Here is a 57,671-nt window from a genome sequence, read left to right as displayed (position 1 = left end):
AAAAGTGTTGGTGATAATGTTGTTACTACTTTAGATGCTGATTTACAAAAGAAGGCTTATGAATTATTAGGTAATAAAAAAGGTGCAATAGTAGCTATAGAGCCATCAACTGGGAAAATACTTTGTATGGTTTCTAAGCCTGATTTTAATCCTAATTATATTGAGAGCAATTGGACTGAGTTAAATAATGATGAAGAAAATTCTCCACTATTGAATAAGGCTACTCATGGTTTGTATCCACCAGGTTCTACATTTAAAATAATTACTGCTTTAGCATTTATAAGAGAAAATCCTGGTTGGAAGGATTATACCTATACTTGCAATGGTAAAGACGTATTTGAAGGAACTACGATCCATTGTTATTCAAATACGAAACATGGAGAAGAAAATCTGGAAAACGCATTTAAGATGTCATGTAATACAGCATTTGCTCATATAGGGACTAACTTAAATATGCATAATTATAGAAATGTTGCAAATGATTTACTGTTTGATACGTTACTCCCTTATCCATTACATTTTAGAACCAGCAGGTTTAAACTAAGTGAAGAATCTGCTGTGAAAGATATAGCAGAAACAGCCATAGGACAAGGAAAAACAGAAATAACTCCATTCCATAATGCTTTAATATCTTCTGCTATAGCTAATGGTGGTATATTAATGAAACCCTATCTAATTGATAGTGTTGAAAATGCTAATGGAAAATTAATAACTAAAAATCTTCCAGAATTCTATTCTGAGCTTATGAGTGTAGAAGAAGCAGGTATAATAAAAGAATTCATGAAAAAGGTTGTAAGTGAAGGTACTGGAAAGACATCTGCTGTCCAAGGTATCGATGTTGCTGGTAAAACAGGCTCAGCTGAAAATACAGGAGATAAACCTCATGCATGGTATGTAGGATTTGCACCAGCTGATAATCCTCAGATAGCTGTATCCATAATAGTTGAAAACTCTGGAACAAGTACGAAATATGCAGCACCAATAGCAAAACAGCTTTTTGAGCTATATATCAATAAATAATAGTTATACGAACTCTTATAATTATAATAAAGTTATAGTTATGGTAATATACAAGTACGGTAGTTAAAAATATACAGTTGAAAAAAGTTTGAAAAAATTGTATACTTTTTAAGACGAGACATTTTATTTGAAAAATGTTAAGATGAATTACCCAAAAGCTAGGAGGCATTTATATGATTGAAGCAGTTAGTTGTGGCGGGGTGGTAATTCATAAAGGTAAGATATTATTACTTTATCAACATAAATACGAAGGCTGGGTATTACCCAAAGGTACTGTTGAAGACCAAGAAGAATATAATGATACAGCTATAAGAGAAGTACGTGAAGAAGCTTCCGTTAAAGCAAATATTATAAAATATGTTGGGAAAAGTCAATATTCCTTTATGATTTCCAATGATACAGTTGTTAAGGATGTACACTGGTATCTAATGAAGGCCTATAGCTATTATAGCAGACCACAAAGAGAAGAATTTTTTACTGATTCTGGGTATTACAAATATCATGAAGCTTACCATTTACTAAAATTCAGCAATGAGAAACAAATATTAGAACAAGCGTATAATGATTACTTGGATTTGAAAAAATGCAACATGTGGGGAAATAAAAAGTACATCTAGGGAAAGCCAGATCATAATTAGTCTACTTTATTTATTAAAGTAGGCTTTCTTATTGGAATGCATAGTAACTTTTTTTATTAATTAATTTTTATATATGTTATAATATATTTTAAAGTACATGATAAGGGTTTAGTAATATTTTTGTGATGATAGGAGATATAAGTAATGAAAGAAAAGATTTTATTGGTAGATGATGAAAAAGAAATTGCTGATTTGATAGAATTGTATTTAAAAAATGAGGGATATACCATTTACAAATTCTATAATGGAAATGATGCACTTAATTGCATAGAAACAGAAAAATTGGATTTGGCTATATTGGATGTAATGCTTCCTGATACAGATGGTTTTACAATTTGTAAAAAGATTAGGGAAAAATATTTTTATCCTATCATATTATTGACTGCCAAAGTAGAAGATATTGATAAGATAATGGGATTGACAATAGGAGCGGATGATTATATAACCAAACCTTTTAACCCTTTGGAGGTTGTGGCAAGAGTCAAAACCCAGTTAAGAAGGTATATGTTATATAATCATACGGATTCAGATGATGTTGATACATGTACTAATAGATATGATATAAGAGGTATGGTAATTAATAAAGATACTCATAAATGTACATATCTAGGGAAGTCTTTGTCCCTGACTCCTATTGAATTCTCTATTCTTTGGCATCTATGCGAAAATAAAGGAAAAGTTGTTTCATCTGAGGAATTGTTTGAAGCAGTATGGGGGCAGAAATATCTAGATAACAACAATACCGTTATGGCTCATATAGGACGTCTTAGAGAAAAAATGAATGAACCTTCAAGGAAACCAAAATTCATAAAAACTGTATGGGGGGTTGGCTATCAAATTGAATAATAGATTGAAAAATTTTAAACGCAGATTTTCTATTAGATTTTTTATAAATTTTATTACTGCAATAGGTATATATTCAATTGCTTTATTAGCTGTATATTTTGCTGGGAGAGAAATATGTTCTATGATTATTTGGAGAAGTAATTCAGTACTTTATAGATTACTTAAACTTACAGATAGTGTTGTTTTCCTAATTTTTATTTGGAGTATAGGCTTTATTATTTTATTTATAATTTATTGGGTCAGAGTAATTGGTTATCTAGAAAAGATTATTCAAGCAACAGAAACTATCTACACTTCAAAAGATGAATTGATAGAACTTCCAGCTGAATTAAATGAAGTTGAAAAACAAATGAATGAAATAAGATTTAACTTAAGAAAAAATGAACGTGCTGCAAGAGAAGCAGAGCAAAGAAAAAATGACCTTGTCATCTATTTGGCTCATGATTTGAAAACACCACTTACATCAGTTATTGGGTATCTCACTCTTCTAAGAGATGAACAGCAGATATCAGAGGAGCTTCGTATAAAATATCTTTCTATTTCATTGGATAAAGCAGAACGTCTGGAAGATCTGATCAACGAATTTTTTGAGATTACTCGTTTTAATCTTACAAACCTGACTTTGGATATTAGTAGAGTTAATCTTAATCGTATGATGGAGCAGATTACTTATGAATTTAAACCAATGTTAGAAGAAAAGGACTTGAAATGCTCTTTAAAGATAACGGCAGATATTAATATTAGGTTTGATGTCAATAAAATGCAGCGTGTATTTGATAATTTAATTCGTAATGCTATAAATTACAGCTTTGAACATAGTACAATAGAAATATCAGTTACACAATTGAAAGATAGCGTAAAACTCTGCTTCAATAATCAGGGGAATACAATTTCAAAAGAGAAATTAAACAGGATTTTTGAGCAATTCTATAGGTTAGATACATCTCGTACGACCAAAACAGGTGGTGCTGGTTTGGGACTTGCTATAGCAAAAGAAATAATAGAGCTTCATAAAGGAACTATAAGTGCATTCAGTGAAAAGGAAATAACTAGGTTTGAAGTTATGATACCAAATTCTTTGTAGGAAAATCGTAAGAATTTCTTTATAAAATAATAAGAATATCTTTATATAATATTTAAGAAGAGCATTCTATGTTTTAGTATAATTATTACTAAATTAGAATGCTCTTTGTCTTTAGTACTGCTATTAGGCAAAGAAGTATTTTAGGAATGCATGTGCCAGAACATGTGTATTTTATTATTATTCAAATAGCTAAGAAGGAGACAAAAAATATGATGAAGAAAAAAATAGCAATTTTATTTGGAGGATATTCAACAGAATATAACGTATCTTTACAATCTGCCAATTCAATCATTAGAAATATCAATGATGAAATATATGAAAAAGTACTTATAGGAATTACAAGAGAAGGGAACTGGTTCAGATATTATGGTACAACAAACAACATACTCAATGATACATGGTATCTCAATGAAGATGAATGTGTACCTGTTGTCATATCACCTAATCGTAATCTGGGCGGGATTATTGAATTAACAGGAAGTGTTAATAAATTTACAAAAATCGATGCTGCATTTCCTGTATTACATGGGAAAAATGGCGAAGACGGTACTGTTCAAGGATTGATTGAGTTAGCAGGAATTCCACTTATAGGGTGTGATACACTTAGTTCTGCTTTGTGCATGAATAAGGATATTGCTCATAAACTTGCTAAAGAAGCAGGTATATCAATACCTGAAGGAATTGTCATCTCAAGTATGGAGAATGATAAGTCTTTGAATAGAAAAATACAACATCTTAACTATCCTTTATTTGTGAAACCTCTCAAAGCAGGTTCATCTTTCGGTATTACAAAAGTAAATGATAAAGGGAATCTGTTAGAAGCGGTTAATCTTGCATTCGAACACGATAATCAAGTAATAATAGAAGAAAACATTAATGGCTTTGAAGTGGGGTGTGCAATATTAGGCAATGACGATTTAATGGTAGGAGAAGTAGATGAAATTGAATTAAGTCATGGATTTTTTGATAATATTGAAAAGTACTCTTTAGAAAGTTCACAAATTCATTTACCAGCACGTATAGATAAGGAAACAACAGCTCGTGTAAAAGAAACAGCAAAACTGATTTATAGAACATTAGGCTGTAAAGGATTTGCGAGAGTAGATATGTTTTTAGATGATGACAAGATAATCTTCAACGAAGTTAATACAATACCAGGATTCACTTCTCACAGCCGCTATCCAAATATGATGAAAGGCATCGGGTTGTCATTTAGCAGCATCTTAGACAAACTGATTGAATTAGGGGTGGAATAATGGAAACTATTACTTTGAATAAAAAAGATATCTATACAGGTAATTTAATTCTTGTCAACAAACTTTATCCCTTAAGAAATAGCAGAAAAGAAAACAAATTATCCCTAGTACCATTAAATCATCAATATAAGGATACACTTCTTGAGATAAAGACAGCAAATATGTTGGAGCATCTTGTGAATGATCTGAAATGTGATGAAGACATAATTCCTGTTAGTGGTTACCGTTCATATGAGGAGCAGAAAAATATATATGTAGATTCATTAGAGAATAACGGCAAGGATTTTACAGAGAAATTTGTTGCTATTCCCAATCATAGCGAACATCAAACTGGGTTAGCAATAGATTTAGCACTAAAACAAGATAATATTGATTTTATTTGTCCTAACTTCCCATATGACGGTATATGCAATATCTTTCGTAAAAAGGCACCTGATTATGGATTTGTGGAACGTTATGAAAAGGGTAAGGAAGCTATTACTGGGATTGCTCATGAACCATGGCATTTTCGTTTTGTAGGTTATCCACATTCCAAAATAATGAATGAATACGGATTATCTCTGGAGGAGTACATAGACTTTATTAAAAAATTCCAATATGAAAATCATTTTAAAATAGAATCAGGTAATAAAACTATAGAGATATTTTATGAAAATATGTGTTCGCAAATGAAAACCATAGATTTACCAGATAAAGTATGCCATCTGATATCAGGTAATAATGTGGATGGTTTTATTATTACTTTGTGGGGGAATAATTAATGAATAGAAAAGAATATGCAGGAATCGATTATTTTAGGATTATAGCTGCTGTTTTAGTAGTAGCTATTCATACATCGCCTTTATTGATGATTAATGAAACTGCAAATTTTGTATTAACACGTGTTATAGCTCGTGTAGCAGTCCCATTTTTCTTTATGACATCAGGTTTCTTTTTGTTTTTTGATAGTAGAATAAATAAAGAAAAGTTGTATGGTTTTCTAGGAAAGACAGGTTTATTATACTTGGTTTCCATTATTATATATATTCCTATCAACATATATAATGGCTACTTCCAGCAAAAATCTCTGCTTCCTAATATATTGAAAGACATATTTTTTGACGGTACAATATATCATCTATGGTATATACCTGCATCAATGTTAGGGGCAGTCATTGCGTATTATCTAATAAAAAAGTTAGGGTATCATAAGGCGTTTATAATAGCTTTGTTATTATATGCATTAGGATTAATGGGTGACAGTTACTTTGGTATAATACAATCATCTGAGATAATAAAATCATTCTATGAGAAGGTGTTTTTATTTTCCAGTTATACCCGTAATGGTCTGTTTTTTGCTCCAGTATTCTTTGTACTTGGTGCTATTATTGCTAGACAGCGAAAACAATATTCATTAAATCTATGTCTGGTAGGCTTATTAAGCTCAATTATCTTAATGACAGTGGAAGGATTAATTCTTAATGGTTTAGAATTACAGAGACACGATAGCATGTATATTACATTATTGCCTTGTATGTTTTTCTTATATCAACTTCTTATTCAATGGAAGGGTCATTCATTAACCATACTTAGAAAAATTGCAATGATTATTTATATAATTCATCCAATGATGATAATAATTGTTCGTTTAATAGGTAAACTAACGAATCTTCAAGGGATATTGATTGATAATAATCTTATTCACTATTTTGTAGTGGTGTTATTTTCTAGTATAGTAGCCGTACTATTATCTAAACAGATAAAAAAAAAATAAAATATAAACAATATAAATCAATAAAGAATAAAGATAGAGCATGGATTGAAGTGGATTTGGATAATTTGAAGCATAATGTTAATACTTTACAAACAATCATTTCTGAGGAATGTCAGATAATGGCTGTTGTTAAAGCAGATGCTTATGGTCATGGTGCAGTAAAAGTGGCAAGCTTTTTAAATGAACTCGGGATAAAAGCATTCGCAGTGGCAACCATTGATGAAGGTATACTTCTTCGAAAAAAAGGTATCAAAGATGATATTTTAATATTAGGTTACACTGATCCGTCGAGAATTGGTCATCTAATACGATATAGTCTAACACAAACAATAATAGATTATGATTATGCTAAAAGGTTAAATGATGATGGGCATTCTATAAAAGTGCATATTAAAATAGATACTGGAATGCACAGAATGGGAGAAAATGTAAATAAAGTAGATAAGATAATTAAAATATTTCAATTTAAGAATTTAGAGGTTTGTGGCATCTATACTCATTTGTGTGTTTCAGATAGCAGGGACAAAGAAGACATTATGTTTACTGAAAGACAAATAAAATCTTTTTACTCATTACTGGATAATCTGGAAAATAATAATATCATATTACCAAAAGTCCATATTCAAAGCAGTTACGGACTTCTTAATTATCCTCAGTTACACTGCGATTATGTTAGATTGGGAATTGCTATATATGGAGCAGTAGATTCAGTTGGTGATAAAACCAAGATTCAACCTGACTTGCGTCCTGTTCTATCTCTAAAAGCAAGAGTTGCATTAATTAGGGAGATTGCTGCAGGTGAAAGCGTAAGTTATGGGAGAACTTTTACTGCTGATAATGACTGTAGAATTGCAGTAATTCCAATAGGTTATGCAGATGGTTTTCCCCGGAATCTTTCTTGTGAATGTGGTAGTGCATTAATACATGGTTATCGTGTACCTATTATTGGTAAAATCTGTATGGACCAGTTGATTATAGATATAACTAATGTTCCAGAAGTGAAACAAGGTGACATTGTTACTTTGATTGGAATTGACGGAAGCGAAAAGATATATGCGACAGAAGTAGCTGATGATTCTAAAAGCATTGCTAATGAAATATTAAGCAGGTTAAGTTATAGATTAAAAAAAATATATATTTGATTTTTATAGATAGAGGAATGATAATGAGTATGTAAAAATCAAGTAAGGAGATTTTAAGATGTATAATTTTAAGGAAATAGAAAAGGAACAATTAAATAGTTTTAATATGGATTTTAAGGGACATATTTTTCAAACATCCTATTGGGCGGATGTAAAAGAAGAATGGAATGCGAAATTCTTTGGAGGGTACTCTGACAATGGAAATCTTGTACTGACATGTGTAATCCTAATAAGAAAAATCCCTTATCTTAATAAGAGTATGGGTTATATCCCTAGAGGTTTTCATTGTGATTACAGTAATAAAAAACTAGTTACTGAATTTACTGATTTCATAAAAAGATATGGTAAGAAGAATAAGATTGCTTTTATATCAATAGACCCAGATATTCATTTACATGAAAATGAGGAATTAAATGATTTTGGTAATGAAGTGAAAGACATGTTGATTGATATAGGATACAAAAATAAAAACACGAAGAACTTTGAGAATATACAACCTAATTATGTGTTTAGACTTTATTTTGATATGAAAAAGGAGTTAAGTGAAAGAAAAAAAGATATTTTTGATGCTTTTTCTAAAAAGACAAAATATAATATTAAGATTGCTGAAAAACGTGGTCTTACTGTAGAGGTATATGATAAAGAAAACATTACTGATGATATAATTGATATATTCCATAAAAAAATGTTGATTACAGGTCAAAGAGATAAATTCATAACAAGAAATAGGGATTATTTTAAGAATATGATTGAAAAAATCTATCCTTTTTGCAGATTGTATATGGTGAAATATAATTATGATTTAGATTCCAATAGAATTAAGACTAATCTTAATAGTCAGTTAAAGAATATGAGTAAATTGGAAAATAGAAAGAATAATATTGTAGATACCTTAGAGATCACAAGTGATAAAGATGAGATAAAGAAGAATAATAAAAAACTGCTGGATTTGGAGAAAAGAATAGCAGATAGTCAAAGACAAATAGAAGGTTTTAACCAAAGACTAAGAAGTATCGCAGAATATGAAGAGAGTACTGACGTTTATATAGCAGGTGCCATATATTTATATTATGGAGGGAAAGGATGGTATTCATATGGTGCATCTGATAATGAACTTCGTGATACGATGCCTAATTATTTGATGCAGTGGAAGATGATAGAAGATACTATAGATTTAGATTGTTACATGTATGACTTTAGAGGTGTTTCAGGAGATTTAGATTCCAATAATCCTCTTTACGGACTTTATAAATTCAAAAAGGGTTTCAACGGGGATTTCGTAGAATTTATTGGGGAGTTTGATTTAGTCATCAATAATTTTGTGTATAAACTATTTCGCTTTGTATTACCTAGATTTAAGAGAATAAGATCTAGGCTAAAGAATAAGAGAAAGTAATATTAGTTATAAAGAAGCTTATTTCCAATTGGGAATAAGCTTTTTAAAATTTGACAAAATATTTTTAAACAAGTTATAATATGATTACATACATATAATTTGACCAAATAATTTGATTAACTATATTATTTATGGAAAGAAGTGAAAAAGTGAAAGGTATTTATGAAGAGTTAATACATATGAAAGAAAACGGTGAAGCTTGTGTCATGGTTACTGTGGTTGAGATGACAGGGAGTGCTCCAGTAACAGTAGGGAAAAAAATGTTGGTGGGAGAAACCAGACCTGCTATGGGAACTGTTGGCGGTGGTGCATTAGAATATTTAGCAAAACAAAGGTGTAAAGAATTAATTGCCAAAAGAGAAAGTAAACTAGAAAAATATATACTTAATGAAGGTAAGATTGAAGAAGAAGGAACAACTGTATTACCAATGGCTTGTGGTGGAAGAGTAACCCTTTTTTATGAATATATAGGTGCTAATAAAGTCTACATTTTTGGAGCAGGACATGTGGGACAAGCTCTTACAAACATGTTATATAAGATGAATTTTTTTATTACTGTTATAGATGACCGAAAGGAAATATATGAAACTATTCAAAACGCTCATAGAAAAGTGGGGATTTCATATGTAGAATTTATAGAAAAAGAAAAGTTAAGTGAAAATAGTTTCATTGTGGTATGTACTCCATCACATAATAATGATTTTAATGTACTGAACAAAGTTCTTGAATTGGATTTGAAACCAAAGTATATTGGGATGCTTTGTTCACAAGTTAAATTAAAAGCTTTCCTGAAAAAGATTAATGAAAAACATGGCAAAGTGGATTTGTCAAACCTATATTCACCTATTGGTCTAGATACAGGAGGTTGTTCTCCAGAAGAAATAGCAGTATCTATAGCAGCAGAGATATTGGCTATTAGTTATGATAAAAAAGGTCATAAGCATCTAAGAAATAATGAATTATTGGATAATTAAAATTTGATGTTATGAAAAAGATACTACTTACGGAAGGAAAAACTAATGGTTAATGTAATTACAGGACCTATAAATTCAGGTAAAACAAGTAAAATGATTAAGTTATATGAACGGGTTCAAAAAGGTGATGGATTTGTTTCCATTAAAAATATGGAAAGAGATAAAGTACATAGTTATGAAATAATGCAATTATCTAATAGAAAAAAGCAACTTTTTGTTCTAAGAGAAGATTATTTAACTAAAGATTGGTGTGAGTCATGCAAGATGGGACCTTACAGCTTCTCAACACCTGTCTTGAAGCATATAGAAATTACTATAAGAGAACTGATAAAATCTAGAGTAACACCAATCTATTTAGATGAGATTGGACGTCTTGAATTACAGAATAAATGCTTTCATAAAATACTAGCAGAGTTATTGAATAGTGAATGTGATCTTTATATTACAGTTAGAGAAGATTATTTAGATGATCTAATAAATAAATATAATCTAAGAGACAAAATTAATGTAATATATGTATAAGAGAGGATAAAAAAGTGGATCTTTTAAATGCATTAGATTTAGACGTACAAGGTAATAATATAATATCTATAGTTGGAGCTGGTGGAAAAACTACAACTATGTATAGACTTGGAAATGAATTAAAGGAACTTAAGAGAAAAGTATTATTGACCACAACAACTGCAATTTATTATCCCATGTCAAATGAATATGATAACTTAATTATCTCAAATAACCTAGAACAACTGATATTAGAATCTAAGAGATTATCTAGAGGTACCGTTACTATGATAGGTAAAAACATCTTTCATGATAATAATAAAATAAAAGGTATTGAAAAAGAGTGGGTGAAACCTCTATTAAATCAAGGGGATTACGATTTCATTGTAATAGAAGCTGATGGAGCAAAAAGAAAGTCCATAAAAGCACCAACATGGTATGAGCCAGTAATAGCAAATTGTTCAACTTTGGTAGTGGGCTGCATTGGTTTAGACATTATAGGAAAGAGAATAGATGAGAACTGGGTACATAGAGCAAATATTTTTTCAAGGGTAGTAGGTAAAGAGATTGGGGACATCATTGATTATGAAACCATCTTCAAATTAATTATTTCCAGAGAAGGTTTATTCAAAGGATGCAAGAACCATTCTAAAAAGGTGGTTCTACTAAATAAAATACGAGATGATGAACAATTATTTTATGCGCAAAAATTGGGAGAAAAAATTATAAAAGATGGTGTGAACATCTCAAGGGTAATTATTGGAAATGTAAATATGGAAAATCCAATAATCAAGATTGTGGAGTGATAATTTTGGTAACAGCTATTATCTTGGCAGCAGGTTTTTCTAGAAGATTTGGCAGAGAAAAATTATTGATGAAGTTAGATGGTAAACCTATAATTGCTCATGTAATAGAAACAATAATTAAAAGTGAATTTAAAGAAATTGTACTTGTTTATCAAAATGAAGAAATAAAAAAAATAGCTGAAAATTTTAAAGTACAACATGTTTATAACCAATCAGCTATAACAGGTATGAGCAGTTCAATTAAATGTGCTATTATGAAAGCTACTGAAACAGATGCATATATGTTTATCAATGGCGATCAACCTTTTGTTAATTCTCATGTTGTTGAAGATTTGATAACAACATTCAATAATAGAAAAGAAAGTATTATCGTTCCAAGATATGATGGTGAAAGAGGTAATCCTGTTATTTTCGGCTCAAATTGGAAAGATGATTTTCTTAGAATTACCGGAGATATTGGGGGAAGGAATATAATCAAAGATAATAAAGACGAAGTCTATTATTTAGATATATCTGAAAGCAAATGGGGGTTGGATATTGACACCAAAGAAGATTATTTAATTATTAAGGAGTTGACTGATAATGAATAGAGGGTTAGTTGTAGTAAGAGGAGGAGGAGATATTGCAAGTGGAACTATACATAGGCTTACAAAATGTGGGTTCAGAGTTGTAGTACTAGAGATAGATAAACCAACTGTTATAAGAAGAACAGTTTCATTTGCAAATGCATTATTTGATAAGGAAATAACTATAGAAGGTATTAAGGCTATTAGAATAGATGATGTGAACGATGTTGATGATTATTTGAATAAGAGTATTATTCCAATGTTAGTTGATGAAACAGGTAAGAGTATTGACACTTTAAAACCAGATATTGTGATAGATGCAATATTAGCTAAGAAGAATTTGGGTACCAATATGGAGATGGCACCTATTGTCATAGGCTTAGGTCCAGGATTTACAGCAGGCAAAGATGTACATGCTGTCATTGAGACAAATAGAGGACATGATCTAGGTAAAGTAATCTATAGTGGGAAGCCACAAAAGAATACTGGTATTCCAGGTAATATAGAAGGATACACCCATGAGAGGGTTATACGTTCTTCTAATGAAGGTATTGTAATTACCAAAGCCCATATAGGTGATGTAGTCAATAAAGGTGATTGTATAGGATATATTGATGAATCACCTATATTAGCTCCTTTAGATGGAGTAATAAGAGGATTGATAAAAAGTGGTATACACGTTACTGAGAATTTTAAGATAGGAGATGTGGACCCTAGAGGTAAAGTTGACCATTGTTTTACCATATCTGATAAGGCAAGAGCGGTAGCTGGGGGAGTTCTAGAAGCTATATTAACTATGCAAAAATAAATAGGCATATATATAATCTTACATTACTTGGTTATAATCATAAACTAGTATATATAAATCTGTGTATAATAATTTTTAAAAAAATCTCCATCCTTAATATAATCAGATAAAGGGTGGAGATTTTATATTATTTCTTTTTCTTACTATAAGGAGTATTGACAAGAGGTAAACTAGTTCTGAATTCATTATCGTAGTTGTAATATGCATTGGATACTGCTGGTGCTGTAACTATAGAACAAATTTCTCCGATACCTTTTGCACCATGCGCCAACCCCTTATGCTTTTTGCCTATAATTATCGGTTTGATTTCTGGAACCTTATTAGCCTTAAACAGCCCCAATGTACCGAATTTAGCTGTAGGTCTGCAATTATCTAAAGGATAATTTTCAGTTAGTGCATAGCCAAGACTCATAACAGTTCCACCTTCAATCTGTCCTTCAATGGATTTTGGATTAATTGGAGTTCCAACATCGTGGCATGCTACAATTCTTTTTATAGTTCCATCATCATTTAATATTACAACATGTGTAGCGTAACCGTATGTAACATGACTGTAAGGATACTCCTTATCAGAACCTAATGGATCAGTTACACAGGTGTATTCCCCATAATATTCTTTACCCTCTAGTTCTGATAATGATTTATCTTTTAGATCATTTTGTAATTTGGTTGCGGCTATCCTTGCAGCTTCTCCTGTAAAAACTGTTTGTCGAGAGGCAGTAGAGTTACCAGAATCAGGAGTCAAATAGGTGTCAGGAGTACTATGTACAATGTTATTAGGTGATATATTGATGACTTGGCAAATCATTTGAGTGATAACTGTTGCCAGCCCTTGACCAACACAGGCTGCACTTGTATGAGTATATATCTTATTGTCTTTAATTATCAATCTGCATCTGCCTGTATCCGGGACACCAACCCCAAGTCCTGCATTTTTCATAGCACAAGCAATACCTACATGTTTTTCGCTTTCAAAATCTTCTTTAACAGCTTCTAGTGTTTCAGCACAAGCTGTATATTCATCAGCAACCTGACCATTAGGAAGTATCTGGCCTGGTCTTATTGCATTTCTATATCGTATTTCCCAAGGTGATATTCCAACTAATTTTGCTAATTGGTTAATGTTATTTTCAGTGGCAAAACAGCTCTGAGTAACACCAAAACCCCTGAAAGCTCCACCAGGTGGATTATTGGTATATACCGCTTTTCCTAATATATCTACATCTTGATAATTATATGGTCCAGCTGCATGAGTACATGCCCTTTGGAGTACAGGTCCTCCTAGTGATGCATAAGCACCTGTGTCAGATATGATGGTAGCTTTCATAGCTGTGAGATAACCATTCTCATCACAAGCTGTTGTGAAATCCATTTCCATTGCATGACGTTTAGGGTGTACTAGTATACTTTCTTTTCGTGTAAATGAAACTTTTACAGGTTTATGAGTTTTATATGCTAGTATAGCCGCAAGATGTTGAACTGTCATATCTTCTTTTCCCCCAAATGCTCCGCCTACTATTTTACTGATGACTCTTACTTTATCTTTATCTAAGCCTACGGCTTCTGTACATTCTCTATGTGTCTGGTAGATTCCCTGATCAGCACAATAAATAGTTATTTTATCATCTTTTTCAGGAACAGCAATTGCACTTTCAGGTTCTAAAAAGGCATGTTCTGTAAAAGGAGTACTATAATGGTTAGTTACAACATATTTGGAATTCTTGATTTTTTCATCTGCATCACCCCTGACTAGATGTTCTACGGATAAGATATTACCGTCTTCATGAATTAGAGGAGCGTTGTCGGCTAAAGCTTCTGTTGGACATGTGACAGGTTTTAGTTCTTCGTACTCAATATCAATCAGTGATTTTGCTTGTTCCAGAATTTCTTTTGTTTCTGCAGCAATCAGCACTATAGCATCACCTAAGCATCTTGTCTGGTTTCCTTCTGGTATAAGTATATCCCAATCTTTCTTTAGATGACCAATCTTAGGTGAACCAGGTAAATCTTTTGCAGTAATCACTGATATGACACCTTCCAGTTTTTCAGCTTGACTTGTATTGATTTTTTTCACGATTGCACGAGGATATTTGCTTCTAAGACAGCTTCCATATATCATACCATCAATACGCATGTCATCTACATATTCTGCTTCCCCAAGTACTTTTGAGATGGCATCAACTCTGTGCATATTTTCTCCCACAAGACCAGTGAAAGAACATTCTGGTATATTAGTATTCTCTCTTAATAACTTTGCAGCTAATTCTATTGCTTTTACTATCTTTACATAACCTGTACATCTGCATATATTGTTTTTTATTGCCTCTCTTATTTGTTCTTCATTAGGGTCAGGCAATTTATCAAGCAATCCTTTTGCACTAATAACCATACCAGGAGTACAAAAACCACATTGGACAGCACCAGCTTCTTTGAAGGCATAGCTATATACATTCTTTTCTCTTTCAGAAAAACCTTCTACAGTTAATATATCTTTTCCATTCAACTTATCAGTCCATAAAACACATGACTTAGTTGCTTTACCGTCAACCAGTACCATACATGCTCCACATGAACCTTCCATACATCCATTTTTAACGGAAGTAAGATTTAATGTATCTCTTAGATAATTGATCAATTTCTGTTTCTTTGGTACAAAAACACGTTGTCCATTAACAATAAAATTTGACATCGAAATCACCTCATTAGAAAACTATATTTTTCATTTACAGTGGTTATTATGTTTTTAATATCTGCAGGTAGTGTATTATGATCGTTGTTAAGGTCAATCTTCAGTATCTCATCATTAAGCCTAATTCTGCATTCACTTCCATTGTTATTACACATATAGAATCCTTGGTTTTTACTTTCTAAGAAATCTTTTTCTGTATTGAAAAGGGTGAATTTATCTTTATATGGTGCACTATCATATGGACAGAATACTTCACAGTTACCACATTCGTTACATAAGCTGTCTATATGTATAATCTGTGACATGGATTTGCCAGGAACAGTGAGTGAGATATTAGCCCTATTAGGACATACATCAACACATGTTTCACACACCATATTACATTCGAGACATCTTTTACTTTCATTTTTTATATCATCAAATTTTTCAATAGTACCTTTTTTAACATAGGCATCTTCCAAGTTTTGTTTATTAAAGTAAGTACCAAACCCTTTATCTTTTATATATTCCTTATCCATAATAGACAAAGAGGATTTAATTGAATCCGCAATAGATTCTACAACTGTTGATGGACCACGAAGGGCATCACCTACAACATAGACATTTTCAATATTTGATTCGCATGTTTCTTGGTTCACTATTACATTATTATTTTCTACCTTGATTCCATTAGATTGGAATAGGCAGGTATCAGTATTTTGACCAATAGCAGAGATAATTGAATCTGCATGAATGTTAACTAAATTTCCTGTTTTTATTGGTTTGCGTCTGCCTGAACTATCAATTTCTCCTAGCTTCATTTCTTCACAATATATTGAACCTTCTGAGAATTTGACAGGGGAGAGCAGTTCTTTGATTATTACACCATCCTCAGCAGCTAGTAACAATTCTTCTTCATCGGCAGGCATATATTTTTTTGTTCTTCTATAAACTAGATATACATTAATAACACCTTTAACTCTTTTTGCAGCTCTTGCTGTATCCATAGCGGTATTGCCTCCGCCAATTACAACAATATCTTTACCTAATTCATATTCTTTGTTTCCATTTTTTATGTTCTCCAGAAAATCTAGTGCATCAATAGGATTCCCGTTTTCTAATTTTAGATTTACAGGATTCCAAGCACCAACAGCTAGTAATATATATTTATATCCTTTTTCTTTCAATTCTTCAATATTATTTTCTTCATGGCCTAATTTTACTTTAATACCCATTTTCTTGATTAGTTCAATATCCTTTTGAATGGAATCCGATGATATTCTGAATTCTGGGATTACGTGTTTCACAATACCCCCTAAAGATTTTCTTTTTTCGAATATAGTTACATTCATTCCACATCTGCCAAGAAAATATCCTGCTGCCAATCCTGCTGGACCTCCTCCTATAACGGCTACTTTTGTATGAGATTTTGTAGTAGGTGTACTTAATTCATTTATAATATCATTATATGCTGCTTTTGCCGCTTCCAATTTCACGTCACGTATCTTAATATGTTCTTCATAAAAATTACGGGTACATTTAGTTGTACATGGATGGCTGCATATAGTACCAGTTATGAAGGGAAGAGGATTCCTATCAATAATTACTTTTAGTGCATCTTTGTATTTGCCTTTACCCATTAGATTAATATAAGTAGGTATTTCTTGGTTAATAGGACAACCTAATTTACAAGGAGATATAAAACAATCAACTAGAGGAACTTTTTTATTTATTTTATTATTATGTAAAGGTTTTATTGGCTTTCTATAATAAGGATCAATTACTGCATTTTCTTTTAATTCTTTTATAGCTGATAGACTTATTTTAGCGTAATTATCAGGATTTAGATTTCTTAATTTATCAGCTAGTTGTATGCAGCGTTCATATCCACCATTCTTTAGTAGGGTAGTAGCAATAGTTATTGGCCATATTCCTGCTTTTACAATTTTATCTATGTTATATGCATCAGCACCACCAGAGTAAGAAATCTTAAGGTTACCGTTGAAAGATTCCGCTAATTTGTAGGCAAGAGCTATTGAAAGAGGATATAATGAACGTCCTGACATATACATTTCTTCACCGGGGAGTTCATCATGAGCTATTTTTACTGGAAAAGTATTAGTTAGCTTAACTCCAAAAGTCAAGTTGTTCTTAGCAGCCAGTTGTAATAGACGCTGAATCATTGGTACAGCATCTTCATATTGTAAATCATCCCTAAAATGAAAATCATCAAATACTAAATAATCATAACCCATTTCATCTAGAGTTTTACGAGCATAATCATAACCAAGTAGAGTAGGATTACATTTTACAAAAGTATTCAAATGCTTTTCTTCCAATAGATATGAAGCTATACGTTCTATTTCTTCAGGAGGACATCCATGAAGGGTTGATAAAGTAATAGAAGTACATATATTAGGGGAGATATTTTGTACAAATTTCTTATCTATATTTTTGAATCTATTTATATTCTTTAAAGTATATTCTTTACATTGGAGCCAAATAGGAGAGGAAGAAGCGTCTTTCAAACCTTCAATAAAAGCATCAATTTTTGGAGATGATATACCTTCAAAATCATATCCAACACTCATATTGAAGATAAAGCCGTTTTCATCACCGAAGCCATATTCTTTTGATAACAACTTAAGAATAAACCACGCTTTAACATATTCTTCTAAGGCTTGTTCTACTGTTAGCTCTGTTGACCATTCAACGTTATACCCTTCATCTCTTGCGTTAATACATGGTTTATTTACACATAAATCTTCACCATCTAAGGTCTGTACAGTTTTTAATTCAAAAAATCTGCATCCAGCTACATATGAAGCAATAATATTTTGTGTAAGTTGAGTATGTGGACCAGCAGCTGGACCAAAAGGAAGTTCCATATGTTCACCAAACAAATCGATTTTATCTTTACTATCAATATGTACGAATTTTCTTACTCCAAATATTGTGCCCAATCTACTATATTCATCTATTATCCATTCTATAATATTCTCAAATGGAATAGGATACATTCTATCGCTCATTTTTCACACCCCTATTAAAATTTTTTCCATAAAGTTGTTGACAGTTCTCTTGCTTTTGCAAATATACTAGCTTCATCTATATTTAGAAGTTCTCTATCTTTCATTAGTAACTTACCATTTATCATAGTTGTTTTTACGTTACGACCATTCATGCCAAATAGAATATGGCTATTGACATTATTTTCATCAAGTGGGGTGAATGGGTCATAGTCTAATACGATTACATCAGCATATGAACCTTTTTTAAGTATTCCCAATGATTTTTCATAAAAACGATTAGCTATTTCTGAATTATTATCAAATAACATCTTGGGAACTTCTGCCCATGCTACAGAAGGATTGTTATTATGATGTTTATGTAAAATGTTAGCTACTTTCATGGATTCTAGCATATCACTGGTATAACCATCTGTTCCAAGTCCAAGAACAATATCTTTATCCATTATTTTTAATATAGGAGTACAACCAACAGCATTACCCATATTAGACTCAGGATTATGTACAATCATTGTATTAGTTTCTTTTAGAATATCCATCTCTAATGGATTTATATGAATACAATGAATGGCAAGAGTTTTTGGACCTAATATATCCATATCATATAAACGATTGACTACACGTTTATTATGTTTGTTCAAGGAATCATATAAATCTTCGATACCTTCAGCTACATGGATATGATATCCTGTATCAGTTGGTGTATTTTCTGATATATGATATAAAGTTTCATCAGAAAGAGTGAAGGCAGCATGTAATCCCATCATACCTTTTTGCATATCGCTGGTATCCTGTTTTGTGGAGTTAATGAAATTGGTGTTCTCTTTAACTGCTTGAACCATTTCATTTTTGCCATTACGGTCTGATACCTCATAGCAAAGACAAGTACGTAATCCTAATTCATGTGCCACACCAGATATCTCAAATAAACTTCCAATTGTCGCACCATAGCTTGCATGATGATCGAATACAGTTGTTACACCATTCTTAATACAATCTATATATGTGACATAAGAACTATACTTAACATCTTCCAGAGTTAGATGTTTATCAATTTTCCACCACATACCTTCCAGAATATCTGAAAACTTTTTGGGATGATAACCTTTCAAGGATAACCCTCTAGCAAAAGAACTATAGATATGATGATGTGTATTAATAAGACCTGGCATAATCAATCCTTGATTTGCATCAATAAATTCTTCATTTGGATATTTTTCTCTCATATCTTTAGTGGTTCCCAAATCGTAGATTAGATTATCTTTTACACATAGACAGCCATCTTCAATAAATGGGGTATTACCATCTCTGGTTATCAACTTTCCATTACCCAATAAAATCATATAAACCCTCCTTATAATACCATAAATTATATTAAGATTATTTAGAATTTGACTTAATAATATAATACTTATCATGTTAGTTATTAAATTATATTAATTAAATCATATTAAATAACTAATTATATTAAAAATATACTATATAACATAATACACATATATTAGATAAATATTTTTAAAATACATAATGTATATGCGTATAATATTATATTAACAGACTACCACCAATAGTAGCAAAAGTCAAAGAAATTAAAAATATTTTTGTAAAATAAAAATATTTTTGCAATAATCATTGAATAATTAATTTTATGGTGATATACTAAAATCATAAAATAATAAATCATGATAACTAATAAAATAAAGTAACTTTTGAAAGGATTTTGTAATGGATAATAATGTTAATTTGGATTTTTTAAAACGGCTGGCTAGAGGCATAGTGCATCATTTCGGAAAGAATTGTGAAGTAGTCATACATGATTTGAAATCCGATAGTTTACAAAAGACCATTATAGAGATTGAAAATGGTCATGTTACTAATAGAAAAATCGGAGATGGTGCATCCCATATAGTACTAAATACAATAACTAACGAAGAAGACAAGTTAGAAGATTCTATAGGCTATTTAACAAAAAGTCATGATGGAAGAATATTAAAATCTAGCAGTATATATATCAGAGATGAAGATGATAAACCTATAGGGATCTTTTGTATTAACTATGATATTACAGAGCTTACTATTGCAGAGAACTCCATAAAAAGTTTGCTTGAATCTAAGGAAGAGAAAAATGAGGTAGAGGAGATACCACAGAATGTAAATGATTTATTAGATAATTTAATTGAGCAATCAGTTAAGTTGATTGGGAAACCTGTAGCATTAATGAGTAAAGAGGATAAGATAAAGTCGATTCAATACTTAAATAATGCTGGTGCTTTTCTAATAACAAAGTCAGGAGATAAAATATCTAAATATTTTGGGATATCAAAATACAGTATCTATAATTATATAGATGTTAAAAGATAATAACTATAATTAATCTCAGTAAAATATTTTGAGAATTAATCAAATAAATTTAAACTTGAGGAGGTTTTTATTAATGGATTTTAATGAGGTAAAAAAGAAAGCTAATGAGTATGAAAAACAGATGACTAGGTTCTTACGGGATTTAATTGCTATACCAGGAGAAAGTTGTCGGGAAGAGAAGGTTATTAAGCGTATTGAAAAAGAGATGAAAGATGTTGGATTCGAGGAAGTTAGAATTGATAAAATGGGTAACATTCTTGGATTTATGGGTAGTGGAGAAACTTTGATTGCTTATGATGCACATATAGATACTGTAGGACTTGGTGAAATGAGTAATTGGAATTTTGACCCTTATGAAGGTTATGAAAATGATGAAGAAATAGGTGGCAGAGGTTCTTCAGATCAATTAGGTGGGATAGTATCTAGTGTTTATGGTGCTAGGATTATGAAAGATCTAGGATTAATAAATGATAAATACAAAGTATTGGTAACTGGAACAGTACAAGAAGAGGACTGCGATGGATTGTGCTGGCAGTACATAATCAATGAAGATAAGATAAAACCTGAATTTGTTGTAATTACTGAACCAACTAACGGTAATATCTATAGAGGACATAGAGGACGAATGGAAATTCGTGTAGAAGTTAAGGGTGTATCTTGTCATGGTTCAGCTCCAGAACGTGGAGATAATGCAATATACAAAATGGCTGAGATTATAGAAGAAGTAAAAGAGCTTAATGATAAATTGCATTATGATGAATTTTTAGGAAAAGGAACTCTTGCTGTATCAGAAATCTTTTTTAATTCTCCATCCAGATGTGCAGTTGCAGATATGTGTGCTATATCTATAGATAGACGTTTGACAGATGGAGAAACCTATGAATCAGCTCTAGATGAAATTAGACATTTATCAAAAGTAAAAGAGTATGAAGCTGTGGTAAGTATGTATAAATATACTAGACCAAGCTGGACTAATCTTACTTATCCAACAGACTGTTATTTTCCAACATGGGTAATACCAGAAGATGCTTCTCCTACAAAGGCAATGGTAAAAGCTTATGAAGGAATGTTTGGTAAACCAAAAGTTGATAAATGGACATTTTCTACAAATGGAGTTTCTATAATGGGTAGATACAATATTCCATGTATAGGATTCGGACCAGGTAAAGAAGAGGAAGCTCATGCGCCTAATGAAAAAACTTGGAAAGCTGATTTAGTTAGATGTGCTGCTGTATATGCTGTTTTACCAACAATGTACCTTGAAGAAGAATCTAAATAATTAAATAGATCGTGAAAGGGAGAATAAGATGAGAGATATTAATAATTATATTGATAAGTTGAAAAAGTTGAATTTTAGTGACATGTACAATAATGATTTCATTTTAACATGGGAAAAGACAAGAGATGAATTAGAAGCTGTATTCACTGTAGCTGATACTCTCCGCTATCTAAGGGAAGAGAATATTTCAACACGAATATATGATAGTGGACTTGGTATATCATTATTTAGAGATAATTCTACCAGAACAAGGTTTAGTTTTTCTTCAGCTTGTAATCTGTTGGGATTGGAAGTACAGGACCTTGAAGAAGGTAAATCACAGATAGCACATGGGGAAACAGTTAGGGAAACAGCTAATATGATATCTTTTATGGCTGATGTAATTGGTATTCGTGATGATATGTATATAGGAAAAGGTAATGAGTACATACGTGATTTTTCTAGGTATGTGAGACAAGGTAATGAAGATGGAGTATTAGAACAAAGACCTACACTAGTCAATTTACAATGTGATATTGATCATCCAACTCAAACAATGGCTGATATGCTTCATCTAATTCATCATTTCAATGGAATAGAAAATCTAAAAGGTAAAAAAATAGCAATGACTTGGGCTTATTCACCATCTTATGGTAAACCACTTTCGGTTCCTCAAGGAATAGTAGGATTAATGACTCGTATGGGTATGGATGTAGTATTAGCTCATCCAGAAGGATATGAAATAATGTCAGATGTTGAAGAGGTAGCTAAACAAAATGCCTTAAAATCAGGTGGGACATTTACAAAAACCAATTCCATGGAAAAAGCATTCAAAGATGCTGATATCGTTTATCCAAAAAGCTGGGCACCTTTTGCTGCTATGGAAAAGCGTACCAATCTATATGGTATGGGAGATATGAATGGTATAGATAAACTTGAAAAAGAATTATTAGCTAGAAACAAAGAACACAAAGATTGGCAGTGTACAGAAGAATTAATGAGTATGACCAAGGACAAAAAGGCTCTTTATATGCACTGTTTACCTGCTGATATAACAGATATAAGTTGTGAAGCTGGTGAAGTTGAGGCTTCAGTATTTAATAGATATCGTATTCCTCTATATAAGCAAGCCAGTTATAAACCTTATGTTATTGCTTCAATGATACTACTTAGTAAAATTAAAAATCCTGCTGAACTATTCACTAACTTATATAATAATCCTAAGAAACGAAAATTGGATTAATTTCTATAATAAAGTTGCATATCAAGGAGGGAAAAATGAGTATTGGAAAAAGTGTTAAAAGAGTAGATGCTTTTGAAAAAGTCACCGGACGTGCACAATACACAGATGACATTCCATTAAATGATGTCCTTGTTGCAAAAGTACTCCATAGTACCATAGCAAACGGATTGGTAAAAGAAATAGATATAAAAGAAGCGTCAAAACTTCCAGGAGTAGTGAAGATAGTAACTTGTTTTGATGTTCCTGACGTAACATTTCCAACATCTGGGCACCCTTTGTCACTTGACATACACCATGCAGATATTGCAGATAGGAAGTTGCTTAATAGAAGAGTTAGATACTATGGTGATGATATTGCTGCAGTAATAGCCAAAGATGATGTAACAGCTTCAAGAGCTCTTAATTTGATCAAGGTTGAATATGAAGAATATAAGCCCTTAATGTCTATAGATGCGTCTTTGGAAGAAGGTTCAAGACCTATACATGATAATTTTCCTGATAATATCCTTACCCATTCTAATTACCAAATAGGTGATTATGAAGAAGCAATAAAAGAAGAAGGTCTAATATCTTTTGAAGGTGAATATATAACCCCAATGGTTAAGCATTGTCATATGGAAGCACCAATTTCATATGCTTATGCTGAGTCAGGGAGAATGGTAGTTGTTACCTCAACCCAAATTCCACATATCATTAGAAGAATAGTTGGGCAAGCGCTGGGAATTGGCTGGGGAAAAGTTAGAATTGTAAAACCTTATATTGGTGGAGGTTTTGGTGATAAGCAAGATGCACTTTATGAACCTCTTAACGCTTATCTTTCAAAATCAGTAGGTGGAAGATGTGTAAAACTTGATATAACACGAGAGGAATCATTTGTTAATACACGTGTACGTCATGCTATGAAGATAAAAATCAAAAGCTATGTAAGACCTAATGGGAGATTCGTAGCAAGAAAGATTGAAGTCTATGGTAACAAAGGTGCATATGCTTCTCATGGTCATAGTATAACTTCTAAAGCGGGTAATGCTTGTAAGCAGATATATAATGATGAGAAAGCTATCAAAGGAGATATGTATAGTGTGTTTACAAATATGCCTGTAGCAGGCGCTATGAGAGCTTATGGTATACCACAAATAACTTTTGCTCTAGAATCACATATTGATGAAATAGCTAGAGGACTTAATCTTGATCTTATAGAAATTAGAAAACTTAATATGATGAAACCTGATTTTGAAGACAATGGTATTAAGTGTTATAGTTATGGACTTGAAAAATGTATTGAGGCAGGAAAAGAATATATTGATTGGGATAATAAGATAGAAGAATATAAAAATCAAACAGGACCAATGCGTAAAGGTGTAGGGATGGCTATATTCAGTTATGCTACAGGGGTTTACCCTATATTGTTGGAAACAGCTTCATGTAGAATTGTTCTTAATCAGGATGGTACTGTTCAATTACAAATGGGAGCTACGGAGATAGGTCAAGGTGCTGATACGATATTCTGTCAAATGGTAGCAGAAGTACTTGATATTCCTACTAAAAATGTACATATAATAAGTAATCAGGATACTGATGTAACACCTTATGATTCCGGTGCTTATGCTTCAAGGCAATCATATGTATCAGGAATGGCTGCTAAAAAAGCTGCACTTCTCTTAAAAGAAAAAATAATAAAACATGCTAATTTCATGCTGAAACTACCACTTGGTAATATTGATTTAAAGGATAGTATGATTATTAATAAAGAAAACGGTGATATTTTAGCTTCTTTAGAAGAAGTTGCAACACATGCATTTTATAATACAGAAAAATCTGTTCACATTACAGCTGATATAACTAACCAATGTAAGTCTAATACTTTTTCTTTTGGAGTATGTTTTGCTGACGTTGAAGTAGATATGGCTATTGGTAAAATTAAAGTCAATAGAGTAATCAATGTCCACGATTGCGGTAAGGTCCTGAATCCTGATCTTGCTGCAGCACAAGTACATGGTGGAATGAGTATGAGCTTGGGATATGGTTTAAGTGAGCAACTATTGTTTAACGAAAAAACTGGTAAACCACTAAATAATAATTTACTGGATTATAAGCTACCAACAGTAATGGATACACCTCACTTAGAGGCTCAGTTTGTTGATACATATGATGTATCTGGTCCATTCGGAAATAAAGCGCTAGGAGAACCACCTGCAATTCCTGTTGCTCCTGCTGTCAGAAATGCAGTATATCATGCTACTGGTGTTAATTTTAATACTTTACCATTAACACCACAAAGACTTGTTGAAAGATTTATTAAGGAAAATCTAATATAAAGGTCAGGCTAAAGTATTATAATTACTTGCCTTATCCTGTGAAGCGGTCGGTCTGTGTGATTATAATACCTTAACCTTCCGTAAAGAGTGAAGGGAGAAATAAGATGTATGATATAGAGAATATATATCAGGCTACTTCTGTAATGGATGCCATAGAGCATCTCTTGGCGAAACCAGATGCTTTAATTATTGCAGGTGGAAGTGACATACTTATAAAGATACATAATGGTAAATTATCTGGTTGTTCGCTGGTAAGTATTTATGGATTAGATGAACTTAGAGGAATATCTGTAGATGAAGATGGAAGGATAAAGATAGGTCCTCTTACAAGTTTTTCACATATAACTAATGATGAAATAATAAAGAAACACATACCTGTCTTAGGAGAAGCTGTTGACCAAGTTGGAGGTCCTCAAATAAGGAATATAGGAACTATTGGAGGAAACATATCTAACGGAGTCACTAGTGCTGACAGTGCATCAACTTTGTTTGCACTTAATGCTCAGCTAGAAATCACAGGCATAGATGGAAAAAGAATCATTCACATATCAGACTATTATATAGGACCTGGAAAAGTAGTATTGAAACAAGGAGAAATACTTACTGCAATATATATAACAAAAGAAAATTATCAAGGGTTTACAGGTTGTTATATAAAATATGCTATGCGTAATGCAATGGATATTGCAACACTGGGTTGTTCTGTTACATGTAAACTAAGCCAGGATAAAACAAAGATTGAAGATGTACACTTGGCGTATGGTGTTGCCGGTCCTGTTCCAATGAGATGTCCAGAGACTGAAAAATCAATTATAGATATGGAAATATCTGATGAAATGTTTGAAAAGTTTGGGGCGATGGCAATGGAGGAGGTAAATCCTCGTGATTCTTGGAGAGCTTCTAAAACACTTAGGCTCCAACTTGCCAAAGAGTTAAGTAAACGTGCTCTGAAGCAAGCAATAATTAAATCTGGAGGGGTATTATAATGGCTAATGTAGAATTGAACTTTATTGTAAATGATGAACCTAGAAATATTATAATAGATGACCGAGATTCTCTTGCAGATGTACTTAGAAATAAGCTTCATCTAACAAGTGTGAAAAAAGGCTGTGAAGTTGGAGAGTGTGGCGCTTGTACTGTACTTATCAATGGAGAGACTTTTGATTCATGTATTTATCTAGCTATATGGGCAGAAGGTAAGGAAATACGTACACTTGAAGGTCTGATGGATGAAGATGGCAATATATCTGATATACAGCAAGCTTTTATAGATGAAGCAGCTGTCCAATGTGGTTTTTGTACACCAGGATTCATAATGTCAGCAATGCCTATTTTAGAAAGTGATAAAGAGTTTACAAGAGAAGAGATTAAGAAACATCTGTCAGGTAATCTATGTCGATGCACAGGATATGAAAATATAATAAATGCAATAGAAAACGTCAAGAAAAGCCGTATGAATAACCAAAATATATAATATAGGAGGTATTATCATGGAGAGTAAATATAATGTAATCGATCTAACTGTTAATCAAGAAAGGCTTAAAAATGTAGTTAAGAGGGCTAAGGAAAGAGGTATTATCATCCCTACTTTAGCTCAATTAAAAGATCCAAGTCTTATACCAGATGATATAAAAGAAAAGCTAAAAGATGTTGGTTTATGGGATCTTAATCCATTGAATCTTTTTAGGATTGGATGGCATAATGATACGAAAGAAATGGGTGGCTTATATAAGGATGTCAATTATCTATGTATACCTAGTGAAATTTCTGGTGTAAAAGCTAAGATAATAGCTTTATGCGGTAAATGGTTTCCAACAGGTTCACACAAGGTTGGAGCTGCATTTGGATGTCTTGTACCTAGACTTGTGACAGGACAATTTGACCCAACTAAACAAAAAGCTGTCTGGCCATCAACTGGTAACTATTGTAGAGGTGGTGCTTATGATTCAGCTCTTCTAGCTTGTGATTCCATTGCTATATTACCAGAAGGTATGAGTAATGAAAGATTCGAATGGTTGAAAAATGTAGCTGGTGATACAATTGCTACTCCAGGAAGTGAAAGTAATGTAAAAGAAATATTTGACAAGTGTTGGGAATTAAGAAATTCAGGTGAAGACCTAATGATTTTCAACCAATTCGATGAATTTGGAAATTATCTATGGCATCATGAAGTTACTGGTAAAGCTATTGAAGAAATACTTGATGTTGAAATGAATGAAAATAGTAGATTCAGAGGGTATATTAGTGCCACTGGTTCTGGTGGAACAATTGCAGCTGGTGATTATCTCAAGAAAAAATATCCAAACCTCAAAATTGCAGCCAGTGAAGCATTACAATGCCCAACAATATTTTTAAATGGTTATGGAGAACATAGAATAGAGGGTATTGGTGACAAACATATACCATGGATTCATAATATCAAGAATACAGATGCAGTTACAGCTATAGATGACGAAGCTACAATGAACTGGATAAGGATGTTTAATGAACCAGAAGGTCATAAAGTATTAAAAGCCAATGGTGTAAGTGATGAGATTATTGAACAATTGAACCTTGTAGGAATCTCAGGTGCTGCTAATATAATATCTGCAATAAAATTCGCTAAATACTTTGAGTTAACAGAAGATGATATTCTCGTTACTGTGTTGACTGATTCAATAGATATGTATAAGAGTAGATTAGTAGAGCTTAATGAAGAAAGAGGAGATTTTACTTCATGTGATGCTTATGGTGTAATGGAAAGATATTTTAAAGGCATTAATACTGATTACTTCAAAGAATTGAATTATAGAGAAAGAAGAACCGTTCATAATCTTAAGTATTATACTTGGATAGAGCAACAAGGAAAAACATATGATGAAATATTAGAACAATGGTATAACGATGATTATTGGGCTAATATAACCAAACAAGTGGATAGACTGGATGAGTTGATTGAGGAGTTCAATGAAAGAGTAAGACAATGTGAATAAAAAAAAGAAGGTATGTCTATGTATGATTTAGGTATAATTAATGGTAATTTGTATATTGATGGAAAATATGAAAAGTTAAATTTATATATCACCAATGAAAAAATAGCAAAGATATCTAATGAAACTTATGAATGTAAAGAGAGCTATGATGCAGAAAACAAAAAAGTATTTCCTGGATTTATTGATCCACATGTTCATTTTGAATTGAATGTAGGTAAATATACATCATGTGATGATTTTTACACAGGTTCTGTAAGTGCAGCTTATGGAGGTATAACTACTATCATTGATTTTCTGGATCCTATAGCTACTGGAATTGAAGTAGAAAAAGCTCTTAATACAAGAAAGAAATTAGCTGAAAAAAGTGTCATTGATTATTCTTTTCATGTAACTATTAGAAATCCAATCGATGAGATTGATAATATCGTAGATGAAATGAGAAGATTACAGATACCAACCGTAAAACTATTTACTACATATTCTGAATCAGATAGAAGAACCTATGATAAAGAAATAACTAAACTTCTTGGATTAACAAAAGAAAATAATATTTTGGTTTTAGCACATATAGAAAATGATGATCTAATAGATAGAAATCCTGCTTTTGAGGTTAAGGATCTACCTAAAAGCAGATGTTCAGAATCTGAACTAAAAGAAGCATTGAAGTTAGCTTCTTTTACTAAAGACTTTAATGGAAGGTTATATATGGTTCACCTAAGTAGTGGTAATACATTAAAAGCACTAGTTGAGTATTACCCTGATATACTTAACAAAGATTTTTTTGTTGAGAGCTGTCCTCATTATTTTAATTTTTCTTCTGATGAATACTCAAAAGCAAATGGATTTCTATATGTGATGGCACCACCACTTAGAACTGAGGAAGAACGTAAATTATTAAGAGCTAATTTTGATTATATTAATACTATTGGTACAGACCATTGTCCTTTTAGCATTAAAGAGAAAAACAAGGATAAATTATCTAATGTACCAATGGGTATTGGTTCGGTAGAACATTCATTCAATATCATGTATAGCATTTACAAAGATAAAGTTATTGATAAAATGACCATAGGTCCTGCCAAAATACATGGACTATATCCTAAGAAAGGTATATTAGCATTGGGTTCAGATGCAGATATAGTTATTTATGATCCTTTAGCAACATATATAATAGGTGAAGACCATTCTACTTGTGATTATAACATTTATGCTGGTAAAGAAATAACAGGTAGGATTGAATCTACAATCAGTAGAGGAAAGTTCATTATAAAAAATAATGAATTTATTGGTGGTAAAGGTAAATACTTAACTAGAAAGATATTATATTAAATGATCAACTGTTTCTGAAGGAGGTAGTTATGTCAATTGTTGAAAAGGTAAAAGTAGCTAGAGGTGACAAAAAAGCTGAATTTGTTCTTAAGAACTGTAGGATTGTCAATGTTTTCAACAGTAAAATAGAAAGAGCAGATATTGCTATGGAAGATGGAGTCATTGTTGGAGTAGGTGAGTATGAAGGTATAAAAGAAGTTGATGCATTAGATAGATATGTTTGTCCAGGATTTATTGATGGGCATGTTCATATTGAATCTTCAATGCTTACACCTCCAAGGTTTGCCAAACTTGTTATGCCAAAAGGAACTACAACCGTTATTGAAGACCCTCACGAAATTGCAAATGTATGTGGACTGGACGGCATAGATTTTATGCTTAAGGCTAGTGAAAAAATACCACTTGATGTTTATGTCATGTTGCCATCATGTGTTCCATCAACAGAATTTGAAAACTCAGGTGCTGTATTATTAGCTAAGGACTTGAAGAAAATGAAGGATAGAAAGAATATATTGGGATTAGGAGAGGTAATGAATTATCCTGGTGTAATTTCTTGTAATAAATCTGTATATGAAAAACTTGATTTGATGAGAGAAGGGATAATTGATGGTCATGCACCTGGTGTTATGGGTAAGAGATTAAATGCATATGTAACTGCTGGTGTAATGACAGACCATGAATGTACTAGAGTAGAGGAATTAGAAGAAAAAGTGTCCAAAGGTATGTATGTCCATATTAGAGAAGGGTCAGCTACAAGAAATCTAAAAGATCTTATAGTTGGTGTCACACCAGAAAATAGTAACAGAATACTATTTTGCACAGATGATAAACAACCTTATGATATAGAAAAAGAAGGTCATATCAATTATAACGTAAGATTGGCTATTGAAAATGGTATTAACCCTATTATGGCTATTAAGATGGCTACAATCAATACTGCACAATGTTATGGATTGAAAAATAAAGGTGCTGTAGCACCTGGTTATGATGCAGACCTAATAATACTTAATGATGACTTAAGTGAAATTAGTATTGGTGAAGTATTCAAAAAGGGACAATTAGTAGCTAAAGACGGAGAAGCTTTATTTGATATAGAAACAATTGAGGATTCTCGTGTCTTAAATACAGTCAACATAGATAATATTGATAATATAACTTTTGATATACCTCTAAAATCATCCATTGTAAAAGTGATTCAGTTAATAGAGCATAATATCCTTACTAAGAGCGTAATCCGTAAGGTGGATGTTGAAAATAATAACTTCAAATATAACAGTAAGCTTGATATCTTAAAATTAGCAGTTGTTGAGAGACACAAAGGAACTGGTAATGTGGGACTGGGCTTAGTGGAAGGCTATGGACTAAAAGGTGGTGCTGTTGCACTAACCATTGCTCACGATTCTCATAATATCATAGTGGTTGGAGATAATGACGAAGATATGAGAGTTGCTATCAAAGAGCTAAAAAGGGTTAATGGTGGTATTACAATATGTGCCGATGGTTCAGTGTTACAGACTTTACCTCTCGAAGTGGGAGGACTCATGACTAATTCTTCCGTAGAAGCTGTTGGAAATAAAGTAAAAGAAATGGCTAAGATAGCTTGTGAAAAGGGTATCAACCCTAATATTGATCCTTTTCTTACATTAGCATTTTTAGCTTTACCAGTTATACCAGAGTTAAAGTTAACTGATTGTGGATTATTTAATGTAGATGAATTCTCTTTTATAGATATTGAGGAATAGAACTATAATATGATATTTGTTCGGAGGTGAGATTGAACTATGAAGTTTGTTAAAAATTATAGATGTACACTTTGTGGTAGAGAATACAGTAAAGATGAGAAAATATATACTTGTCCTGAATGTGGTGAAAAAGGTATACTAGATGTGGAATATGATTATGAAGGATTGAAAAAGGTTCTAACCAAGTCATATTTTGAACACAATAGAGACTATAGCATGTGGAGATATAAAGATGTCATGTCTATAAGAGAAGAAGATATAGATAAGACACTTAAGGTTGGATGGACACCTTTATATAGATCCAATAACTTAGAAGAAAAGATTGGTATCAAGGAATTATATATAAAAGATGAAGGATTAAATCCAACAGCTTCATTAAAAGATAGAGCTTCAGCGGTTGCGGTCATTAAGGCATTAGAGAATAATGCTGATACTATTGCGTGCAGCTCTACTGGTAATGCAGCTTCCTCTTTGGCTGGTAATGCGGCTAGGCTAGGACTTTCTACTGTGATTTTTGTTCCTGAGAGAGCACCACAAGGTAAGTTAGCACAGTTATTAATATATGGAGCAAAAGTGATTTCTGTTAAAGGTGATTATAGAGAAACTTTTAAACTTTCTAAAGAAGCTATTGACCATTGGGGTTGGTATAATCGTAATGCAGCTATAAATCCTCATTTGGTAGAAGGCAAAAAGACTGTAGCTATTGAAATTGCAGAACAGTTAGGATGGCAAGTTCCTGATTGGGTAGCAGTATCTGTAGGAGATGGTTGTACTATTGGAGGGGTATATAGAGGATTCTACGATTTATTGAATATTGGATTAATAAATAGGATTCCTAAGATATTAGGTGTTCAAGCAAAAGGGTGCTGCCCATTTTATACAGCTTATACGGAAAATGAACCTCTTAAACCCACAGATGAAAATACTATTGCTGACAGCATATCCGTTGGTATACCAAGGAATCCTGTTAAAGCTATGAGAGCTGTTGAGGATTCAAAAGGTACATGGATAACCGTATCTGATGAAGCTATACTTGAAGCCATGAAGACTCTTGGATCATCTGAAGGTATATTTGGTGAACCAGCAGGGGTAGCGGGCTTAGCAGGTGTTATTAGAGCTGTCAAAGAAGGTATTATCACTAAGGATGAAACAGTTTCTGTAATTATTACAGGTAATGGATTAAAAGATGTAAAAAATGCTCTTAAGGCTGCTGGAAATAAAATTGAATGTAAACCTGATATTGAACAATTAAAAAGATATTTGACATAAATTATAATTATACTATTGATAGTTAAAAGCAAATATAGGAGGTGTGATATGGCTAAGTTAAAGGCAATAAAGGGTCATATCATTTATACTAAGGTAAAAGATAGTTTTGAGATACACGAAAATAGTTACATAGTTATTGATGATAAAAAGATTGTAGGCATTTATAATGAATTACCTGATATATACAAAGATGTAGCAATCATTGATTACGGTTACAATTCAATTATAATTCCATCATTTATTGATTTGCATATACACGCACCTCAATATCTACAAATGGGAATTGGTCTGGATCTTGAATTGATTGAATGGTTGGACCAGTATACTTTTAAATACGAAGCACTATTTTCCGATGTGAATTATGCTAAGAAATTATATCCTAGATTTGTAGATGCTCTTTATAGAGAAGGAACATTACGTTCTTGTATTTTTGCAACTATACATAATGAAAGTACTAATGTGTTGATAGATGAATTGAAAAAGAAAAAATTATCAGCATACGTTGGAAAGGTGAATATGAATCAAAATGCACCTGAAGACCTTTTACAATCTACAGAATGTTCCATAGAAGAAACTATAAAATTTGTTGAAGACAGCAAGAACACCGGAGGTTTAATCAAACCCATAATAACTCCTAGATTTGCACCATGTTGTACTAGTGAATTACTTGAAGAACTTGGTGAGTTGTCTATAGAAAAGCAACTTCCAGTTCAAACCCATCTTTCTGAAAATAAAAAAGAAGTGGAGTGGGTTAAATCATTATTTCCAAATAACAAGAATTATTCTGATGTTTATAAAAGACATCAGCTATATGGTAATCAAAAAACCATACTGGCTCATTCAATTTATTTGACTAATGAAGAAGTTGAGATGGCTAGTAAAGAAAAAAATGTCTATCTAGTCCATTGTCCCAGTTCAAATAGTAATTTATCAAGTGGTATAATGCCAGTAACATACTATTTGGATAAAGGGATCAATGTTGGGTTAGGAACAGATGTTGGTGCTGGTAACAAAATGAGTATGGCTGATGTGATTACAAATGCTATACAGTATTCAAAGATAAGACATGTGTATAATGAGGAAGAACGTGTACTTAGTCTTCCTGAATCATTTTTCTTAGCAACCAAGATGAACGGCAGTTTCTTTGGAAAAATTGGCAGCTTCGAAAAAAATTATTATTTTGATGCTTTGGTTATAAGAGATCCAGATCCTCTGACAAATTGTCTAAGTCCTTTAGAGAGGTTACAGAGATTTTTATATTGCGGAAGTTCTAATAGTATTGTTGAACGTTATTTGGAAGGCGAAATCATTTAAAATGTTAAAAATGTAATTTGAATAATAAAATATTGTTAATAGAAATGACGGTAACTGCGTTTGGCTACCGTCATTTCTATTATTCTACAAATCCTTTATTTTCGCATAATTGCCTAGAATTTTGTAGTGAAGTTCTATTAATACTTAATTAACAAATTCAATTGATGTAACATTCCTAAGTCCAGGGAGCAACATATAATCGTTACGAGTTCCTGTAACCAAAATCTTGCGTCCTAAAGCATTTGAATTTTTTAGTGGACTGAATTCATTTCTCATACTTGACTCCAATTTAACAGCTATAGTCTGAGCTTGTGGGTCATTAGTATCAGCAACTTTCACAGCATATATACCATTAAGGTCAGAAACAATATAACCGGTAAGAGTAACTTCAGTACCATTAGATTCATTAAGTGCCTCTGCAACAGTTAAAGCACTTGGATTGCCAGAATCAACAAACTCAATAGATGTAACATTTTTAAGTCCAGGAAGCAACATATAGTCATTACGAGTACCAGTCACCAAAATCTTACGTCCTAAAGCATCAGGATTATTAAGAGGACTGAATTCATCTCTCATATTGGATTCCAGTTTAACAGCTATGGTCGTAGCTTGTGGGTCATTGGTATCAGCAACTTTAACAGCATATATACCGTTAAGGTCAGAAACGATATAACCAGTAAGAGTAACTACAGTACCATTAGATTCATTAAGTGCCTCTGCAACAGTTAAAGCACTTGGATTGCCAGAATCAATAAACTCAATAGATGTAACATTTTTAAGTCCGGGAAGCAACATATAGTCATTACGAGTACCAGTCACCAAAATCTTACGTCCTAAAGCATCAGGATTATTAAGAGGACTGAATTCATCTCTCATATTGGATTCCAGTTTAACAGCAATAGTTGTAGCTTGTGGGTCATTGGTATCAGCAACTTTCACAGCATAGATACCGTTAAGGTCAGAAACGATATAACCGGTAAGAGTAACTACAGTACCATTAGATTCATTAAGTGCTTCTGCAACAGTTAGTGCTGAAGGTTGTGGATTACTATTTATTGTAGTTGTTTGACCACTTACCACATTATATGTTCCAGTATAATCATTTTTCAGCACACCATCAGAACCATATAATGATAATGTTATACCAGTATCTTCTTTAACTGCAATTTTAACTTGACCAGAAGCATCAATCATTGCAGTGCCTAGAATAACACCGTTTTTGGATGCTGCTACTATTTCACCTGTATTTCCGGATATTGAGCCTTGTAAATAACCATAACCAGTTGATAAGCCTGTAACAGTTTTTGTATCTTTATTAGAACCATTTACTTTAATTCGTATTTTAATAGGTGGATTTGCTACTGAAACTATCCTTGCTGTAACTGCAGATGGTAATGGAACAGGAACAGCATTATATCCCGATGAAGTCCATGAACCATTTAGATATAGCTGCCCTTGCTGATTTCCACCATCTTGATAAGCACCAAATAATGGATTGGAAGCATCTCCAGTTATAGATATGGCAAAAGGTTCATTTTCATAAACATATGCAGGATATAGAGCAAATGAAGCAGAGTCAGTTGATCCGCCTGTTGAAGGATAAGGTGCACCGAAAGAACCATCTGCAAAAGTATCTGTATCCCATGGATCATATCCTCCTGATGGATTAGTCCAAGGTTCAGCTTGTTGCTGGTTGGTTTCAATGGCTATCATTGGATTAGGAGTAGGTATACCAGCGGCATGATTAACACCATCAAATCCTACATAATTTTCTTGAGTTGCAAGCCAATTAACGATATTAATACTTAATGTTGCGGCATGTCCGGTATCGTTCCAACCTGGCCATGTGGATTTTGTGGATCCATCATTTTCACGTAAGTATTTTGGAGTAGAATCTTCAATAGGAGAAGAATCACCAATGAAAGCAGCTTTTCCTAAACTAGGTTTAGATATAGCAACATATGCACCTTCATCTTCACCACCAAAATATAAACCAGTATCTGCAGCATGAGACCACGCTGTAGGATTATCTGTAGATGAAAAGTATACTATACCTTTTGCTTTGCTGCCGTCAACAATAGATAAAGTAGCACCTGCAGCCATAAGTATAGGGGATACTCCTGCAGTTATTCCTTCTGAATATGTAGAGGACTTTATTTCAGAAACACCACTCAAACAATCAATAGCATTAAATCTAAATCTCAAGCCAAATGTTTCTGCTAACCATCCTGCATTAGCTGAACCAGGATTTCTCATATCTCCGTATTCTGTGCTCATATTATATGCAATATCAGTTGATCTGTTATATCCATTATATACTTCGGTTGAATCCCATGTATTAAGATTCCTATCTGCATTATAATGGTCTCCAATAAGATATATTCCTTTTCCAGAATCTACAAATTGTTCTAGAGCATCATATTCAGATATCATAAGAGGTCTATTAGGTTCTGCCATAACAAAAACATCTGCATCTTTTATAGAGTCATAAGTGATAACACATTCATTAAGAGCCACATTACCAGGTTGTCTGTCATCATAAAATCGTATGACTCCATCATTATTTTTATCAATGCCTCTATATTCTCTTACGGTGTAACCCTCATTTACTAATGCATCTGCAAAACTTGAAAATGCACCGTCGATAACCCAATCAGCACTACCAGAAGTACCGCCGTGTGAAGTATCAAATAATACTAATTTTCCATTATCATTAGTAGGGGAAGGTATTTTTTCTGGGATAACATTATTCCAAGTATACGGTGTAGTTGTGGAACCAGATGCTAATGTATCAAGGGTTTGATTAGGAATGAGATAAGATGTCAGTAGAAGTGATAGAACTAGTACCCAAAGAAGTTTTGTGAGTTTAGAAAAATGCTTGAACATAAAACTAAAACCTCCTTAATTTGGTATGAATTTTTCAACATACGACATTTTATTAATGCATTAGACAATTTAGTATTGAATTTTAATGAACATTGTCTATATATTTTATTATACAACAAAATAGACATACTTGCAATTTTGTAATACAAAAAATATAATTTATTGACTTCCTTGTAGATGAAATTTATAATTACTAATGGAGTATTATAACGTAATATGAGGAGGTTGCGGAAGCATGTATAAAACTAAAAATTTATATAATAGTATGTTAATGATAATTATCATATTGACTATGGTATTAACATTAGTAGCATGTAACGATAGTAATAAGGGCAGTTTAGATGAATCTAAAAATGATGAAGAGTCTTTACAAGTTGAGAGCAGTGAAGTAATCAATAAGGAAAATAATATGGAAACTAATAGTAAATCAAATGATGTAACGTTAGATAAACAAGATGTGAAACACATTGTAAAAGATAATAAAAGGATTACTAGATATTATGAACTATCTAATACTAATGTTAATAATATTGATAGTATTTCTATAGAGAAGGATAGATTTATAATAAAATCCAGTAATATAGACCAAAATAAAATCGAACTAATTAATGAAACTTGTGGTGATGAAAACATAATATCCTTTACCAAACAATTAAGCAATGACCAAAGTATATTTTTTGCCGGATATAATAATATAGGGATTAATTCAAAAGAAGGAATAAAAGTCTATTCAATGTATACAGATGATGAAATCAATCTATTTGAGCGATTATTAAGTATTGATCTGACTAATGCTATTGGAAAGAAGTTAATTGATTTTGATGATTTGTATTTTTTGGAGTACGAAGAAAATAATATTACTCATTTGATTTCTTATAAACCTTATGATGCTAATCAATATAAAATGTTATTGCAAGGAGATATCTTGGAGATTAAGAAATTGGTGGATGGTAATTTTATTGTAGTAACACAGAATAAAAATAAACTTATATTTAACCTGATAAATGAAAAATGTGAATTGAAAAAAGCTACAGAATTTAATTTGGATGATAAATTAGAATATAAAGGCATTACACAAAATTCTTATAATAGTCTTCATCTATATCTGAATTATAAGAATAAGAATGAAAGCCAGATTATAAATATTTACATTAATGATATGGATGTAAATACTCAATATGCTGTTCCCTATAAATTTGAACAAATTTTAGATGTAGATAATACATATATATTCATAGTCAATGATCAATCTGGAAATAAAAGATTAGTTGTATGTGATAGAAATTATACTGTTCTAGATGAAATTGATTTTGGTGTTGATAAACTTAGTACAATTAATAATCTTCAATTCCATAAAACTTATGATGTCCCCCAAGCTTTTATAACAGGAGTGGTAGAATATAATAATAAAAGTTATTTCATAAAAATAGAATTGAATAAGATGGAAGATTACAAAACATTGATTATTCCGTCAAAAAGCCAACGAATCAATATTGATAAAGATAACCATATTTATTACACTTCAGGTATTAATTCAAATGATGGATTTGCATTTATTAATTTCAATACTAAAAGAAGTATTGATGTTATATCTGATTCGCCATATTTCATTTTAGAAAATGGGCTTTATCGTAATACTAATAATTTAATAACTAAAATCAAAGATATAGATCTTAGTAAAAATGGTTTAAAAGCATTTAAAATTGGAGACGACTGTTATTGCTTCTATAATCATGGTGAATATCTTTTTACAAATAGTTTACAGGATAATAAAAATGTTGAAAAATTTTATGATTCAGTTTTAATAAATAGCTTACCACCAAAAAGCATATATATTGATACGTCCAATAATGAAGCGTTGATTAAAGATGAAATTCATTTATACACTTTGAGTTATGATAACAACAAAAAAATTATTTGTAATAATATTAATGAATTAGGATTAAATGATGAAGAAATATATAAGGAAAATTCTATCATCCTAATTTATGATGAAAATTCAATATTCAGCTATGATAAGATGAATAACAAATTGATAAAATCTGATTTTAGCGAACCTATTAGCTGGTTTAAAATATATTTCAGTGATAATGATATTATCATATATTCTAGTAATAGTGTATATAAATATAGTGCTAATACACAAAAATTAACAAAGGTAAATATTCCTGACAATGATAGTTCACACTACATTAGAGAAGAAAATGGTTATTTAAGGGTTGGTGATTATTATTATGATACTGTAGATGGTATTTTAAAATCTTATAGATTAATTGAACCTAAGAAATTTAATGGTGCTATTGATAACAAATATTATTATCCTACATTAAATTTTGAGATGGAAAACACTTTGCCTAATGAAATTACCTTGTACTCAACTCCTTTTATAAATTATAGTATAGGGAATAAGAGAATAAAACTTATAGATTATAATACTAAAGAAGGGATAACATATATACTTGAATATGAAAGTAATAATCTTTATAAAATAAAAAATAATGCTTTGATGAAAATATCCAATGTAAATATTAGGAATTATGATATTTCAAAAGATTACCTTGCATATACTTCAAACTTGATAAATGAAAATTTATATTTAAAGAATCTTATAAATAATAAACAAGACATAATTTATTCTGGTTCAGTACTAGATATTGGTATATGTAAAGAAAATGTGTATTTTCTAGACATAGATGATAATAATATATATCATTATAATGTTAATAACAAAGCAAGCAAACAGTTAACTAAAACTAATGATGTTAAAAAAATATATTATACAGACGAATACATCATTTATCAGGAGCCAGATAAATTTTACATTATGGATAAAGATAATTTTGAGTTTATTGATTCTATGGAAGGTAATATAATGGTTATAGATGATGATAAGAATAGAATATATTATGATAATTTTGTGCTTACATTAGTTTATGACCTTGACTCAAACATTAATGAAGTATATTCTACTACTAATTTAGATTGTGATGGATTGCTTAATGATAAATTAATAGGAGAAGTATATTATGATGGACCAGGTGGAATTGGAGTTATAAATAAAGGTGATTTTGATTTTTATAAAGATGGAAATAAAGATTATAAAATCAATGCAAAATATTCTATATCTGATATAGGAGTTATGTACGGGTTAGCGTATTATATATTTGAAAATGATACTCTGAAGTATCATAAACTTGTTGATTATAATAATTATGTAGAGGATGAGGGTAAAATCTATCTTTATTATGATGATAATAATATTTATTATAAATGGAAAGAATCATATTCTAGTGAAGATTATATATGGGTTCAATATAATATCTCTACTGGTAATAAACAATCGGTAGAAACAATTGATAAAACTAATTTAAATGTCGTTTCAGGAGTACCTAGGGGCGCTTAAGAAAAATTAAAAATAAGGTGCTAGGCTATTAAATAAGCTCTTAGCACCTTTTATTTAATCGTAAGAACACTTTTTTGTAAAAAGTTCTTATCACAGTTTTCTATAGTCTTAATATTAGGAGCAATAGCATATAGAAAAACTGTACATTTCTTTTCAGAGAGATATTTCATATAGATTCTGCTTTTGAACTTAGTAACTGGAAAATCCTGCTTACCATTATATTTTGATGGTGGTTTTCCGTATTGGATATAAGCTTGGTAATTTTCCTTATATCTATGATTATGTCCATGAGTCATTACTGTAGCATCAATAACAGACCAATCATTATAACCAATATAAGTATCTACTTCGTTAATACTATCTATCTTATAATCAGAAATAGGATTATGCAATCCAAATCCTCCCAGTACTAGTTCATTAATATCATAAGTACCTGGAAGCATGGCTTCTTCTATATCAATCTCTCCATTATTATGAAATCCAAATTTATGATTTTCGGTATCTGTTTCTTGTACAAAATAAGCTCCATAAAAAGCACCATAATAATTGGAATCAGGATTATATATCATTGAGGCTCCATTTAGATATTCAAAAGCACCAAAGTTATATAATACAGTAAAATTCATTTTTCTATCCATAAAAGATGAAAAACCTTCATTATCATTGAATGTCATAACAAAAGGATACCAGTCTTTTTCACTAGTAGCTAGACCACCTGGCATATTTATATCTATGTTCAATTCTTTGATAAAGCTATCTTTTTTACAAATATAGCTATAGATTTTCATGACTGATATACTTTTGATGTATTGAAAAAAAGGACTAATTATAAATAAAATGATTATAAGACATATTACTGTTTTTTTAATTATTGGTTTCAAAATTAATCTCCTCATAATAAAAATATTTTATGTCTTTGATAGATCAGTAAGGTTTCTGTTATAATATTAGTATAGACAAAAAAACGCCTATTAATGAATAATCATAAATCGACGTTTTTTATAAATGCGGATGAAGGGACTCGAACCCTTACGATGTCACCACCGGTAGATTTTGAGTCTACTGCGTCTGCCAATTCCGCCACATCCGCTTGTTCACTTGACGTTTATAAATATTACCACATACCTAAAAAAAAATCAACATGTTTTTTGAAAAAATTACAAGTTTAAAAATTCTGTTAATATTAACCGCCTAGAAAAAAATAACTTTACATATTTAAGATTTTTGTTACAATATGTGTAACAATAATATTTTATATTAATCATTGGAACAATAAAACATGTTACAATATGATTGCATTAGAATAAATTACAAATGAAAAAAGGTTTTAATGAGAGGAGGTACAGCCTTAAAATGCTACATGATATGGAAAAAACCATTATTAAAAAGGCAAAAAAAGGAGATAAAGATGCATTTGAAAAATTAATCATAAATTATGAGAAAAGAGTCTATAATATTGCTTTCCAAATGTTTGGTAATGAACATGATGCAAATGATATGGCACAAGAAGTTTTTATAAAAGTTTATAAATCATTGGATAAGTTTAATTTCAAATCCTCTTTTTCTACTTGGATACATAGAATTACTGTTAATACTTGTATTGATGAATATAGAAAAAAGAAAAAAAATAATAAGGTTGAATCTATGGATGAATCTATGGAACAACAAGATGGAGTGATACATAAACAATTTATTGATAAAGGATTGACCCCAGAAGAGAAAGCAATTAGAAATGAAAATATCTTGTTTATTAGGGAATCTATTAATGAATTAAAAGAGGAACATAAAATGATTATTATACTAAGAGACATAAAAGGATATTCCTACGATGATATTGCGGATATATTAGATATATCTATAGGAACAGTAAAATCACGTATATCCAGAGCAAGGTTGAGTCTAAAAAAAATAATTATAGAAAAAAAGGAACAAAATAAAAATGTTTACGTCTAATTAAGTGAAAGGAGGGCTAAAAAATGGATTGTAGTAAAGTTCAAGAAATGATGTCGTTATACATTGATGACCAATTATCTAAAGAAGAAAGAAAATTATTTGAAGAACATATCGCAAGTTGTGAACAGTGCAAAGAAGAACTTGATTTTCTGCAAACAATGATTAATAATGTTAACGATATAAATGAAGAGAAAGAGTTACCAACAGATTTTCATAAAAATCTAATGGTTAAAATAGATAGCACAAATTTAACTGAAAGACAAACTGAAAACAGAATAAATAGTCTTAATAGATTTAGAAAATATTATACTGCGGTAGCAGCTGTTTTTGTTATTGTATTAGTATTCGGGTTTGTCGGCATAACCAATATTAATAGAATTACTGATGATGAATTACAATATGAGTCAAGTAAAGAAGATAGTATGGATAAAGATATAAAAGATGAAGCAACAAAAGAAGCAGCACCTGTTAAACAAATAGCTACTTCAGATTATAATGATAAAGAAGGGGCTCCTAAAGCAGAGATTAGAAGCAAATCTTTCAAGAATGATCCTGTTCCTAAGAATGAAATCAAATCAGAGGAAATAGCTACAACTGAAGATGATTTAGGTACATTTGAATTTCAGGCTGCTGAAAATGGAGATAGTATATCCGAAGGTGCTTATGGGTCTGAAGAAAAGTCAGAGAACCCTGCTCTATACAAGGAAAACATTGAGCCAGATAATGGTATACAGGGTATGACTAAAGATGATAATACAGGTTTAATAGATGACGAATCTAATAATATGGATAAAGATAATAAGCAATTAGATAAAGGCGAACAAATTGATGCTGAGTTTAGCGAATCAAAAGGAAATAATAATCCAACTTTGACTTTTGATAGTCAAGTAGATACTACTACAGAATCTGAACCTCCATCTAATAAAAGTAACGATGAGCGGAATATAGGGTGGATAATTATAATAGGTATTACCATCATACTGATTATTCCATTGATTTATATAAAAATCGAAAAAAATAAATTAAATAGATAATAAAACAAGCAAAGGATAATTATTCTTTGCTTTTTTAATTCATATTCATTGTTAATTGGTTATTCATTTGTTATAATAACTTATAGTATTATTCTAGAATTTTTACCTAGATAAGTTAAAATTTAACTAATGTATCTTAATGGATACCAAATAAAAGTAAGGATGAATAGATTATGAGTAAAGATAAAGTACTATTAGTTGATGGAAATAGTATTATGAATAGAGCTTATTATGGATTACCTTTGTTATCTAATTCAGAAGGTATTTATACTAATGCTGTCTTAGGTTTTGTAAATATACTATTAAAAGTAATCAAAGATGAAAATGCAACACATATCGGCGTTGCATTTGATCTTAAAGCACCTACATTCCGACATGAAAAATATAAAGAGTATAAGGGCAATAGAAAAGGTATGCCAGATGAGTTAGGAATGCAAATGCCAATAATTAAAGATGTATTAAGAGCCATGAATATTAATATTTATGAGGTTGAAGGCTATGAAGCTGATGATGTACTTGGAACATTAGCACATAAGAGTGAGAAATCAGGTTTTGAAACAACTGTATTATCTGGAGATAGGGATTTATTACAGTTGGCAACTAAAAAAGTTAAAATTAGTATTCCAAAGACTAAAAATAAGACTACTACAACTGAAAACTATTTTGATGAAGATGTTATTGCTCTTTATGGAGTTACGCCTACAGAATTTATTGATTTGAAAGGGCTAATGGGGGATTCATCGGATAATATTCCAGGGGTTCCTGGAATCGGTGAAAAAACAGCAATCAAGATTATTACTAATTATCATTCAATAGAAGAAGCTTATAATCATATTGATGAATTGAAGCCACCTAGAGCATCCAAAAATTTAAAAGAGAATTATGAACTTGCAATTTTAAGTAAGGGTTTAGCTACTATCTGTGTAGATTGTGATATAGATTTTGAAAAAGATAGTCTGAGAATAGATAATATATTTAACGAAGAAACATACAACATATTCAAAAAGCTGGAATTCAAACGTTTATTGGAAAAATTTGGTTCTTCTATAGGAAATATTGATGAGAACAATTCATTATCAGTAATTCATCATTCAATATCCACGAAAGATGAATTAGACAAGTTCATTGTTAAGATATCTAATGAAAAAACATTAGCATATTATATTGTGACTGAAAATCATAAAGTTATCGGTATTAGTATTACTTATAATGAACAAGAATCATATTTTATTAAATGTAGTGATGAACTCCATAGTTCATATGTCCTTGAAATCATACAAAGTATTTTTGAAGATAAAAATATTAAAAAGATTACTCATGGATTGAAGGATGATCTTCACATATTTAGTGAGTATAATATAAAATGTGAAAATATATGTTTTGATACATTTGTTGGAGCTTATACTATCAATCCAACAAAAGATACTTACGATATAGATGATATTGCTAAAGAATACCTGCAGATTATTATTAAATCAGAAGAAGAGCTATTAGGAAAAGGTAGAAATAAGATTTCATATCTAGAGCTACCTGAGGAAGAGTTCGCTAATTATTGTTCTTCATTAGCAGCGATTATCTATCATAGTTATGAAAAGATAGATAACATGATTGATGAGCTGAACATGCATCAATTGTTTTATGATATTGAAATGCCATTAATTTATGTCTTGTTTGATATGGAATTTTATGGTATCAAAGTGGACTCTGTATTGTTACATGAATACTCGGACAAGTTGGGCAAAATTATAGATTTACTTGAAAGCGAAATCTATGAATTGGCTGGAGAAGAATTTAATATTAAATCCCCTAAACAACTTGGTGTTATTTTATTTGAAAAATTGGAATTACCTATTATCAAAAAAACCAAGACAGGTTATTCTACTGCTGCAGAGGTATTGGATAAATTAAAAAGTGAACATCCAATAATTAATAAGATTAGTGAATATAGACAACTTACTAAATTGAAATCTACTTATGCAGATGGATTGTTTGATTATATAGGCAAAGATGATTCAAGAATTCATTCTACTTTCAAACAAACTATTACATCAACAGGCAGAATCAGTTCTATAGAACCTAATCTTCAAAACATACCAATAAGAATGGATATTGGCAGAGAGATAAGAAAAGTATTTGTGCCAAGAGAGGATTACGTTTTTATTGATGCGGATTATTCTCAGATAGAATTACGTTTATTAGCACATTTATCAGAAGATGAAACGTTAATTGAAGCTTATAACAATCATCAAGATATTCATAGATTAACAGCATCACAAGTTTTTCATATTCCTTTTGAAGAAGTAACCAGCTTGCAAAGAAGTAATGCAAAAGCTGTTAACTTTGGAATTGTATATGGGATAGGAGCATTTAGTTTAAGTCAGGACCTTCATATTACAAGAAAAGAAGCGCAAGAATATATAGATAAATATTTTAAAAAGTATCCAAGTGTAAAGATATACCTTGATAATTGTATAAGGTTTGCTAAGAATAGAGGGTATTCCCTAACAATGCTTAATAGGAGAAGACCAATTCCAGAACTTAACTCCAATAATTTTATGCAACGTGCCTTTGGTGAGAGAATTGCTATGAATACACCTATACAAGGTAGTGCTGCTGATGTTATTAAAATTGCTATGATTAATATTAGCAATAAGCTGAAATCAGAAAACCTTCGTTCAAGATTAATTCTTCAAATACACGATGAATTATTAATAGAAGCTCATAGGGATGAGGTTGAATTAGTGAAAAAATATTTAGTAGAAGAAATGGAAAATGCAGTTGATATAAGTGTAAAATTAGAAGTCGATGTGAATATGGGAATGACTTGGTATGATACGAAATAAAGATTTCCACTAATTATGTATCAATTTGCAAAAATTTCTAATATGTAGTAAGATTACATGAATTAAAATTTGTATAATCTTGGAGTTGATTGAATGAAAATTATTGGAGTAATCGGCGGTTGTGGAAGTGGCAAATCAGAAGTATCTAATCTATTTAAAAGTAGATTTAACGCATATATTATTGATGCTGATGAGATTGCACATAATGTTATTAGTAAAGATAGCAAAGCATATAAAAAGATTGTAAATCATTTTGGAAAGCATATTTTGGATGATAATGGCAATATTAATAGAAGTAAGCTAGGAAAGTTAGTTTTTGCTGATGAAAAGGAATTACAGCAATTAACAGATATAACTCATCCATATATAAATGAGGATATAACGAATATTATTAACAAATTGAAAAATGAAAATAAATATTCTTATATTGTTTTAGAAATAACTGCCTTAGGCGAAGGTGAAATATATTCCTTGATAGATGAATATTGGTATATCTATTGTGATATAGATGTTCGTATTGATAGGTTGTTGAAATATAGAAACATTTCTACTGAATCAGCTATGAATATAATTAGCAAACAATTATCAGATGAAGAATTCAGGAAATATGCTGGTGTGATAATTGATAATAGTAATACATTAGATATTACTTATGATCAGATGAAAAAATATTTAGACTAGTCACAGGAGGAATAATAATGAAAAAATTATCTTTAATTATGCTATTGATATTATGTTTTGCCCTATTAAGCGGGTGTACTAAAACAACAGATAAAGATACTATAGAAAATACGCAAGTAAATCAACAAGACGAAAAAGAGAAAGTGACTGAAGCTACTCCAGAATTTGGTGGAGAATTAAAATTGTTAATGAGGGATCCATCTACGCTGAATCCATTACTTAATACTGATAGAACTGTAGATCAGGTATTGAAGTTAGTATTTGATTCTTTGTTTGAATTAGATGATAAAGAAAAGCCAGTTCCTAATCTTGTGGATTCATATCAATTATCAGATTCTGGAACTACAATTACTATTACTTTAAAAAAGAATATATTATTTCATGATGGAGAAGAATTGCATTCTGATGATGTTATCTACACAATAGAAACTCTAAAAGCTGCACCTGACGATTCAATATATAAAGATAATGTTAAAAACTATAAAAGAGCTTCTGCTGTGGATCAATATACTTTTAAAATTTATTTTGACCAGCCATTTGCATTTTCTTTATATACTATGAATTTTCCTATAATACCTAAACATCATTATAAATCAAACGAAGATAATAGCATGAAACCAATTGGGACAGGAGCTTATGCATTTGCTGACTTTACTACAATGAAAGAACTTAATCTTACAGCCAATAAAAATTGGTACAATGGTGAAGTATATGTAGAAAAAATAAAAGGTATAATAACCAGGGATAAAAATAATGATTCAGATGCTTTTAACCAAAACATTGTTGATATAATAAATCCAACAAAATTTGATTGGCAAGAGTACGCAGAGACTGAAGGAGTTTCTTTGACAGAGTATCCAACATATTATTATACATTTTTAGGATTTAATTTTAATAATACATTATTAAACGATAAAAATATCAGGAAATCTATAGCTTATGCAATTGATAGGAAAGACATCATTAAAAATGAATTCTTAGATCATGCATATATAACTGAATATCCAATACATCCAAAATCATGGCTGAATGAAAGTGATTCTGTTACTTATGAGAAAGATACTGATAAATCAAAAGAATTAATTGCTGCAGCTGGTTTTGCTGATACTAATGGAGAAGAACAGAAACCTAGTTTAAGGTTATTAGTCAATAGCGAGAATCCTCTTAGACTAAGAATTGCAAATAAGATTAAAGAATCTTTAGAGAATGTTGGTTTTATTATAAATATTGATTTGGTTGATAATGGAACATATAACCAAAAAATAGTTAACAAAGACTTTGACCTTTTATTAGGAGAATGGAAATTATCAGTAGTACCTGATTTTACTTTTGCGTTCCATTCATCTCAAATTGTAGGCGGTAATAATTTTATTTCTTATAATAACCCAGATATGGATAGAGTATTAGAAACTATTTTTGGCAGTATTAGTGATAGTGATATATTAAATTCTACTAATGAATTTAAAAATTTATTTGCAGACGAGTTACCATACTTCAGCTTGTTTTTCAGAACATCTGCAATCATTTCTAAGGATAGAGTTAAAGGCAATTTAAAGCCTTCAATTTATAATAATTATAAAGGAATAAAAGATTTATATATTTCTAAATGATAAATTTAATACTGGTATATGTTAGAGGATTATTTTCAAAAAGAATCTAATCCTCTTTTGTTAAAAAAAGTATAAAAGTCTAGATTTTTTCTATTTATGTGTTATTATATATTATGTATATGTATGCAATCAATTGATTTACATAGTAATTAAGAATAAAAATATGTGTTTTAAATTTCTGTAATAAGCATTTGAGGTGATTTTTAAGCTATGACATCAGAAGAGATATTACATATTAACGAGTATGTTTTTGGACTAGATATAGGAACTAGAAGTATAGTAGGAATTGTAGGTTACATGAACAATGATAAGTTTAACATAATCGGTAATTATACAGCTTTACATAATACAAGAGCTATGATTGATGGACAGATACATGATATAGAAAAAGTTGCTGAAACAGTTAACTTGGTTAAATCAAAACTGGAAAAGCAAATAGGATTTCAGTTGAAAAATGTGTGCATCGCCGCTGCAGGACGAGTTTTGAAAACCTATCAAGTTCATGTTGAAGAACAAATGGAAACTAATCAAGTAATAAATAAAGAACATATCCATCTGTTAGAACTTATGGCTATGGAAAAAGCACACGAAAAGTTAAATAAAGAGTTAATTGAAGGTAATGCATATCATTGTGTAGGATATAGTGTAATTAAATATTATTTAAATGATTATACATTCTCAAATTTGGAAGGTCATAAAGGTAATAAAATAGGGGTAGATCTACTTGCAACATTTTTACCTCAGGAAGTTGTAGATAGTCTATATTCAGTTATTGATAAATGCAATCTAAAAATATCAAGTCTTACATTAGAACCAATTGCAGCCATAAATATTGCTATTCCAGAACAATATAGATTATTGAATATTGCTTTAGTTGATATTGGGGCAGGTACATCAGATATTGCTATTACAAAAGAAGGCAGTATAATCGCCTATGGTATGATACCAATGGCAGGTGATGAAATCACAGAACAGATTGTACATGATTACCTAGTTGACTTTGAGACTGCTGAAAAAGTTAAACTTAAGCTTAATAAAGTGAAGACCATAGTTTTTAAAGATATTATGGGAATCACACATAAAGTTAGTTCTGATGAGATTTATAACAAGATAAAACCAACTATGAACTCTCTTGCTCAAAATATAAGTAGTAAAATAATGGAACTTAACGGTGGAAAAACTACAAATGCAGTTTTCTGTGTTGGTGGTGGAGGAAGGCTTAAGAAATTTACTAATATATTATCCGAGAAACTTGAACTACCAAATGAACGTGTTGCTCTTAGAGGATATGAAGTTCTCAATAATGTATATTTCAAAAATAAAAGTTCCAAAAATCCTGAAATGGTAACACCTGTTGGTATATGCTTGAGTGGCATTAATAAAGATAATAATGATTTTATTAATGTTTCTTTGAATGGTGAGAAACTAAAGATATTCAACAATAATAATTTAACTTTAGTGGATATAGTAGCCTATAAGGGATTTAATCATAAAAATCTTATTTGTAGACGTGGAAAAGATTTACGCTATAAGTTAAATGGAGAAGAAAAAAAATTAAGAGGTACTACTGGAGAACCTGCCGTTATACTTGTAAATGATAAAGTGGTAGGTCTTAACCATCCTATTAGTGCTAACGATAATATTATACTTAAAGAAGCAAAACATGGAATAACACCAAAGTTATTGCTTAAAGATATAATTGATAAATATGAACCATATAATATTTATATCAATGATACTAAACTTAATTTACCTTATAAGATTCTGGTTAATAACATAGATAAAAATATGGATTATAGTATAGTTGATAAAGATGATATTAAGATCTATACAGATTATTCTATTGCTGACATATTAGAAATAGCTGATATCAGTGTAGATGATACCGATATTTATGTTAATAGCGACATTAAGTCTTTTCAATACAAAGTGAATCAAAATGACAGAATAACTTTAAAAATTAAAGAAGAACAAGTTAAGGATACGGATGAAAATATAAGTAATAATAGTGCTTCTATTAATGAAGAAGCTATTATACAAGAAGAAAAAGTGGAAGTGGACAATGCTTTACAAGTAAAAGTTTATGTGAATGGTGATGAGATATTATTGGATGGGAAAAAATCCTACATATTTGTTGATATTTTTAATTACATAGATTTTGATTTGAAAAATCCACAGGGCAAAATTGTATGTTTGATAAATGGGAAAAACGCATCTTACATGGAAAAGATAGGTATAGGAGATAAAATTGATATATATTGGGACAAGTGAGGGGATAGGCCTTGGAACGAACACTAAAATATGAAAAGAAGTTTATTTATATATATACTATAATAACGTCAATGATAATAATATATTTTCTAATATCTAAGATACTAAATAAATGCGATAGATATATTATATACGGATTGACAATGGTTATATTAATATATATCATTAATATTGTTTTTCACCGGTTAGACTATTTTAAAAATATTCGTGTGTTTTATATTACCAAACTTGTTCAATTAATTATAACTTCTTTTGTTGTATTAGAAAGAAATAGATTCCTTTCTAATTCAGCTTGCATCATGTATATTATGTTATGTGTTGAGGTTATCACCATCCTTGGGTTTAAGAGTAAACTTATAAGATATCATACATATATTTTGGTTATACTGCCTTTAGCGATTACTAGTATATATCGTGGAGTCACTGGATATTTAAACTTTGTACCACTACTATTCATGTTACAAATTATAATAGTAATAATAGGAGTATTCATAATATTTTATGGGTCTACTGAAGACTTAAAGAATCAAGTCAATATTCAAAAAAAACTTTGGTTAAAGGCAAAAAATAAAAATGAAGAATTAGTTGTATCGGGACAGCAAATTCAATTAGTTCATGACCAGTTAGTTAAGCAGAAGATGGAATTGGAAGAAGCTAATAAAAGATTAAATAGATTTACTGCAGAAATGTATATCCAGAATGAATTACTTAGTTATATTAGTTCTGTTTTGGATATTGATGAATTAATGGAATTGGTTACTGATTCAATACTTGGTGCTATAGGCGTAGATACATGTTCATTAGTTATTTATGATGTTAACCTTAATGCATACCATTACAAAGTAAAATCTACACATGGGAAAGACTATCTTAAATCTTTTATAGATAATATGAAATCGGGTAAACTAGATAAATATTTTAGTATTCGTGATCCTTATATTGATAATGAGGTTAGTAAAGGAAAATACGATTTTACATCTAAAAGAGATGTTGGCTCTATTGTTATAATACCAATACTTAATGACAAAAATACATATGGATTGTTAATTGCGGAACATACATCTACTCAAATGATTAATGAAAATAGCATTCAATTTTTTCAAGGTATAGCAAATCAAATTAACATCGCTATAAATAACGCTAATCTTTATACTAAAATGGAAGAAATGGCTAAAAGAGATGGTTTGACTTGTGTATACAATAGGAACTACTTACAAAAAATTTTTCATGACCTTTATGAAGATGCCCGCATCAATAAAAAAGTTTTGTCACTAGCACTCTTTGACATTGATAAATTCAAAAAGGTTAATGATACATACGGACATATATTTGGTGATCAAGTATTAAAAATCATTGCAAACATTTCAGAGAAATATGCCAATATAAATGGTAGTATCGTTGGGCGTTACGGTGGAGAAGAGTTTGTTTTAATATTTCCTAATAAAACATTGGATGAAGCATATAAAATAATGAAAGAGATTCATAACAGCATTATTAAACAGAAAATTGCTCATGATGATAAATTAATTAATATAAATATTAGTACAGGAATTTCTTCTTATCCAGAAGTATGTAAGAATCCAAAAGATTTATTGAAAAGAGCTGACAATGCAATGTACATCTCAAAAGCAAATGGAAGAGGAAGAATAACTATTGATAATATTAATTTATAATGTATAATATAAGCTATAAACTTTATATGGGTTAAGCCTAATAGTCTTTTCTTATTAGTATTTAAGTATAAAGATAATATAGAGATAGGAGATTTCAAATGGCACTTAAAATATGTAGTATTGCTAGCGGCAGCAGTGGCAATTGTATATATGTTGGAACAGATAATGTTAATCTGTTAGTTGACTCTGGCATCAGTAAAAAGAAAGTAGAAATTGGTTTGAATGCAATAGGCATAGATCCATATACTATAGATGGTATATTAATTACTCATGAGCATTCTGACCATATAAAAGGTATTGGTGTATACGCTAGAAAGTACAAAATGCCTATTTATGCCACTAAGAAAACATGGAATGCTACACTTAATTATAGTTCATTAGGAAAAATTCCAGAAGGTTTGCATGTTGAAATTTTTCCTAATGAAGATTTCATGATTAAGGATATGACCATTCATCCTTTTAACTCATTTCATGATGCCATTGATCCAGTATGCTATACATTTAAGAGTAAAGATAAAAAGATAAGTGTTGCAACAGATTTAGGATGTTATGATGAGTACATAATAGATAATTTAAATGGTTCCAATGTATTATTTATAGAAGCAAACCATGATGTAAAACTTTTAGAAGTAGGGAAATATCCATATTTCCTTAAAAAAAGGATTTTGAGTGATGTAGGACATTTATCTAATGAAACATCCGGAGAATTAATATCTACATTATATAATGAAACATTATCACATGTGATTTTGGGGCATCTTAGTTTGGAGAATAACTTTCCTGAGTTAGCCTATGAGTCAGTTAAAACAGTATTATCTAGTTGTTCACATGTTGATTGTGATAAATTCAATTTATCAGTTGCTTCAAGAAGCAGTCATTCAGAACTAGTTGTAGTATAAGACAGAAAGGAGTAATTAAAGTTATGAAAAGAGGAATTATTACAGTAGTAGGTAAAGATAGAGTAGGAATTATATCGGAGGTTTGTAGCTATCTTGCAAAAGATAATATCAATATTCTTGATATTTCTCAAACAATTGTACAAGGTTTTTTTAACATGATGATGATAGTTGATGTCAATAATATTACGAAACCTTTTGGAGAAGTTGTAGATGAATTAGATAAACTAGGAAATAAGATAGGTGTAACTATAAAACTTCAACATGAAGAGATCTTTAATAAGATGCATAGATTATAACTATTAAATACTACCTGAGAGGATTGAGAATTTTACATGATTAATTCATTAGAAGTACTAGAAACGAATACAATGATATTAAAGGAAAACTTAGATGTCAGGACTATTACAATGGGTATTAATCTTATGGATTGTGCTGATTCTAATATTGATAGGTTTAATGAAAATATTTATAATAAAATTACAACTAAGGCTAAAAACCTTGTAAAAGTTGGAGAAGATATTGAGAAGAAATATGGTGTTCCTATAGTAAATAAAAGAATCTCAATAACACCTATAGCAATTGCTGCATCAAGTACTAAGACAGATTCGTATGTATCTATTGCAAAAACATTGGATAGAGCGGCAAAAGAAGTTGGTGTCAATTTCATAGGTGGTTTTTCAGCTATAGTTAGTAAAGGTATGACTGAAAGTGATAAAAAATTAATTAAATCTATTCCAGAAGCTCTCGCTACAACAGAAAGAGTTTGTAGTTCAGTTAATGTAGGATCTACAAAAACTGGAATTAACATGGATGCAGTTAAATTACTTGGAAGTACTATAAAAGAAACAGCAGTTTTAACTAAAGATAGTGATTCAATAGGATGCGCAAAATTTGTTGTCTTTTGTAATGCACCTGATGATAATCCATTTATGGCTGGTGCTTTTCACGGTGTAAGTGAAGCTGATGCTATTATTAATGTTGGTGTAAGTGGACCTGGTGTTGTCAAAAAAGCTTTAGAAACTTGTAGAGGCAAGGATTTTGAAGAACTATGTGAGACTATCAAGAAAACAGCTTTTAAGATTACTAGAGTTGGACAATTAGTTGCTAAAGAAGCATCTAAAGCTTTAGATGTTCCATTTGGTATAATAGACTTATCACTAGCACCAACACCTGCTATCGGTGATAGTATTGCAGATATTTTACAAGAAATAGGTGTGGATTATGTAGGTGCACCTGGAACTACAGCAGCCCTTGCATTATTAAATGACCAAGTTAAAAAAGGTGGGGTTATGGCATCCTCATATGTTGGTGGACTAAGTGGTGCGTTTATACCAGTTAGTGAAGATCAGGGTATGATAAATGCAGTTAATAAAGGAGCTTTAACAATAGAGAAGCTTGAAGCTATGACATGTGTTTGTTCAGTTGGTCTGGATATGATAGCTATACCAGGGAAAACTAAAGAATCTACAATTTCAGGAATAATTGCAGATGAAATGGCTATTGGTATGATTAATCAAAAAACTACTGCTGTAAGAGTTATACCAGTTATAGGAAAAGATGTTGGCGATCAAGCTGAATTTGGTGGTTTACTAGGTTATGCACCATTAATGCCAGTAAATGAATTTGGTTGTGACAGACTTATCAATAGAGGCGGTAGAATACCAGCTCCAATCCATAGTTTTAAAAACTAAACTAATAATGGTAAACTTCTCTATAAGCTAAATCAGATTTGGGAAGGTGAAAAAATGAGTAAAATTATAGAAGGTCTAGAACCTAAGAGTGTATTTGAGTATTTTGAGAAGATAAGTAATATCCCTAGGGGATCAGGAAATGAAAAAGAGATTAGTAATTATCTTTTGAGTTTTGCTAAAGAAAGAAATCTTGAAGTGATTCAAGATGAAGAACTAAATATAATTATTAAAAAACCTGGAACAAAAGGTTATGAATTAAGTCCTGCTGTAATTCTCCAAGGACATATGGATATGGTTTGTGAGAAGAATTTTGATGTAGAACATGACTTTTTAAAAGATCCTATTGAATTAGTAGTTGATGGAGATTATATCAGTGCTAATGGTACAACATTGGGTGCTGATAATGGTATAGCTGTAGCGTATTGTCTAGCTATTCTTGACTCTAACGAAATAGAACATCCTCCAATTGAGGTATTCATTACATCAAATGAAGAAGCTGGAATGAATGGAGCTATTGGAGTTGATCCATCTAATTTTAATGGTAGAATATTAGTGAACCTTGATAGTGAAGAAGAAGGAGAATTTCTAGTAAGCTGTGCTGGAGGTTTAAAAGCTTGTATAAATGTTCCTATCAAGTGGGAACAAGCAGAAGGTACTACTTATAAAATTATGGTTAAAGGTCTAAAAGGTGGACATTCAGGTAGTGATATCGATAAGAACAGAGCTAATTCTAATCGTATCCTAGGTAGAATATTATATGATTTGAATGATGCTATGAATATTCATGTAGTTGATATATTTGGAGGTTCAAAAGATAATGCTATCCCACGTGAAGCATATGCTAATGTAATTATTGCTGATGAAGAAGTTGATAAATTCAATGAGATAGTTGATAAGATATCTTCAGATATAAAAAATGAGTTTAGGACAAGCGACAGTGGACTTACTGTAGTCATAACAAAAGAGAATATGAATAATACTAAAGTGATGGCTAAAGATACTTTGAATAATCTTATTTTCTTATTAACATGCTTGCCAAATGGAATACAAACAATGAGTTCTGATATAGAGGGGCTAGTTGAAAGTTCTCTTAATCTAGGTGTTGTAGTTACTAATGAAGATTGTGTTAAATTAACTATTGCTGTAAGAAGTTCAGTAGGCTCATTGAAAAAAGTAATGGCTTATCAATTAGGTTTATTTGCTAAGTATGGACATTCTGAGTTTAAAGTGACTGGTGAATATCCAGAATGGGAATATAGAAAAGAATCTAAGTTAAGAAATATATTCATGGAAACATATGAAGATATGTATGGAGAGAAACCATTGATCAAAGCAATTCATGCTGGTCTTGAATGCGGTGTATTCGATAAAAAGATTGAAGGACTTGACATGATTTCTCTTGGACCTAATATGTATGATGTTCATACACCAGATGAGAGGTTAAGTATTTCTTCCACAAAGAGAACTTGGGAATTCTTATTGAATGCTCTAAAAAATATAAAATAGCAAAATATAAATAATAGTAGGGAATAGGATTAATCGTCTTATTCCCTTTATTTTTCTATAATATTTACTGAACAAATATTTAAAACAGATATTATATTAAATGTAATACGTCTACAATCAATAACTTTAGTGATAGAAGTAAAGACATGGTTACAAAAATAGGTTTTATGATTTTTGCACCTTTTTTTAGAGCAAATGAAGTCCCTAATCTTGCACCTAGGATACTGAATATTGCTACTGGTATACCATAGCTGAAATTTATTTTCATATTAATCGCAAATAAAAATAATGAAGTAATATTACTTACAAAATTCATTACTCTAGCATTAGCCGAAGCTCTTGTAAACTCAAAACCAAAGAGCTGTATCAATCCAAACATTAAAAAAGAACCTGTACCTGGTCCAAAGAATCCATCATAAAAACCAAGACATAGAGCTAATAATATAAGTAATAAAATTCTTAGTTTAGTTACCTTTTTGAGATTTTCTTTCATTCCTAGAGATTTAGAAAATAGCGAATAAACTCCTATGATTAATACCATTACAAGTATGATACTACTTAGTGTTTGTTCATTGATTTGAAGAGCTACAGTAACACCTATACATGCACCAACCAGTGTAAAAGGAATAGCATATTTCAATAGATTTTTGTTGCCATGTCCACTTCTAAGGTATTTTATTGAGCTTGTCAACGAACCACATGTAGCTGAGAATTTATTTGTTCCAAGAACTATATGGGAAGGTAATCCTGCCATATAATATGCAGGTACACTAATTAATCCACCGCCTCCTGCAATAGAATCAACAAAGGCTGCAATAAAGCCAGCTAAACATAATAATACTATTTTCATTGGTAAACACTCCTAATTAATTGTCTTAGGAATATTATAAATGATTATAGTAAAATAATAAAGAAAAAGAATTCATTTAGT

Annotated in this window: 41 protein-coding genes, 1 tRNA gene and 1 pseudogene (1 of these 43 running past the window's edge); 36 read left to right on the top strand and 7 right to left on the bottom strand. The window is 30.9% G+C overall.

Translation table 11 applies throughout. The features are described from left to right. From AACQ14_RS13330 to yqeB, 13 genes and pseudogenes are all read left to right on the top strand, one after another. A protein-coding gene (locus AACQ14_RS13330; RefSeq protein ID WP_339364071.1) for a peptidoglycan D,D-transpeptidase FtsI family protein crosses the window boundary here: on the top strand, positions 1-1,020 show its 3' portion. 402 nt of this gene lie to the left of the window's left edge; 1,020 of the gene's 1,422 nt are visible here — the last part of the coding sequence; its start codon lies beyond the left edge, outside the window; it ends in the stop codon at positions 1,018-1,020. A 173-nt stretch (positions 1,021-1,193) separates the two neighbouring features. Next, on the top strand, positions 1,194-1,637 hold the full coding sequence (locus AACQ14_RS13325; protein WP_339364070.1) for an NUDIX hydrolase: 444 nt from the start codon (positions 1,194-1,196) through the stop codon (positions 1,635-1,637). 165 nt (positions 1,638-1,802) lie between these two features. Beyond that, positions 1,803-2,504 carry a VanR-ABDEGLN family response regulator transcription factor gene (gene vanR, locus AACQ14_RS13320; RefSeq protein WP_339364069.1) on the top strand — a complete coding sequence of 234 codons (702 nt, stop codon included), beginning with the start codon at positions 1,803-1,805 and terminating at the stop codon, positions 2,502-2,504. Continuing rightward, positions 2,497-3,588 carry a vancomycin resistance histidine kinase VanS gene (gene vanS, locus AACQ14_RS13315; protein WP_423247994.1) on the top strand — a complete coding sequence of 364 codons (1,092 nt, stop codon included), beginning with the start codon at positions 2,497-2,499 and terminating at the stop codon, positions 3,586-3,588. Before vanR ends, vanS begins: the two co-directional genes overlap by 8 nt. A 209-nt stretch (positions 3,589-3,797) precedes the next feature. Beyond that, on the top strand, positions 3,798-4,844 hold the full coding sequence (gene vanG / locus AACQ14_RS13310) for a D-alanine--D-serine ligase VanG (protein WP_339364068.1): 1,047 nt from the start codon (positions 3,798-3,800) through the stop codon (positions 4,842-4,844). Then, complete coding sequence (locus AACQ14_RS13305; protein ID WP_339364067.1) at positions 4,844-5,605, top strand: M15 family metallopeptidase; 762 nt, start codon at positions 4,844-4,846, stop codon at positions 5,603-5,605. Before vanG ends, AACQ14_RS13305 begins: the two co-directional genes overlap by 1 nt. Next, positions 5,605-7,739: pseudogene (gene vanT / locus AACQ14_RS13300) on the top strand (serine racemase VanT catalytic subunit). The gene AACQ14_RS13305 and the pseudogene vanT overlap by 1 nt, the downstream one beginning before the upstream one ends. A gap of 58 nt (positions 7,740-7,797) precedes the next feature. Next, the gene (locus AACQ14_RS13295; protein ID WP_339364066.1) at positions 7,798-9,135 is read left to right on the top strand and encodes a lipid II:glycine glycyltransferase FemX; all 1,338 of its coding nucleotides are present in this window, start codon (positions 7,798-7,800) and stop codon (positions 9,133-9,135) included. 131 nt (positions 9,136-9,266) lie between these two features. Next, positions 9,267-10,109 (top strand): XdhC family protein, encoded by an 843-nt coding sequence (locus AACQ14_RS13290; RefSeq protein WP_339364065.1) that lies wholly within the window; start codon positions 9,267-9,269, stop codon positions 10,107-10,109. Positions 10,110-10,154: 45 nt separating this feature from the next. Beyond that, positions 10,155-10,631, top strand: a complete 477-nt coding sequence (locus tag AACQ14_RS13285; RefSeq protein WP_339364064.1) for a nucleoside-triphosphatase — start codon at positions 10,155-10,157, stop codon at positions 10,629-10,631. A gap of 14 nt (positions 10,632-10,645) precedes the next feature. After that, positions 10,646-11,416, top strand: a complete 771-nt coding sequence (gene yqeC, locus AACQ14_RS13280) for a selenium cofactor biosynthesis protein YqeC (protein ID WP_339364063.1) — start codon at positions 10,646-10,648, stop codon at positions 11,414-11,416. A gap of 5 nt (positions 11,417-11,421) precedes the next feature. Continuing rightward, the gene (gene mocA, locus AACQ14_RS13275; RefSeq protein WP_339364062.1) at positions 11,422-12,006 is read left to right on the top strand and encodes a molybdenum cofactor cytidylyltransferase; all 585 of its coding nucleotides are present in this window, start codon (positions 11,422-11,424) and stop codon (positions 12,004-12,006) included. Beyond that, positions 11,999-12,790 (top strand): selenium-dependent molybdenum cofactor biosynthesis protein YqeB, encoded by a 792-nt coding sequence (gene yqeB, locus AACQ14_RS13270; protein WP_339364061.1) that lies wholly within the window; start codon positions 11,999-12,001, stop codon positions 12,788-12,790. The genes mocA and yqeB overlap by 8 nt, the downstream gene beginning before the upstream one ends. Before the next feature lie 127 nt (positions 12,791-12,917). On the opposite strand, the gene xdh is transcribed toward yqeB, so the two are convergent. The 3 genes from xdh to ssnA are packed head-to-tail and all read right to left on the bottom strand — an operon-like array spanning position 12,918 to position 19,830. After that, positions 12,918-15,479 (bottom strand): selenium-dependent xanthine dehydrogenase, encoded by a 2,562-nt coding sequence (gene xdh / locus AACQ14_RS13265; protein ID WP_339364060.1) that lies wholly within the window; start codon positions 15,477-15,479, stop codon positions 12,918-12,920. Between the two features lie 5 nt (positions 15,480-15,484). Then, positions 15,485-18,490 (bottom strand): putative selenate reductase subunit YgfK, encoded by a 3,006-nt coding sequence (gene ygfK, locus AACQ14_RS13260; protein ID WP_339364059.1) that lies wholly within the window; start codon positions 18,488-18,490, stop codon positions 15,485-15,487. A 14-nt stretch (positions 18,491-18,504) separates the two neighbouring features. Next, positions 18,505-19,830 carry a putative aminohydrolase SsnA gene (gene ssnA, locus AACQ14_RS13255; RefSeq protein ID WP_339364058.1) on the bottom strand — a complete coding sequence of 442 codons (1,326 nt, stop codon included), beginning with the start codon at positions 19,828-19,830 and terminating at the stop codon, positions 18,505-18,507. A 382-nt stretch (positions 19,831-20,212) separates the two neighbouring features. Between ssnA and AACQ14_RS13250 the strand changes: the two genes are divergently transcribed. From AACQ14_RS13250 to AACQ14_RS13200, 11 genes are all read left to right on the top strand, one after another. After that, positions 20,213-20,848, top strand: coding sequence for a helix-turn-helix transcriptional regulator (locus AACQ14_RS13250; protein ID WP_339364057.1), 636 nt, complete (start codon positions 20,213-20,215; stop codon positions 20,846-20,848). 73 nt (positions 20,849-20,921) lie between these two features. Next, entirely contained in the window at positions 20,922-22,127 is a 1,206-nt protein-coding gene (locus AACQ14_RS13245) for a YgeY family selenium metabolism-linked hydrolase (RefSeq protein WP_339364056.1), read from the top strand. 28 nt (positions 22,128-22,155) lie between these two features. Beyond that, the gene (ygeW, locus tag AACQ14_RS13240) at positions 22,156-23,349 is read left to right on the top strand and encodes a knotted carbamoyltransferase YgeW (RefSeq protein WP_339364055.1); all 1,194 of its coding nucleotides are present in this window, start codon (positions 22,156-22,158) and stop codon (positions 23,347-23,349) included. A 35-nt stretch (positions 23,350-23,384) separates the two neighbouring features. Then, entirely contained in the window at positions 23,385-25,664 is a 2,280-nt protein-coding gene (xdhA, locus tag AACQ14_RS13235) for a xanthine dehydrogenase subunit XdhA (RefSeq protein WP_339364054.1), read from the top strand. A 104-nt stretch (positions 25,665-25,768) separates the two neighbouring features. Next, a complete protein-coding gene (gene xdhB / locus AACQ14_RS13230; RefSeq protein ID WP_339364053.1) occupies positions 25,769-26,650 on the top strand; it encodes a xanthine dehydrogenase subunit XdhB in 882 nt (293 codons plus the stop codon). After that, positions 26,650-27,138 carry a xanthine dehydrogenase subunit XdhC gene (gene xdhC, locus AACQ14_RS13225; protein WP_113674988.1) on the top strand — a complete coding sequence of 163 codons (489 nt, stop codon included), beginning with the start codon at positions 26,650-26,652 and terminating at the stop codon, positions 27,136-27,138. The genes xdhB and xdhC overlap by 1 nt, the downstream gene beginning before the upstream one ends. A gap of 16 nt (positions 27,139-27,154) precedes the next feature. After that, positions 27,155-28,636: a pyridoxal-phosphate dependent enzyme gene (locus AACQ14_RS13220; RefSeq protein ID WP_339364052.1), complete on the top strand. Its 1,482-nt coding sequence runs from the start codon at positions 27,155-27,157 to the stop codon at positions 28,634-28,636. Positions 28,637-28,654: 18 nt separating this feature from the next. Then, complete coding sequence (locus AACQ14_RS13215; protein ID WP_339364051.1) at positions 28,655-29,965, top strand: amidohydrolase family protein; 1,311 nt, start codon at positions 28,655-28,657, stop codon at positions 29,963-29,965. Between the two features lie 29 nt (positions 29,966-29,994). Next, complete coding sequence (ade, locus tag AACQ14_RS13210; protein ID WP_339364050.1) at positions 29,995-31,707, top strand: adenine deaminase; 1,713 nt, start codon at positions 29,995-29,997, stop codon at positions 31,705-31,707. 39 nt (positions 31,708-31,746) lie between these two features. Beyond that, complete coding sequence (thrC, locus tag AACQ14_RS13205) at positions 31,747-32,976, top strand: threonine synthase (RefSeq protein ID WP_339364049.1); 1,230 nt, start codon at positions 31,747-31,749, stop codon at positions 32,974-32,976. Between the two features lie 48 nt (positions 32,977-33,024). Then, on the top strand, positions 33,025-34,290 hold the full coding sequence (locus AACQ14_RS13200) for an amidohydrolase family protein (protein ID WP_339364048.1): 1,266 nt from the start codon (positions 33,025-33,027) through the stop codon (positions 34,288-34,290). A gap of 144 nt (positions 34,291-34,434) precedes the next feature. Here the strand turns inward: AACQ14_RS13200 and AACQ14_RS13195 are convergent, their stop codons facing one another. Further along, positions 34,435-37,176, bottom strand: coding sequence for a DUF6359 domain-containing protein (locus tag AACQ14_RS13195; RefSeq protein ID WP_339364047.1), 2,742 nt, complete (start codon positions 37,174-37,176; stop codon positions 34,435-34,437). Between the two features lie 235 nt (positions 37,177-37,411). On the opposite strand from AACQ14_RS13195, the gene AACQ14_RS13190 reads away from it, so the two are divergent. Further along, positions 37,412-40,579 carry a hypothetical protein gene (locus AACQ14_RS13190; protein WP_339364045.1) on the top strand — a complete coding sequence of 1,056 codons (3,168 nt, stop codon included), beginning with the start codon at positions 37,412-37,414 and terminating at the stop codon, positions 40,577-40,579. Between the two features lie 50 nt (positions 40,580-40,629). On the opposite strand, the gene AACQ14_RS13185 is transcribed toward AACQ14_RS13190, so the two are convergent. Both AACQ14_RS13185 and AACQ14_RS13180 read right to left on the bottom strand, forming a co-directional pair. Next, positions 40,630-41,460, bottom strand: a complete 831-nt coding sequence (locus AACQ14_RS13185; protein WP_339364044.1) for a hypothetical protein — start codon at positions 41,458-41,460, stop codon at positions 40,630-40,632. Between the two features lie 125 nt (positions 41,461-41,585). Then, positions 41,586-41,669, bottom strand: a tRNA-Leu gene (locus tag AACQ14_RS13180). A 263-nt stretch (positions 41,670-41,932) separates the two neighbouring features. Between AACQ14_RS13180 and AACQ14_RS13175 the strand changes: the two genes are divergently transcribed. From AACQ14_RS13175 to AACQ14_RS13125, 11 genes are all read left to right on the top strand, one after another. Beyond that, entirely contained in the window at positions 41,933-42,532 is a 600-nt protein-coding gene (locus AACQ14_RS13175; protein WP_339364043.1) for an RNA polymerase sigma factor, read from the top strand. A gap of 23 nt (positions 42,533-42,555) precedes the next feature. Next, positions 42,556-43,566, top strand: coding sequence for an anti-sigma factor family protein (locus AACQ14_RS13170; RefSeq protein WP_339364042.1), 1,011 nt, complete (start codon positions 42,556-42,558; stop codon positions 43,564-43,566). Positions 43,567-43,739: 173 nt separating this feature from the next. Beyond that, the gene (polA, locus tag AACQ14_RS13165) at positions 43,740-46,409 is read left to right on the top strand and encodes a DNA polymerase I (protein WP_339364041.1); all 2,670 of its coding nucleotides are present in this window, start codon (positions 43,740-43,742) and stop codon (positions 46,407-46,409) included. 93 nt (positions 46,410-46,502) lie between these two features. Then, complete coding sequence (gene coaE, locus AACQ14_RS13160) at positions 46,503-47,090, top strand: dephospho-CoA kinase (RefSeq protein WP_339364040.1); 588 nt, start codon at positions 46,503-46,505, stop codon at positions 47,088-47,090. A 17-nt stretch (positions 47,091-47,107) separates the two neighbouring features. Continuing rightward, a complete protein-coding gene (locus AACQ14_RS13155) occupies positions 47,108-48,700 on the top strand; it encodes a peptide ABC transporter substrate-binding protein (protein WP_339364039.1) in 1,593 nt (530 codons plus the stop codon). A 210-nt stretch (positions 48,701-48,910) separates the two neighbouring features. Then, positions 48,911-50,971 carry a cell division protein FtsA gene (locus AACQ14_RS13150; protein WP_339364038.1) on the top strand — a complete coding sequence of 687 codons (2,061 nt, stop codon included), beginning with the start codon at positions 48,911-48,913 and terminating at the stop codon, positions 50,969-50,971. A 455-nt stretch (positions 50,972-51,426) separates the two neighbouring features. Next, a complete protein-coding gene (locus AACQ14_RS13145) occupies positions 51,427-52,644 on the top strand; it encodes a sensor domain-containing diguanylate cyclase (RefSeq protein ID WP_339364037.1) in 1,218 nt (405 codons plus the stop codon). A 98-nt stretch (positions 52,645-52,742) separates the two neighbouring features. Beyond that, complete coding sequence (locus AACQ14_RS13140) at positions 52,743-53,543, top strand: MBL fold metallo-hydrolase (RefSeq protein WP_339364036.1); 801 nt, start codon at positions 52,743-52,745, stop codon at positions 53,541-53,543. Positions 53,544-53,566: 23 nt separating this feature from the next. Further along, positions 53,567-53,839, top strand: a complete 273-nt coding sequence (locus AACQ14_RS13135) for an ACT domain-containing protein (protein WP_113675004.1) — start codon at positions 53,567-53,569, stop codon at positions 53,837-53,839. Between the two features lie 36 nt (positions 53,840-53,875). Further along, a complete protein-coding gene (locus AACQ14_RS13130) occupies positions 53,876-55,234 on the top strand; it encodes a PFL family protein (RefSeq protein ID WP_339364035.1) in 1,359 nt (452 codons plus the stop codon). Positions 55,235-55,288: 54 nt separating this feature from the next. Continuing rightward, positions 55,289-56,740 (top strand): aminoacyl-histidine dipeptidase, encoded by a 1,452-nt coding sequence (locus tag AACQ14_RS13125; protein ID WP_339364034.1) that lies wholly within the window; start codon positions 55,289-55,291, stop codon positions 56,738-56,740. A 91-nt stretch (positions 56,741-56,831) separates the two neighbouring features. Here AACQ14_RS13125 and AACQ14_RS13120 read toward each other — a convergent pair whose 3' ends face one another. Continuing rightward, a complete protein-coding gene (locus AACQ14_RS13120) occupies positions 56,832-57,590 on the bottom strand; it encodes a TSUP family transporter (RefSeq protein ID WP_339364033.1) in 759 nt (252 codons plus the stop codon). Between the last annotated feature and the right edge of the window lie 81 nt (positions 57,591-57,671).

Source organism: Vallitalea maricola, assembly GCF_036985595.1.
Taxonomy (GTDB): Bacteria; Bacillota; Clostridia; order Lachnospirales; family Vallitaleaceae; genus Vallitalea; species Vallitalea maricola.
This window is presented reverse-complemented; position numbering and strand designations above follow the sequence as displayed.

Bases quoted from the DNA above. Each gene is read 5' to 3' on its own strand.
- AACQ14_RS13325 (WP_339364070.1), top strand. From the start codon at position 1,194: ATGATTGAAGCAGTTAGTTGTGGCGGGGTGGTAATTCATAAAGGTAAG.
- vanR (WP_339364069.1), top strand. From the start codon at position 1,803: ATGAAAGAAAAGATTTTATTGGTAGATGATGAAAAAGAAATTGCTGAT.
- vanG (WP_339364068.1), top strand. From the start codon at position 3,798: ATGATGAAGAAAAAAATAGCAATTTTATTTGGAGGATATTCAACAGAA.
- AACQ14_RS13305 (WP_339364067.1), top strand. From the start codon at position 4,844: ATGGAAACTATTACTTTGAATAAAAAAGATATCTATACAGGTAATTTA.
- AACQ14_RS13295 (WP_339364066.1), top strand. From the start codon at position 7,798: ATGTATAATTTTAAGGAAATAGAAAAGGAACAATTAAATAGTTTTAAT.
- AACQ14_RS13290 (WP_339364065.1), top strand. From the start codon at position 9,267: ATGGAAAGAAGTGAAAAAGTGAAAGGTATTTATGAAGAGTTAATACAT.
- AACQ14_RS13285 (WP_339364064.1), top strand. From the start codon at position 10,155: ATGGTTAATGTAATTACAGGACCTATAAATTCAGGTAAAACAAGTAAA.
- yqeB (WP_339364061.1), top strand. From the start codon at position 11,999: ATGAATAGAGGGTTAGTTGTAGTAAGAGGAGGAGGAGATATTGCAAGT.
- xdh (WP_339364060.1), bottom strand. From the start codon at position 15,479: ATGTCAAATTTTATTGTTAATGGACAACGTGTTTTTGTACCAAAGAAA.
- ygfK (WP_339364059.1), bottom strand. From the start codon at position 18,490: ATGAGCGATAGAATGTATCCTATTCCATTTGAGAATATTATAGAATGG.
- ssnA (WP_339364058.1), bottom strand. From the start codon at position 19,830: ATGATTTTATTGGGTAATGGAAAGTTGATAACCAGAGATGGTAATACC.
- AACQ14_RS13250 (WP_339364057.1), top strand. From the start codon at position 20,213: ATGGATAATAATGTTAATTTGGATTTTTTAAAACGGCTGGCTAGAGGC.
- AACQ14_RS13245 (WP_339364056.1), top strand. From the start codon at position 20,922: ATGGATTTTAATGAGGTAAAAAAGAAAGCTAATGAGTATGAAAAACAG.
- ygeW (WP_339364055.1), top strand. From the start codon at position 22,156: ATGAGAGATATTAATAATTATATTGATAAGTTGAAAAAGTTGAATTTT.
- xdhA (WP_339364054.1), top strand. From the start codon at position 23,385: ATGAGTATTGGAAAAAGTGTTAAAAGAGTAGATGCTTTTGAAAAAGTC.
- xdhB (WP_339364053.1), top strand. From the start codon at position 25,769: ATGTATGATATAGAGAATATATATCAGGCTACTTCTGTAATGGATGCC.
- xdhC (WP_113674988.1), top strand. From the start codon at position 26,650: ATGGCTAATGTAGAATTGAACTTTATTGTAAATGATGAACCTAGAAAT.
- AACQ14_RS13220 (WP_339364052.1), top strand. From the start codon at position 27,155: ATGGAGAGTAAATATAATGTAATCGATCTAACTGTTAATCAAGAAAGG.
- AACQ14_RS13215 (WP_339364051.1), top strand. From the start codon at position 28,655: ATGTATGATTTAGGTATAATTAATGGTAATTTGTATATTGATGGAAAA.
- ade (WP_339364050.1), top strand. From the start codon at position 29,995: ATGTCAATTGTTGAAAAGGTAAAAGTAGCTAGAGGTGACAAAAAAGCT.
- thrC (WP_339364049.1), top strand. From the start codon at position 31,747: ATGAAGTTTGTTAAAAATTATAGATGTACACTTTGTGGTAGAGAATAC.
- AACQ14_RS13200 (WP_339364048.1), top strand. From the start codon at position 33,025: ATGGCTAAGTTAAAGGCAATAAAGGGTCATATCATTTATACTAAGGTA.
- AACQ14_RS13195 (WP_339364047.1), bottom strand. From the start codon at position 37,176: ATGTTCAAGCATTTTTCTAAACTCACAAAACTTCTTTGGGTACTAGTT.
- AACQ14_RS13190 (WP_339364045.1), top strand. From the start codon at position 37,412: ATGTATAAAACTAAAAATTTATATAATAGTATGTTAATGATAATTATC.
- AACQ14_RS13175 (WP_339364043.1), top strand. From the start codon at position 41,933: ATGCTACATGATATGGAAAAAACCATTATTAAAAAGGCAAAAAAAGGA.
- AACQ14_RS13170 (WP_339364042.1), top strand. From the start codon at position 42,556: ATGGATTGTAGTAAAGTTCAAGAAATGATGTCGTTATACATTGATGAC.
- polA (WP_339364041.1), top strand. From the start codon at position 43,740: ATGAGTAAAGATAAAGTACTATTAGTTGATGGAAATAGTATTATGAAT.
- coaE (WP_339364040.1), top strand. From the start codon at position 46,503: ATGAAAATTATTGGAGTAATCGGCGGTTGTGGAAGTGGCAAATCAGAA.
- AACQ14_RS13155 (WP_339364039.1), top strand. From the start codon at position 47,108: ATGAAAAAATTATCTTTAATTATGCTATTGATATTATGTTTTGCCCTA.
- AACQ14_RS13150 (WP_339364038.1), top strand. From the start codon at position 48,911: ATGACATCAGAAGAGATATTACATATTAACGAGTATGTTTTTGGACTA.
- AACQ14_RS13145 (WP_339364037.1), top strand. From the start codon at position 51,427: ATGTTACAAATTATAATAGTAATAATAGGAGTATTCATAATATTTTAT.
- AACQ14_RS13140 (WP_339364036.1), top strand. From the start codon at position 52,743: ATGGCACTTAAAATATGTAGTATTGCTAGCGGCAGCAGTGGCAATTGT.
- AACQ14_RS13135 (WP_113675004.1), top strand. From the start codon at position 53,567: ATGAAAAGAGGAATTATTACAGTAGTAGGTAAAGATAGAGTAGGAATT.
- AACQ14_RS13130 (WP_339364035.1), top strand. From the start codon at position 53,876: ATGATTAATTCATTAGAAGTACTAGAAACGAATACAATGATATTAAAG.
- AACQ14_RS13125 (WP_339364034.1), top strand. From the start codon at position 55,289: ATGAGTAAAATTATAGAAGGTCTAGAACCTAAGAGTGTATTTGAGTAT.
- AACQ14_RS13120 (WP_339364033.1), bottom strand. From the start codon at position 57,590: ATGAAAATAGTATTATTATGTTTAGCTGGCTTTATTGCAGCCTTTGTT.